The sequence below is a fragment of the Methanofollis sp. UBA420 genome (assembly GCF_002498315.1).
In the GTDB taxonomy this organism is placed as follows: Archaea; Halobacteriota; Methanomicrobia; order Methanomicrobiales; family Methanofollaceae; genus Methanofollis.
The window spans coordinates 420,042-477,712 of record NZ_DAGX01000005.1 but is presented as its reverse complement, the minus strand read 5'-3'; the positions used below and the strand labels follow the sequence as shown (position 1 = coordinate 477,712).

At 63.1% G+C, this 57,671-nt stretch carries 48 protein-coding genes and 1 pseudogene (1 of these 49 only partly in view); 27 read left to right on the top strand and 22 right to left on the bottom strand.

Annotation, left to right across the window (positions count from 1 at the left end; translation table 11 throughout):
- Both BP869_RS08535 and BP869_RS08530 read left to right on the top strand, forming a co-directional pair.
- Positions 1-248, top strand: the 3' portion of a protein-coding gene (locus BP869_RS08535; RefSeq protein ID WP_342678705.1) for a CBS domain-containing protein. It extends 175 nt beyond the left edge of the window; 248 of the gene's 423 nt are visible here — the last part of the coding sequence; its start codon lies beyond the left edge, outside the window; its stop codon occupies positions 246-248.
- Positions 249-725: 477 nt separating this feature from the next.
- Positions 726-1,172, top strand: a complete 447-nt coding sequence (locus tag BP869_RS08530) for a DUF2721 domain-containing protein (RefSeq protein WP_342678703.1) — start codon at positions 726-728, stop codon at positions 1,170-1,172.
- A gap of 6 nt (positions 1,173-1,178) precedes the next feature.
- On the opposite strand, the gene BP869_RS08525 is transcribed toward BP869_RS08530, so the two are convergent.
- A complete protein-coding gene (locus BP869_RS08525) occupies positions 1,179-1,667 on the bottom strand; it encodes a YbhB/YbcL family Raf kinase inhibitor-like protein (RefSeq protein WP_342678701.1) in 489 nt (162 codons plus the stop codon).
- A gap of 105 nt (positions 1,668-1,772) precedes the next feature.
- Here BP869_RS08525 and BP869_RS08520 point away from each other — a divergent pair, with 105 nt between their 5' ends.
- Genes BP869_RS08520 through BP869_RS08500 form a run of 5 tightly spaced genes read left to right on the top strand, consistent with a single transcriptional unit; the run spans position 1,773 to position 4,574 of the window.
- Positions 1,773-2,192, top strand: coding sequence for a ribonuclease HI family protein (locus tag BP869_RS08520; protein ID WP_342678699.1), 420 nt, complete (start codon positions 1,773-1,775; stop codon positions 2,190-2,192).
- Between the two features lie 23 nt (positions 2,193-2,215).
- Positions 2,216-2,452, top strand: coding sequence for a hypothetical protein (locus BP869_RS08515; RefSeq protein WP_342678697.1), 237 nt, complete (start codon positions 2,216-2,218; stop codon positions 2,450-2,452).
- Positions 2,449-3,000 (top strand): CRISPR-associated protein Cas4, encoded by a 552-nt coding sequence (gene cas4 / locus BP869_RS08510; protein WP_342678695.1) that lies wholly within the window; start codon positions 2,449-2,451, stop codon positions 2,998-3,000. Before BP869_RS08515 ends, cas4 begins: the two co-directional genes overlap by 4 nt.
- Positions 2,997-3,410 carry a tRNA (N6-threonylcarbamoyladenosine(37)-N6)-methyltransferase TrmO gene (gene tsaA / locus BP869_RS08505; RefSeq protein WP_342678693.1) on the top strand — a complete coding sequence of 138 codons (414 nt, stop codon included), beginning with the start codon at positions 2,997-2,999 and terminating at the stop codon, positions 3,408-3,410. The genes cas4 and tsaA overlap by 4 nt, the downstream gene beginning before the upstream one ends.
- A gap of 18 nt (positions 3,411-3,428) precedes the next feature.
- Positions 3,429-4,574, top strand: a complete 1,146-nt coding sequence (locus BP869_RS08500) for an MFS transporter (protein ID WP_342678691.1) — start codon at positions 3,429-3,431, stop codon at positions 4,572-4,574.
- On the opposite strand, the gene BP869_RS08495 is transcribed toward BP869_RS08500, so the two are convergent.
- On the bottom strand, positions 4,510-6,345 hold the full coding sequence (locus BP869_RS08495) for an aldehyde ferredoxin oxidoreductase family protein (RefSeq protein WP_342678690.1): 1,836 nt from the start codon (positions 6,343-6,345) through the stop codon (positions 4,510-4,512). The genes BP869_RS08500 and BP869_RS08495 overlap by 65 nt on opposite strands.
- A gap of 189 nt (positions 6,346-6,534) precedes the next feature.
- Here BP869_RS08495 and BP869_RS08490 point away from each other — a divergent pair, with 189 nt between their 5' ends.
- From BP869_RS08490 to BP869_RS08475, 4 genes are all read left to right on the top strand, one after another.
- Entirely contained in the window at positions 6,535-7,413 is an 879-nt protein-coding gene (locus BP869_RS08490) for an Mrp/NBP35 family ATP-binding protein (RefSeq protein ID WP_342678688.1), read from the top strand.
- Entirely contained in the window at positions 7,414-7,722 is a 309-nt protein-coding gene (locus BP869_RS08485) for a hypothetical protein (protein WP_342678686.1), read from the top strand.
- Between the two features lie 256 nt (positions 7,723-7,978).
- Positions 7,979-9,223, top strand: a complete 1,245-nt coding sequence (locus tag BP869_RS08480; protein WP_342678684.1) for a Glu/Leu/Phe/Val dehydrogenase — start codon at positions 7,979-7,981, stop codon at positions 9,221-9,223.
- A gap of 99 nt (positions 9,224-9,322) precedes the next feature.
- A complete protein-coding gene (locus tag BP869_RS08475) occupies positions 9,323-10,066 on the top strand; it encodes a hypothetical protein (RefSeq protein WP_342678682.1) in 744 nt (247 codons plus the stop codon).
- Positions 10,067-10,290: 224 nt separating this feature from the next.
- Here the strand turns inward: BP869_RS08475 and BP869_RS08470 are convergent, their stop codons facing one another.
- From BP869_RS08470 to BP869_RS08460, 3 genes are all read right to left on the bottom strand, one after another.
- On the bottom strand, positions 10,291-13,521 hold the full coding sequence (locus tag BP869_RS08470) for a lectin like domain-containing protein (RefSeq protein ID WP_342678680.1): 3,231 nt from the start codon (positions 13,519-13,521) through the stop codon (positions 10,291-10,293).
- Between the two features lie 17 nt (positions 13,522-13,538).
- On the bottom strand, positions 13,539-18,632 hold the full coding sequence (locus BP869_RS08465) for a PKD domain-containing protein (protein ID WP_342678678.1): 5,094 nt from the start codon (positions 18,630-18,632) through the stop codon (positions 13,539-13,541).
- A gap of 428 nt (positions 18,633-19,060) precedes the next feature.
- Complete coding sequence (locus BP869_RS08460) at positions 19,061-20,389, bottom strand: glutamine synthetase family protein (protein WP_342678676.1); 1,329 nt, start codon at positions 20,387-20,389, stop codon at positions 19,061-19,063.
- A gap of 99 nt (positions 20,390-20,488) precedes the next feature.
- On the opposite strand from BP869_RS08460, the gene BP869_RS08455 reads away from it, so the two are divergent.
- The 9 genes from BP869_RS08455 to BP869_RS08415 all read left to right on the top strand — a co-directional run bounded on the left by BP869_RS08455 (position 20,489) and on the right by BP869_RS08415 (position 30,142).
- A complete protein-coding gene (locus tag BP869_RS08455) occupies positions 20,489-21,538 on the top strand; it encodes a glutamine amidotransferase family protein (RefSeq protein WP_342678674.1) in 1,050 nt (349 codons plus the stop codon).
- Entirely contained in the window at positions 21,538-23,049 is a 1,512-nt protein-coding gene (locus BP869_RS08450; protein WP_342678672.1) for a glutamate synthase-related protein, read from the top strand. Before BP869_RS08455 ends, BP869_RS08450 begins: the two co-directional genes overlap by 1 nt.
- A gap of 2 nt (positions 23,050-23,051) precedes the next feature.
- Positions 23,052-23,789 (top strand): hypothetical protein, encoded by a 738-nt coding sequence (locus tag BP869_RS08445; protein ID WP_342678670.1) that lies wholly within the window; start codon positions 23,052-23,054, stop codon positions 23,787-23,789.
- A 5-nt stretch (positions 23,790-23,794) separates the two neighbouring features.
- Positions 23,795-24,820, top strand: a complete 1,026-nt coding sequence (locus tag BP869_RS08440) for a Coenzyme F420 hydrogenase/dehydrogenase, beta subunit C-terminal domain (protein WP_342678668.1) — start codon at positions 23,795-23,797, stop codon at positions 24,818-24,820.
- A gap of 575 nt (positions 24,821-25,395) precedes the next feature.
- Positions 25,396-25,662, top strand: a complete 267-nt coding sequence (locus BP869_RS08435; RefSeq protein ID WP_342678666.1) for a hypothetical protein — start codon at positions 25,396-25,398, stop codon at positions 25,660-25,662.
- Between the two features lie 351 nt (positions 25,663-26,013).
- Positions 26,014-27,375, top strand: a complete 1,362-nt coding sequence (locus tag BP869_RS08430) for an ammonium transporter (RefSeq protein ID WP_342678664.1) — start codon at positions 26,014-26,016, stop codon at positions 27,373-27,375.
- Positions 27,372-27,713: a P-II family nitrogen regulator gene (locus BP869_RS08425; protein ID WP_342678661.1), complete on the top strand. Its 342-nt coding sequence runs from the start codon at positions 27,372-27,374 to the stop codon at positions 27,711-27,713. The genes BP869_RS08430 and BP869_RS08425 overlap by 4 nt, the downstream gene beginning before the upstream one ends.
- Before the next feature lie 86 nt (positions 27,714-27,799).
- Positions 27,800-28,498 carry a type 1 glutamine amidotransferase gene (locus tag BP869_RS08420; RefSeq protein ID WP_342678660.1) on the top strand — a complete coding sequence of 233 codons (699 nt, stop codon included), beginning with the start codon at positions 27,800-27,802 and terminating at the stop codon, positions 28,496-28,498.
- 228 nt (positions 28,499-28,726) lie between these two features.
- Positions 28,727-30,142 (top strand): MFS transporter, encoded by a 1,416-nt coding sequence (locus tag BP869_RS08415; RefSeq protein WP_342678659.1) that lies wholly within the window; start codon positions 28,727-28,729, stop codon positions 30,140-30,142.
- Between the two features lie 84 nt (positions 30,143-30,226).
- Here BP869_RS08415 and cca read toward each other — a convergent pair whose 3' ends face one another.
- Complete coding sequence (cca, locus tag BP869_RS08410) at positions 30,227-31,594, bottom strand: CCA tRNA nucleotidyltransferase (RefSeq protein WP_342678657.1); 1,368 nt, start codon at positions 31,592-31,594, stop codon at positions 30,227-30,229.
- The gene (thpR, locus tag BP869_RS08405; RefSeq protein WP_342678654.1) at positions 31,584-32,132 is read right to left on the bottom strand and encodes an RNA 2',3'-cyclic phosphodiesterase; all 549 of its coding nucleotides are present in this window, start codon (positions 32,130-32,132) and stop codon (positions 31,584-31,586) included. The genes cca and thpR overlap by 11 nt, the downstream gene beginning before the upstream one ends.
- Positions 32,133-32,305: 173 nt before the next feature.
- On the opposite strand from thpR, the gene BP869_RS08400 reads away from it, so the two are divergent.
- Genes BP869_RS08400 through BP869_RS08390 form a run of 3 tightly spaced genes read left to right on the top strand, consistent with a single transcriptional unit; the run spans position 32,306 to position 37,247 of the window.
- The gene (locus BP869_RS08400; protein WP_342678652.1) at positions 32,306-32,578 is read left to right on the top strand and encodes a glutaredoxin family protein; all 273 of its coding nucleotides are present in this window, start codon (positions 32,306-32,308) and stop codon (positions 32,576-32,578) included.
- Positions 32,579-32,610: 32 nt separating this feature from the next.
- The gene (nrdD, locus tag BP869_RS08395) at positions 32,611-36,216 is read left to right on the top strand and encodes an anaerobic ribonucleoside-triphosphate reductase (protein ID WP_342679132.1); all 3,606 of its coding nucleotides are present in this window, start codon (positions 32,611-32,613) and stop codon (positions 36,214-36,216) included.
- Positions 36,217-36,218: 2 nt separating this feature from the next.
- A complete protein-coding gene (locus tag BP869_RS08390) occupies positions 36,219-37,247 on the top strand; it encodes a DUF1786 domain-containing protein (protein ID WP_342678650.1) in 1,029 nt (342 codons plus the stop codon).
- Positions 37,248-37,254: 7 nt separating this feature from the next.
- On the opposite strand, the gene BP869_RS08385 is transcribed toward BP869_RS08390, so the two are convergent.
- The 5 genes from BP869_RS08385 to BP869_RS08365 all read right to left on the bottom strand — a co-directional run bounded on the left by BP869_RS08385 (position 37,255) and on the right by BP869_RS08365 (position 44,178).
- Positions 37,255-37,776 (bottom strand): hypothetical protein, encoded by a 522-nt coding sequence (locus BP869_RS08385; protein WP_342678648.1) that lies wholly within the window; start codon positions 37,774-37,776, stop codon positions 37,255-37,257.
- A gap of 7 nt (positions 37,777-37,783) precedes the next feature.
- A complete protein-coding gene (locus tag BP869_RS08380) occupies positions 37,784-39,172 on the bottom strand; it encodes a hypothetical protein (RefSeq protein WP_342678646.1) in 1,389 nt (462 codons plus the stop codon).
- Positions 39,169-42,342, bottom strand: coding sequence for a tubulin-like doman-containing protein (locus BP869_RS08375; protein ID WP_342678645.1), 3,174 nt, complete (start codon positions 42,340-42,342; stop codon positions 39,169-39,171). The genes BP869_RS08380 and BP869_RS08375 overlap by 4 nt, the downstream gene beginning before the upstream one ends.
- Positions 42,339-43,070 carry a hypothetical protein gene (locus BP869_RS08370; protein WP_342678644.1) on the bottom strand — a complete coding sequence of 244 codons (732 nt, stop codon included), beginning with the start codon at positions 43,068-43,070 and terminating at the stop codon, positions 42,339-42,341. The genes BP869_RS08375 and BP869_RS08370 overlap by 4 nt, the downstream gene beginning before the upstream one ends.
- A 160-nt stretch (positions 43,071-43,230) precedes the next feature.
- The gene (locus BP869_RS08365; RefSeq protein ID WP_342678642.1) at positions 43,231-44,178 is read right to left on the bottom strand and encodes a phosphatase PAP2 family protein; all 948 of its coding nucleotides are present in this window, start codon (positions 44,176-44,178) and stop codon (positions 43,231-43,233) included.
- Between the two features lie 117 nt (positions 44,179-44,295).
- Between BP869_RS08365 and BP869_RS08360 the strand changes: the two genes are divergently transcribed.
- From BP869_RS08360 to BP869_RS08350, 3 genes are read left to right on the top strand one after another with little or no spacing between them, the layout of a single operon-like run.
- A complete protein-coding gene (locus BP869_RS08360; protein ID WP_342678640.1) occupies positions 44,296-45,498 on the top strand; it encodes an S-layer protein in 1,203 nt (400 codons plus the stop codon).
- A 2-nt stretch (positions 45,499-45,500) separates the two neighbouring features.
- Entirely contained in the window at positions 45,501-46,700 is a 1,200-nt protein-coding gene (locus BP869_RS08355) for an ABC transporter permease (RefSeq protein WP_342678638.1), read from the top strand.
- A 2-nt stretch (positions 46,701-46,702) separates the two neighbouring features.
- Positions 46,703-47,467, top strand: a complete 765-nt coding sequence (locus BP869_RS08350) for an ABC transporter ATP-binding protein (protein WP_342678636.1) — start codon at positions 46,703-46,705, stop codon at positions 47,465-47,467.
- Here the strand turns inward: BP869_RS08350 and BP869_RS08345 are convergent.
- From BP869_RS08345 to BP869_RS08335, 3 genes are all read right to left on the bottom strand, one after another.
- Positions 47,402-48,187, bottom strand: coding sequence for a glucose 1-dehydrogenase (locus BP869_RS08345; RefSeq protein ID WP_342678634.1), 786 nt, complete (start codon positions 48,185-48,187; stop codon positions 47,402-47,404). The two genes, BP869_RS08350 and BP869_RS08345, sit on opposite strands and share 66 nt — an antisense overlap.
- A gap of 239 nt (positions 48,188-48,426) precedes the next feature.
- On the bottom strand, positions 48,427-49,362 hold the full coding sequence (locus BP869_RS08340; RefSeq protein WP_342678632.1) for a DUF475 domain-containing protein: 936 nt from the start codon (positions 49,360-49,362) through the stop codon (positions 48,427-48,429).
- 58 nt (positions 49,363-49,420) lie between these two features.
- Positions 49,421-50,599, bottom strand: coding sequence for a PLP-dependent aminotransferase family protein (locus tag BP869_RS08335; RefSeq protein WP_342679130.1), 1,179 nt, complete (start codon positions 50,597-50,599; stop codon positions 49,421-49,423).
- Between the two features lie 174 nt (positions 50,600-50,773).
- On the opposite strand from BP869_RS08335, the gene BP869_RS08330 reads away from it, so the two are divergent.
- Positions 50,774-51,130 carry a protease inhibitor I42 family protein gene (locus BP869_RS08330; protein WP_342678631.1) on the top strand — a complete coding sequence of 119 codons (357 nt, stop codon included), beginning with the start codon at positions 50,774-50,776 and terminating at the stop codon, positions 51,128-51,130.
- Between the two features lie 605 nt (positions 51,131-51,735).
- Here BP869_RS08330 and BP869_RS08325 read toward each other — a convergent pair.
- The 7 genes and pseudogenes from BP869_RS08325 to BP869_RS08295 form a co-directional block, all read right to left on the bottom strand.
- Entirely contained in the window at positions 51,736-52,248 is a 513-nt protein-coding gene (locus BP869_RS08325) for a DUF6141 family protein (protein ID WP_342678629.1), read from the bottom strand.
- Positions 52,241-52,729, bottom strand: a complete 489-nt coding sequence (locus BP869_RS08320; RefSeq protein WP_342678627.1) for a VOC family protein — start codon at positions 52,727-52,729, stop codon at positions 52,241-52,243. The genes BP869_RS08325 and BP869_RS08320 overlap by 8 nt, the downstream gene beginning before the upstream one ends.
- Positions 52,730-52,804: 75 nt before the next feature.
- Entirely contained in the window at positions 52,805-53,257 is a 453-nt protein-coding gene (locus BP869_RS08315) for a NusA-like transcription termination signal-binding factor (RefSeq protein WP_067049098.1), read from the bottom strand.
- Positions 53,258-53,548 carry a 50S ribosomal protein L30e gene (locus tag BP869_RS08310; RefSeq protein ID WP_067049101.1) on the bottom strand — a complete coding sequence of 97 codons (291 nt, stop codon included), beginning with the start codon at positions 53,546-53,548 and terminating at the stop codon, positions 53,258-53,260. It lies immediately after the preceding gene.
- A gap of 2 nt (positions 53,549-53,550) precedes the next feature.
- Positions 53,551-54,708: a DNA-directed RNA polymerase subunit A'' gene (gene rpoA2, locus BP869_RS08305; protein WP_394339039.1), complete on the bottom strand. Its 1,158-nt coding sequence runs from the start codon at positions 54,706-54,708 to the stop codon at positions 53,551-53,553.
- A gap of 11 nt (positions 54,709-54,719) precedes the next feature.
- Positions 54,720-57,374, bottom strand: coding sequence for a DNA-directed RNA polymerase subunit A' (locus BP869_RS08300; RefSeq protein ID WP_342678622.1), 2,655 nt, complete (start codon positions 57,372-57,374; stop codon positions 54,720-54,722).
- Positions 57,375-57,386: 12 nt separating this feature from the next.
- Positions 57,387-57,671 (bottom strand): annotated as a pseudogene (locus tag BP869_RS08295) (DNA-directed RNA polymerase subunit B); the annotation flags it as partial.

Sequence of the window (57,671 nt, the reverse complement as noted above, 5' to 3'; positions counted from 1 at the left end):
ACGGTCTGGACCCGAAAAAAATTCCGGCACGGACGGTGATGACCGCCGACCTTCTGGTGCTGGCCGGGACGACCGGCCTGTACGAGGCGCTCGAAGCGATCCGGAAGAAAGGGGTGAGGCGAGTCCCTGTCGTGGACGAGCACGGCGCCCTCACCGGCATCATCACGGTCGACGACATCATCCGCCTCCTTGCGGCCGAGATGGAGGGCATCGCCGCCGTCATCCGTGCGGGGACGCCGGTGATCTGACGATCGATCTTTTTTTTGGTGGGGGTATCTGCACGATCTTGTGAAGGGGAGCGCGGAGCCACCGCCTTCCCCACACTCTGGACTGGGGGACTGATGCCCCCAGACCCCCGATCTAAGATAGGGCCAGGGAAGACAGAGCAGAGATCCGAGACGGAGATTGCCATCCCCTGCCTATCCTAATGGCGGGGGACGGGGGGGCGGCAGCCCCCCGGCTCAAGCACGTCGATCCACTGCCTCCTGCACATTGCTCAAAGGGGATTCCAGTGAAAATCAAGGATTTTCTTGAACGTGCTATCGTTCGTCCCTCTCATGCGATTGGTCCGGGGATGACAGAGCAGAGATCCCGAGGAAGAGATTGCCATCCCCCGTCTATCCCGAGCGTGAAAATCCCTATCTTCCCCCCTCTTCCAGAGCCCTTTTTTCCCCGCACGAGAAACCCTGATCCGCACGCCACAACGACAACGTGCGGAGCATCACATGACAACAGCAGACATCATCCAGACGATGCTTGCGCCGGGGCTCATGATCTCGGCGTGCGGCCTCCTCATTCTCGGGATGAACAACAAGTACTCCCTTGTCTTCAACAGGATACGCCTCCTCGACGAGGAGAAAAGAAAGAGTTCCCGGTGCGGCGACGAGGATCCCGTTCACCGACAGAACGTCTGCGCACAACTCGCCGAACTGGGGGTGCGGGCGCGCCGTGAGAGGAATGCCATCATATGCTATTCCACCGCCGTGGCGGCCTTCGTCGTCACCTCGTTCATGATCGGCCTCTCCGACGTCCAGGGCCTGCCCGCCCTCTCCCTCCTCACCATCCTCTCCTTCCTCGTCGGGATGGTGCTCGTCCTCGCCGGCGTCCTCTTCGCGGCGCAGGAAGCCCTGATGGGCTACGAGATCATCTGCATCGACATGAAGGACGGATAAACCCCCTCAGGGCCGCCTGTACATCGCGAAGGTCTCGCCGTATTCGAGGGCGTGGCCCTGCATGGCGGCGACGAGGGCGTGCTGGTCCGAACCGGGCGCGAGGTCGAGGTGCGTGTCCAGGCCATAGACCCGGAAATAATACCTGTGCGCCTCGCCCCGCGGCGGGCACGGCCCCAGGTAGCCGATCCGCCCATAACTGTTCGTCCCCTGGACCATGCCGACCGGCGCCTCCACCACCTTCTCCGGCGGGACGCCCTCCGGGACCACCGCCCGCCCGTCGGAGTAGCGCAGGGGCTCGATGTTCCATGCGAGCCAGGGGGAGAAGGAACACCCCTGTTCATACGGGTTGTGCACGACCAGGGCGACCGACGGCGCCGACAAACCGGCGATCGTGAGCCGCGGCGAGATGCCCGCGCCGTCGCAGGTGTGTCTGACGGGAAACTCGACAAAGCCGAGGTCGACGCCGATCCTGTGCAGACTCCGCTCTCCTGTCATGACCTGACCTCTGTCCCGCCTCCTATATATCCCGCGGGGTGAGGTCGGACCTGTCCGCAACCATCAGCCATATTTAGCGTCCCTTCCAATTCTACTGGGAGAGCCATGTCTGACGAGGGTGGGCTTGATATCTATACGGATGGGGCGGCGCGGGGCAACCCCGGCCATGCAGCCTATGCCTACCTCCTCGTCGCGGACGGCGCCATTGTCCTCGAAGGCTCGGCCTATGCCGGTGTCACGACGAACAACACCGCCGAGTACCTCGCCATCATCCACGCCCTCGAAGCGGCGGCCGGGAGGACGGACGGCGACCTCTCCGTCTATTCTGACAGCGAACTCGTGGTCAGGCAGATGACCGGCGAATACCGGGTGAACAAGGAGCACCTCAGGGACCTGAAGGCCCGCGTCCTCGCCCTGGCCGGCAGATTCAGGTCGGTGCGTTTCGTCTCCGTCCGCCGGACCAACCCTTTTATCGGGCGGGCCGACCGCCTCTGCAACGACGAACTCGACCGGAGGGGTGCCTGACGGGCGACAGGGATGCCCCGCAGGTGATCTCCGCGGCCGAGATCGCCGAGTTCACCTACTGCGCTCTCTCCTGGCAGTTCGGCAGGAACGGCAGGAGCACGACCTCCGCGTCGAGCGAGCGGGGGATGCAGAAGCACGCCGAGGTCGGAAAAAAACTCTTTGCCGTTGAAAAAGCGCGGCGGGAGTTCTGGCTCCTGACCATCCTCGGGTACGCCCTGCTCGCCCTCGCCCTGATCATCCTCCTCAGGTGGTTGCAGTGAACATCTATCTGGGCGAGGTTTTGATCCTCCTCCTCCTTGGTGCGCTTGCTTTTTTCATCTTTGCGATCAGGAGGCACTACTCTGTTCAGCCTGTGCGGGAGGAGTTCGGGATCCCGGAGGGCGAACTCCTGTACACCGACCTCGACAAGGAGACCGGGACCTTCTTCTCCGAGACCTACCGGATCTCGGGGAGGCCGGACTACGTGCTGCGGGACGAGATGAGCGGGGCCTATATCCCGGTCGAGGTGAAGAGCGGGCGGGCGAGAAAGCCGTACTGGAACCATATTCTCCAGCTCGCCGCGTACTGCCTCCTCGTGGAGGAGCACTACGGCGTCCGCGTGCCGTACGGCATCCTGGTCTACGGCGAGGGAAAACAGCACCGGATCGAGTTCACCGACGACCTGAGAGAGCAGGTGCTCTCGACCGTGGCCGAGATGCGCCGGTGTCTGGACGGCGCCCAGGTCAGGCGGAACCACAATGCCCCGGCGCGGTGCCGGGGGTGCGGCCACCGGGAGGTCTGCCTCCTCGCGCTGGAGGAGGAGGAATGATGGATCTCGTGCCCATCGGGGTGATCCGTTCGCCGTATAAAGTGCCCGGCGACGCCCCGCGGCAGGGGCGTCTCTCCGATGTGGTGAGCGAGATCGAGGTCTTCCCTGCATATGCTCCGGCCCTTTCCGATATCGGGAAACACCGCCACCTGATCGTGCTGTACTGGCTCGACCGCGCCGACAGGTCGGCCCTGACGGCGACGCCGCCGGGGACAGAGCGGGAACTCGGCGTCTTCTCGACCCGGTCGCCGAACAGGCCAAACCCCATCGCCCTCTGTCTCGTCGACCTCGTCGCGGTCGAGGGCCTGACCCTCAGGGTCCGCGGCCTCGAAGCCCTCGACGGCAGTCCGCTCCTGGACATCAAACCCTATTCTCCCGCCATCGACGCCGTCTCCGGGGAGGCGGTCTGAACCACCGACTGTTCCCGGGTGCGGGGGATCGTCCTCGCCTCCCTTGCCGTCTTTGTAGCGATGGCCGGTCTCGGGGTGATCTCGCCCCTGATGCCCTACTATGCCGGCGCCCTCGGGGCGTCGGGCATCGTCCTCGGCCTCCTTTTTGCGGCCTTCCCTCTCGCCCGCGGCATCTTCTCCCCCTATGCCGGCGCCCTCTCCGACCGTGAGGGGCGGCGGTGGTTCGTGGTCGCGGGCCTCCTCGCCTTTGCCGCGATCTCGGCCCTGTACCCCTTCGCCGCGGGCGTCGTCCCCCTCTTCGTCGTCAGGTTCCTCCACGGCGCCGCGGCCGCGGTGGTGATCACTGTCGCCATGGCGAGCATCGCCGAGTCTGCCGACGACGATAAGGAAGGGGAGGCGATGGGCGTCTTCCACACCGCCATCTACCTGGGCATGGCGACAGGGCCGTTCATCGGCGGCGTCATCAGCGAGGCCGCCGGCATCCCCGAGGCCTTCTACACGATGGCGGCCCTCGCCGCCGTCGCCGGCATCGCCGCGGTCGCCCTCCCCGCCGGACGGCCGCGGCCGCCGGCGCCCGGCCTCACGCACCCCTTCCTGACGATCGCCGCGGACAGGCCGATGGCGGGCATCCTGGTCTTCAGAGCGGTCCACGCCCTCGGCCGCGGGAGCATCCTTGCCTTCGTCCCCCTCTTCGCCCATGCCCGCGGCATCGGCCCCGAGATGGTCGGCCTCCTCCTCTTCGTCCACATCCTGGTCATCGCCGTTCTCCAGATGCCAAGCGGACGCCTTGCCGACCGGGTGCCCCGGCCCCCCCTTGTCCTTGCCGGTTCCCTCGTCTCGTCGGTCGCCCTCCTTGCCGTCCCCTTCACCGACTCCTTCGTCCCCCTTCTCCTCGCCTGCTCGGCGACAAGCCTCGGCACCGCCCTCTCCATGCCCGCGGCCGCGGTCATGGCCGTGGATCAGGGGAAGAAGTGGGGCGTGGGGGCGTCCCTCGGCGTCTTCAACACCGCCTTCTCCGCCGGCATGATCGCAAGCCCCCTCATCTCCGGTCTCGCCCTCGACCTCTTCGGGACAGTCGGCGTCTTCTGGACGGCCGGCCTCATCGGGCTGGCAGGGAGTGCGGTGTTCTTTCTTTTTTCCTGGGGAGAGAGGGAGACACGCTGATCCCGAGCTCTTTCAGTTTTTCCGGCGTCGGGACACCTTCCTCGTCCCAGCCCCGCAGCCTGTAATACTCCGAGAGGAGTGGCTCCCTCTCCCAGACCCGCCCTGCCGGCGCCCCGTCCTTGAGGGGTTCGGTGAGGAGACGGGGAGGCAGGGTGTCGTCGGCCTTCGTGTACCCCGCCTCCAGGTTGAAGACCTGCTGGAGGTTCCAGATCCGTTCACCGATCCGCATCAGGTCCGCGGCTGTCACGGCCATGCCCGTCACCCCGCGGACCAGGGTGGCATAGTCGTCGGCCCCGAGGGCGAAGGAGGAGAAGAGGCACATCCCCGAGGAGTCGATCGCCGCGGTGAGGTCCTGGAAGGCCTTCGTCCACTCTGCCTTCCCCTCGTCCGCGAAGGGGTCGAGTTGCATGGGCAGGCCGAGCACCTCGGGCGAGATCAGGTAGGCATAGACATGGTCGCCGCCGCGGACAGAGGTGGCGTACGCAAGGCCGTGTCCCTGGAGGCCCCGCGGGTCGTACGCCGGGAGTTCCTGCTTCTTGACCGACATCGAGAGTTCGGGGTGGCCGTGGCGGGCGGCGAAGGCATAACTCCCATCGGCGAGGTCGGCCCCCACCCCCTGCCGATAGCCCATCGCCTCGATGAGGGGGACGACCTTCTCGCATTCTCCGAACCTGATGCCCGCGTCATAGTACCCCTTCTCCGTCATCTCCATCGCCGCGGCGATCGTGCCGCCGACAGAGATGGTGTCGAGGCCGAGGTCGTTGCAGAGGTTGTTCGCCCGGATTGTCATGGGGAGGTCGTGGCAGCCGATGTCCGGCCCGAAGGCCCAGACGGTCTCGTACTCCGGGCCGTCCCCTTCGACCCCGTCGATCTCGGTCCGCCTCCCGCAGCAGACGATGCAGGAGTGGCAGCACTTCTTCGTCTTCAGGTACCGGTCGGCGAGTTCCTCGCCCGAGACCGCGGAGGCCTCGGGGTCGTACCCGCTCTGGAAGTTCTTCGTCGGCAGGATATGGTGCTCGTTGATGATGTTGACGAGAATAGCGGTGCCGTAGGTGGGCAGGCCCTTCCCTGTCACCGGGTTCTCCCTGAGTTTCCTGCGGGCTTCGACCTTTGCCTCGTCGAGCGCCTGCGGGTCGGCGACCTCGATCTTTCCCTCGCCGCGGGCCGCGACCGCCTTGAGGTTCTTGCTCCCCATCACCGCCCCGACGCCGCCCCTTCCTGCCGAGCGGTAGGTCTCGTTCATGATCGAGGAGATCAGGCTCAACCTCTCCCCGGCAGGCCCGATGCAGAGCACTTCGGTCTTCGGGCCGTCTGTCTCGGCCTCGATCGCATGGACCGTCTCCCCGACCCGCAGGCCCCAGTGGTCCGAGGCGTCCCTGATCTCGGCCTCGCCGTCGTGGACCCAGAGATAGACGGGCTTTTCTGCCTTCCCCCTGACGACGACCGCGTCGAACCCGGCCCTCTTCAGTTCCTTCCCGAAGAACCCGCCCGAGTTCGCGCTCGTCAGCGTCCCGTTCAGGGGCGAGCGCGTCACCACGTCGAAGCGCGATCCCAGGGGTACGCCCGTACCCGTCAGGGGTCCGGTGGCGAAGACCAGGATGTTCTCCGGGCCCAGCGGGTCGGTGGAGGCGTCGATCCCGTCGGAGAGGATCCTGACCCCGAGGCCCCTGCAGCCGAGATAATCTCTCTTCAGGTCGTCGGGGTACGGCACCGGCGTACACGTCCCGGCCGAGAGGTCGACCTCCAGCAGTCTGTCGGCATATCCTTTCATGGTCTCACACCCCCTCAGGGGACACCGGGATCAGATAAATGTACCCTGTCGATCTTTCCGGCCGGCGACATCTCCTTTCTTCTCCGTTTCTCCCTGACGGCCTGTTGCCGGTATCTAAAGCCTTTAACGGGCCGGCACACAGATACTTATAGAAGTGTTAAGAGCACACCAATCTGGGAGATAATTATCATGGCAGATAACCAAGTTCAGCAGGAAGGATGCTCCGGCAACTGCTCCTCATGCCCGAGCGCCCAGCAGGAAGGGTGCGACTCGTCGAAGAAGGGCCTCCCCCCCAAGGCGAAGATCGACGTCAAGCACGTGATCCTGGTCCTCTCCGGCAAGGGCGGCGTCGGCAAGACGACCGTCTCCGTCAACCTTGCCTCCGCCCTCGCCAACCACGGAAAGACCGTCGGCCTCCTCGACCTCGACATCCACGGCCCGAACGTGCCGAAGATGGTCGGCGCCGAAGGACAGCACCTCGCCGTCATGGGCAACAAGATCGAGCCCATCCAGATCACCGGCAACCTCTCTGTCGTTTCGATGGAGTTCCTCCTCCCTGACGCCGAGACCCCGGTCATCTGGCGCGGGCCCATGAAGATGGCGGCGATCCAGCAGTTCCTGGAGGACGTGAACTGGGGCGCCCTCGACTACCTGGTCGTCGACCTCCCGCCCGGCACCGGCGACGAGGCCCTCTCCATCATCCAGCTCGCCCCCAATGTGGACGGCGCCGTCATCGTCACCACCCCGCAGGAGGTCTCGACGATGGACTCGAAGAAGGCCGCAAAGTTCGTCGAGAAACTCGAACTCCCGGTCCTCGGCATCATCGAGAACATGAGCGGGCTCATCTGTCCCGACTGCGGGAAGGAGATCGACATCTTCGGCAAGGGCGGCGGCAAGAAGGCTGCTGAAGAGCTCGGTGTCCCCTTCCTCGGCGCCATCCCCATCGACATCGAGATGCGGAAGGCTGGCGACGAGGGCAGGCCCTTCATCAACAGGCACGCCGACTCGCCTTCCTGGAAGGCGATCGACGCCGTGATGGAGAACCTGGTGAAGGTCGTCGAGGGGTAAATGGATCTTCTCCGGGTGCTTCAGGGGAATGGGGAGCCCCTCGGCATCTATACCCAGATCGCTGCGGCGGTCCAGGACATAACCTCTTTTCCCGACCTCCTTGAGCCGATCTATGCCGAGACCGCAGGTTTTTCCGATGTCGAGCTCGACAGCCTCCGCTTTGCCCTCCTCCGTCTCCAGGTCTATGCCGATGTCCACCGGTACGAGGACATGGAGGGGACGCAGCGGATGAAGTACGTGGCGCAGGTCCTGGAAAAGATTATATTCGGTTCGCTGATGCTCGGCGGAGAACCGCCGGCCGGTGAGTAGCCGGTATCCTTCTCTTTTTCCGGGACTCACTGTGCCCGTGCCCGGTATCGGGTGCACCGGGGTGACAGGACCGGGACGATGCGCAGGTAGGAAATTTCCTTCCCCCTTCGATCTTCGCCGGACGATACCTGCTAATTTCCACCAGATAGATATATTCGGGCCTATTTTTTTGTATTTTTAAAGAAATATTTTTTATGTGATTCGACACGTATAAAACAGATCGCATGCAATCTTATCAGGAATATTGGTGAACGCAATGACCAATGACAATCCGTTTGAGATGGTGAAGCAGCAGATCAGTGCCTGCTCAGAATACCTGAACCTCCCCCAGAATGTCGAGGAATACCTCATGACCCCGATGCGGGAGATCCACGTGGCATTCCCGGTCAGGATGGACGACGGCTCTTTCAAGGTCTTCCAGGGCTACCGTGTCCAGTACAACAACGCCCTCGGCCCCACGAAGGGCGGCATCAGGTTCCACCCCGGCGAGACGATCGACACGATCCGGTCCCTTGCGGCCCTCATGACCTGGAAGTGCTCCCTCCTTGACCTCCCCCTCGGCGGCGGCAAGGGCGGCGTCGTCTGCAACCCCAAGGAACTCTCTGCCGGCGAACTCGAGCGGCTCAGCCGCGCCTATATCCGCGCGATCTATAAGGTCATCGGTCCCGACTGCGACGTCCCGGCCCCTGACGTCTACACCACCCCCCAGATCATGGCCTGGATGATGGACGAGTACTGCACCCTTGTCGGCCACAATGCCTGCGGTGTCATCACCGGCAAGCCGGTCGTCCTCGGCGGCTCTGAGGGCCGTGGCGACGCCACCGCCCGCGGCGGCTGGTTCGTCATCAGGGAAGCGGCAAAGGACAACAATATCGATCTTGCGACGGCAAAGATCGCCATCCAGGGCTTTGGCAATGCCGGTTCCCACGCCGCGACCCTGGGCGACTCCTTCGGCTGCACCATCGTTGCAGTGAGCGACAGCCACGGCGGCGTCTACAACGAGAACGGTCTCGACATCCCGGCGCTCGTCGCCTACAAGCAGAAGACCGGCGCGGTCAGGGACTTCCCCGGTGCGAAGAACATCACCAACGAAGAACTCCTTGAGCTCAAGGTCGACGTCCTCGTCCCGGCCGCCCTGGAGAACGCGATCAACGCCTCCAACGCCGACAAGGTCGGGGCAAAGGTCGTCGCCGAACTCGCGAACGGCCCTGTCTCTCCGGAAGCGGACGCGATCCTCTTCGCGAAGAAGATCCCGGTCATCCCCGACTTCCTCTGCAACTCCGGCGGTGTGACGGTCTCGTACTTCGAGATGGTCCAGAACTTCTCTCTCGACCGCTGGGACGAGGAGAGTGTCCGCGCTCGCCTTGAGCGGAAGATGACGAAGGCCTACCACGAGGTCTACGCCGTTGCACAGGAGCACTCCATCTCCCTCCGTGAGGCTGCGTACACCCTCGCGATGAAGCGCGTCGTCGACGCGATGAAGCTCCGCGGCTGGGTCTGAACCGGTGTTTTCGCACCGGCCCAATACCTTTTTTCTCTTCTGTGCGTCTTCGCAGATTTTTTTGCTCCCGTGCGCCTGTAGTACACAGGTGAATATGCGATGGTACGCCTGAGCTGGGAGGCAAAACTCGGCCTCTTTCTGGTTGCCGTGAGCGTCGTCGTCTATGCGGCGAAGTTCTCTATCCTTGGCAATGTCGAGAATACCTACTATTATGTCTTCAACGCCCTCGGCTTCCTCCCCCTCAATGTCCTGCTCGTGACCCTCATCCTGAATCAACTCCTCACGATCCGGTCGAAAAGGGAGAAACTGGAGAAGATGAATATGGTCATCGGGACCTTCTTCTCCGAGGTCGGGACCGCCCTCCTGATCCGCCTCTCGGACCGCGACCCCCACCTGGACACGGTGCGGCAGGACCTGATCGTCGGGAACGACTGGTCAGACGAGGACTTTGCGCGGGTGCGGGCCCGCCTGGAGACGTGCGCCTGGTCGGCCGCGGCAGACCGGGACGAACTCGTCGCCCTCAGGTCGTTCCTGATGGCAAAGAGGAACTTCCTCCTGCGGCTCCTCGAAAACCCGGTGCTTCTTGAGCACGAAAAGTTCACCGGGGTGCTGAGGGCGGTCTTCCACCTCACCGACGAACTGGAGCGCCGCGAGGATCTCGCACACACGCCCGAGGCCGACCTGAGGCACCTCACCGGCGACGTCAACCGTGTCTACGGCCTCCTCGTCGCCCAGTGGCTCGACTACATGCAGTACCTGAAGACCAACTACCCGTACCTCTTCTCTCTCGCGATGCGGACGAACCCCTTCGACGAGACCGCGTCGCCGGTGGTGCGGGAATAATTTTCTTTTTTCGAGATCTGTCGGCTCACGCAGAGTGGGGTTGCTGTCTGCTCCTTGATCTCGGGACGTGCGTGGAGTCTTCCTGCCTTCCCCACAATCTGGACCGGGAAAGACAGAACAGGAAATCCTGAAGAAGGGATGTGCCGTCCCTCCCTATCCCATGTTTGGGGGACGTGCTCCTCAGCACAGGAATATTCCCGAGCCGAAAAAAAAGGAAATTGTGGTCAGCGTCTCCCTGCCCTGAGGAATGCGGCGCCGATTGCGAGGGCCGCGGTCCAGAGGGGCAGAGGCGACTGCTGTGTCGTCGGCGGGACCGTTTCCGTTCCGGTCTCCGTCGGTGTCGCAACGGCCGACCCGGCGCTGGCCGAGGTCACGACCGGTGTCGGGGTTGCGGGCGTGCCGCTCGCTGCCGCGATGGCGAAGAGGGAGAGACCATCGGTCTCGGCCTCGAAGTTGGCCATGCCGTCCTTCTCACCGGTGACCACGGTCGTGAGAGGTTTCCATGCGCCGTCGACGTACCTGAGAAGTCTGACGTCGCCGGCCGTGCAGGCGTGGGCCTCCAGCCATGCAGAAGGCACGGCGAAGGCGATGGTCTCGCCGGAGAGCAGGTCTTCGGTCGTGTGATAGAGAGTCGCCTCCACATAGGCATAGACCGCGCCGTCGGGAGCGTCTGCCGCCGACGGGCGTGTGGCCTTCTCCACCCCGACCATGAGTTTGTCGATCTCGCCCTTCGTCCTGAGGGTGACCGCCGTGATCGGGGTGTCACGCATCGTCAGGGTGACATTCTCCCCGGCATGCAGTCCGCCTGCCGCACCGACCGCCGCCTCGGAGTGGCCGCCGCCGCTGCCATGGGAGGGGGCATGGGCCGGTTCAGCGGTTGGTTCTGTCGTGGGTTCTACCGTAGGCTCTGTCGTGGGTTCGGGCAGCACCGAAACTGCCGCGAGGCCGAAGGTGCAGAAACCGTCGGGCGACGCGAATCTGAGGACCACCATCTCGCCCTCTCTCCGGACCTCTTCGGGCAGGAGGACGCTGGTGCTGCCGTCGTCGCCGATACGCACGACCCTGATGTTTGCGACGCCGCCGCAGGCATCCACCCATGCGGCCGGGACGCTCATCGTCACCGTGGCATTCCTGATCTCGCTCCCGTCCGTAAGGTTGGTCGTCCTGACTTCAAGGGACGCGGCAAGAGCGTCGATCTGCAATCTGTTCTCCGCGGCACCCTGCCGGAAGGCGCTCATGGTCTCTGCAGATGCATTGTTCCCGAGGACCGTGGAGATTGCCGCTCCTGCGGGCAGACCGGAAAGTTCCGCGCCGACGCCTGCCGAGACTTCACCGGCGCCCTCTGAGACGACCGAGACAGCCCGTGTCTCCAGGATGATCCCCTGGATGGTGCCGGTGATGGTGCCGTTTTCCTCGACGGCGTCGCCCGGCGTGACGAAGGTCAGGTTGAAGTTGTCTCCCGCGACCCGGATCCTCTTTCCGTCGTCGGAGACCGACGTCCGGCCGGACGCGTTCACCGAGACATTCTGCCCGGTGACGGTGCACCCGGGCACGTCCAGGGAGGCCTTTATTCCCTGTTTATCCGTGCCAGACGGGCTGACCGCGACGCTGCTCGTGTTTGCCCTGGTGGTGACCAGGCAACCGCCGTCGCCGTCGACCTGCCGCACGGCGATCCTGAGGTTCGAAGTTCCGCCCAGGAGGCCTTTCACCCTGACCGTGCCGAGCACGACGTTCGTGTCGCCTGCACGGACAGTGTCGTCGAGGTCGACGGCCCGCATCATGACGCCGCCGTCGGTCTCACGGGAAAGGTTGAGCCTCGCCCAGTCGGGGAAGGAGGCGCCGGTGACCGTGGCGACCTCCGGGTCGGCGACCGAGACGTTCATCTCGTACCCGGCAAGACCCCAGGGGGCGCGGTTCATGGTGATGGAAACCTCAGTCTCGTCACCCGCGTCCAGGGATGCCTGCCCCGTGCTGAACGAGAGTTTTGGTTCCTCGTAGACGGTATAAGCCTTCAGGCAGACATTTGTGTCCGGCATATGGGTGGTGAGGTCTTCCCACGCGACGCCGTCGGCACTGATATAACTCTCACCTGCCCCGGCCTGTGCGCCGGTGGAGAAACCATCGATCGGTTTCTCGACTGCCAGGGGCTGGTAGTAGTCGGGCGTCGTGAGTTTGACGACCACCGAGAATCTCTGGCCGGGCCTCAGGGGCACGGGCATCGCAAGGGGGAAGGTATGGTAACCGGGCAGGACCTGGGTGCCGGAGATTGTCGTCACCGGACCGTCGGCCGAGATGGGGCCGTCTGTCGGGTCGAGGTAGACCGAGACCTCGTAGGCGGCGTTCGGAGCCGTCGTGAAAAATCCGACCGCTCCCAGGCTGTTGCCCGAGGTGGCGGTGAAGACATTGGCGGCGTACGCCGTCTCGCTCCCGAGGCCGCCCGCAGCGGTCCAGCCCAGGGGGTCGTGGAGGTAGACGTCCCGGTAGTTGTCGGTATTTTCAGCGGTGAAGACCGCCTTGCAGCCGCGGTCGGCGTCATAGTACGACTGGTAGAAGTAGCCGTCGTCGCCCCAGTCGGCGTTCCAGGAGTTTCTGACGATGAAGGCACCGTCGCCCGGCGGTTCGAAGGTGAAGTTTTTCTTGCTGTAGGTGTCGTCCCACCCGACGATCAGGACGGCATGACCGTCGCCGACGAGCCAGGGGTCATAGTAACTGGCATAATCCTCGTTGTAGAAACCATTCGACCAGTACATCGAGGAATACACGCCGCCGTACTCTTTGACAGCCTGCTTGATCAGGGTGACATTGGAGCGATCTTTCCGTATCGGCAGGAAGTCGACGTCCTGGACGTGCTTCTGGACGGTGAGGCCCGTGGGGGAGACGCCCGAGACCTCGCTGTACGGGTCGTCGGCCTCGTTCACCGGGCCAGACCATCTGGAGAGGTAGGCGGTGGCCATGTAGGCGTTCCCGCCTTTGTCGTGGGCATAGTCCAGGCCATGGGTGTTTTTCAGGTTGTTCTCGGAGAAGTCCCGGACCTCCTCGGGGAGGAGGGTGGACTCCAGGGAACCGAGGGCCGCAAATGCCCAGCAACTCCCGCACTCTCCCTGGTCCTTCACCGACCCGACTCGCCCTTCGTCGCGGAGGTCGAAACGGCTCTCCGAGGGTGCGGGCCTGAAGGCCGAGGTGGTCTGCATCTCGCTGCCCTCGGGCCAGGCGACCGTCACCGGCGAAGGTATCTCGCCGCAGATATCGTCTGTGCTCTCGCCTTCTTCGATGGAGGCGGCGGCCATCATCATCCTGTCGGCCGGTGCCTCTTTTTCCTCAAGATATTTGACATACTCCGGGTTGAGCGGCGCCTCGGTCATCTCCAGTGCGGAGGCTGCAGGGGCCGCGGCCCCGAGAAGCAGGAAGGCGCAGAGGAATGCGCCTGCCAGACCTTTCAGTATTCTGTTATCCATATCTCCAGCCACCTGTCTCATGTTCTGTCGGTCTCCATGTACCGGTGAACGGTCACGACGTCGTCGAAGTCGATCCTGCCGTTCCCGTTGTAATCGAAGACCCGGGAGTTCTTCTGCGAGGTGATGCTCTCGAAGTGTTCGAAGTAGGCGCTGATATCGCCGAAGTCCAGTGTACCGTCGCCGTTCACGTCCTCGAAGAGGCCGTCGCCGTCACCGTCGCCGGGGATGCTGACGTACCCGGGGAGGGGCGAGAGGCCGACGACGTCGATTGTGCCCGGTCTGCAGACCACGGGGGTCTCTTCGCCGTTGTCCGCGTAGACCTCAGGGTCGCTGGCCGTGATCCCGACCATGCCGTCGGTGAGGCCCCTGATCTTCAGGGTGGCGAGGACGACGTTCTCCGCTCCGGCCTCGACGGTGGTGCCGTCGTCGGTCGCGGAGATGGTGACGGTGGTGCCGGGCAGGACACCCTCACGTGACTGTGCGCCTCCCATCGTGGCGAAGCAGACGTCGGTGATCCGGGCGTTGTCGTTATCGAGAGAGACAGTGAAGGTATAGTTCTTCAGGCCGTCGGGGAAGTGGTCGACGACGATGGCGACGTTGCGCTCTGTCCCGGCGGCAACGGTTGTGTTGAGCGGGGCGAACGAGATCACCGGGGCGATCTCGGTGAGGGTGATGTTGTCGAGCCATCCGCAGTCTTCGCCATAGGAGTTGTACGCACGCTTCTCGTACGTCCACCGCAGGGTGTGCTCGCCCTTCTCCAGGGTGTAGTGCATATCCTGCCAGCCGTCGCCCTTGCCCGCAATCTCCTTCTGCATCTCGCCGTCGATGGAGAAGGCGAGGACGTCGGAGTACTTCATCGAGTAACTGTCATAGGAGGAGACCTGCCAGTCGAAGGTGAGGTTCTTCGGGCCTGTGACCGTGGTCTCGATCCATGACTGCTGGCTGCGTTTGATAGCACCGGTGTGGCCGCAGCTGCCGTGGATGTAGGTCTCGTTTACGTCGACGAACCAGGGGACGTCGCCGCCTGTCGTCCAGGCGAGGCCTTCTGCGTCGAGGGCATCCTCGAAGGTCGGGGTGACCATGATGTAGCCCTTCTTGACTTCCATCTGCCCTTCAGGGGCGGTGTCCTTCTGCACGATGAGAGTGACATTGTAGAGGCCGGGCTCGGTGTAGGTGTGCGTCTGGTTCCTGCCGACCGCCGATTCCTTGTCGCCGAAGTCCCAGGCCCAGTGGGTCGCGGTGCCGGTCGTGTACCCGGTGAAGTCTACGGTGAGCGGGACCTCGCCCCGCGTCACGTTGCCGACAAAGTCGGTGTCGTCGACGGGCGTGAAGGTGACGTTGTCGAGCCAGCCGCAGTCCTCCAGTATGGCGGAGGTGGAGTCCTTCTCGTACACCCACCTGACGGCATGCGTGCCGAACCCGAGCCTGTACTCCTCTTCAGTCCAGTCTTCAGGGTAACCGAAGATGTTCTTTTCCTCCTCGCCATCGATGAAGAGCCTCAGGTAGTCGTGCCTGGGCTCTGAGGAGACATTCCAGGCAAAGGCGAGGATGCCGGGGCCGGTGATGTTCGCCTGGAGCCATGACTCCTGGTTGTCGCCGATGGCGCCGCTCCGTGCCGAGGTGGTGCCGGTGTGGACACAGTCGACGTCGACGAACCAGGGGGCGTTGCCGCCGGTGGACCACTCGAAGTCGGGGGCCTCGACGGCCTCAGGAAGGGTGGCGAAGGGGACGAGCGTGATGGTCTGCGTCGTGGTGCTGGTGCCGGCGTCGTTGGTAACCGTCAGGGTGACGGTGTACTCCCTGACCTCCTCGAAGGTGTGGACAGGGTTCTGCTTGTCTGATGTTGCGCCGTCGCCGAAGTCCCAGGACCAGGCGGTCGGGCACCCTGCCGAGGTGTCGTTGAACTGCACCGTCGCCGGGGCCATCGCCCGCGTCACATTGGCCTTGAAGGCGGCCGTCGGCTGGATGGCACCGTAGGTGTAGGTGACGTTGTCGAGGTGGCCGCAGTGTTGTGACGAGTGGTAATACGCGTTGGTGTAGGTCCACCTGAGGGCGTGCTCTCCGGGCGGAACTTCATAGTACACGCCGGGCCAGTATTTGCCCTGCTGCGTCCCCTTGATCTGCGAGACACTGGTCCCGTCGGCCGAGAATACCAGCAGTCCGCAGTAGGTGGAGGAACTGGTGTTGATATTCCAGTTGAAGGTGAGCACGCCGGGGCCGGTGACCGTCGTCTCGATCCAGGTGGCGTTGCTCTTGGATGAGATGACGCCGCTCCTCGCGGAACTCCCGCCTGTCAGGGCGCAGTAGAGGTCGGTGAACCAGTCGACGTCGCCGCCGGTTGTCCAGGTAAGTTCTGGGGCCTCAACGGCCTCACCGAGCGAGATGAGTTTGATGACCTTCACCGTCTTTGTCACGGTGTCGGTGCCGAGGACGGCCGTACCGTCGGAGTTCCTCCCGACGATGTTGGTGACCGTCAGGGTGACGGTGTAGTCGCCCGTGTTCTCGTAGACATGGGTCGGGTTCTGTTCAACGGAGGTTTTGCCGTCGCCGAAGTCCCAGGACCATGTGGTCGGGAAGCCGGTGGAGGTGTCGGTAAACTGCACGGTCAGGGGTGCCATGCCGCGGTTCTCGGTCACGTTGGTGACGAAGTCCGCGATAGGTTCGCCGCCGCCGTAGGTGTAGGTGACGTTGTCGAGCCACCCACCGTTCTCCGCGGCGTCGGTCATCAACGTGGAGTAGGTCCAGGTGACGGTGTGGGCGCCGTGGCCGATGGGGTAGGTCTCATGGCGCCACTGGCTGAACTGGATCTTCTTGTACAGGTCGTCGTACTGGTCGGCGTCGTCGACCGCGAACTCCATCTTGCCCAGCGGCATTCCGGAAACCTTGCCGGGGTTCACATTCCAGTCAAAGGTGAGTGTGCAGGGGCCTTCGACAGTGGTCTGGACCCAGGATTTCTGGCCCGAGGTCAGCGCACCGGCGCTCTTGCCGGCACTGTAGTCGACATACTCCGGCCCCTTCACCGGGGACCAGGTGGCGTTGCCGCCGGTGGTCCATGCGAGATCAGGAGCGTCGAGGGCCTCCGCGAGGGTGACCTCGCCGATGGACCTGATGTATCCGGTTTTTGTTACGGTGTCTTCTACCCCGTCTCTGGTGACGGTGAGGGAGACGTCGTAGGTGCCGACATCAAAGATGTGGACCGGGTGCTGCTCCTCAGAGGTGGTGCCGTCGCCGAAGTCCCAGTGCCGGGCGGTGATCGCACCGGTGCTCTGGTCGGTGAACTGCACGGTGAGGGGTGCGTCTCCGGCGGTAGTGTTGGCGGTGAAGGCGGTGGCGATATGCTGGGTGTAGGAGACGTTGTCGAGCCAGCCGCAGCTTTTGCCGTCAGATTCGTCGCCATTCCAGTTGTTTTTCCAGTAAGACCATTTGAGGATGTGTTCCCCGGGTCCGACTTCGAATGTCGCGTCTTTCCACGTCTCGTCCAGTCCATCGATCTGCATCTGGTCCTTGCCGTCGAGGGCAAAATAGAGGGCTTCGTAGTATTCATCGCACGAGACCTTCCAGGAGAAGGTCAGGGTGCCGGGACCGGTGACTCCTGTCTGCAGGTCCGAGAAGCCGACTTCCCATTCATCGGCGGAAAATGTGCCGCTCCGGGCGCAACCACCGCCGATGCCGTCACCGACCTCGACTGTCCAGTCCTTGTCGCCGGTGTTCACCCATGCGAGGTCCGGGGCGTCGAGGGCCTCCTTCAGGGTGGTGGGGACGGGAACCGGCTTCGGGGTGAAGGCGACGTTGTCGAGCCAGCCGCAGTCCTTGCCGGCGGAATCACCGCTGCCGTCGAGGTAGGTCCACCTGAGGGTGTGAGCGCCTTCACCGATTTCGAAGGTCTCACCGGTCCAGGTGAAGTCCTCCCCGGCGATGTTCTTCTGCGTCGCACCGTCGATGGAGAAACGGAGGAGGTCCGAGTACGTGGGATCATTGAGGTCGTCGCTCTCGTCGTAGCCAGACGAGACATTCCAGGCAAAGGTGAGGGTGCCGGGACCGGTGACGGTGGTCTCGATCCAGGAACCGTCACAGCAATAGAGGGCCTGACCGCTCATGGCGCAGCTGCCGCCGACGCCGTTGCCGTCCTCGACGGTCCAGTCGTCGTCGCCGCCTGTGGTCCAGGTGAGGGAGGGAGCGTCCACGGCCTCGCCCAGGGTGGACTTCGGGGGCTCAGGAGGTTTTGCAGAGGTGAAGGTGACGTTGTCGAGCCATCCGCCGTTCTCGGGCATGTCGCTCATCTTGGCTGCATAGGTCCACTGCAGGGTGTGCTCGCCCTCATCGAGGTCGAAGGACTCGTGCGTCCAGTCTATTGTCGCCGTGGTATTCCTGTAGTTCCCGCCAGAAGAGGTCGCGCCGTCGATGGAGAACTCCAGAATGCCCTGTGATGTGGTGAAGTTCTGGATGTTCGCCTTCCAGTCGAAGGAGAGGGTTCCGGCGCCGGTGACTGTGGTCTTGATCCAGGTGGACTCAGAACTGGAGAGTGCATCACTCCTGGCGCTGTTCCCGTCGGTCACCCCGTCCTGGATATTGACGCTCCAGTTGGCGTCGCCGCCTGTGGTCCATGCGAGGTCTTCAGCGTCGAGAGCCTGACCGAGCGTGTACTCGGGGAGTGCGCCGGGTGTGAAGGTGACTGCATCAAGCCATCCGCAGTCATCGCCTGCTGAACCCATTTTGTGGAAGTGCCACGTGAGGTTATGCTCGCCATCGGAAACAGGAACTGATTCCTTTTTCCAGGTGTTTTCCGTCCCCTTGATCTCCTTTAACTTTGCTCCGTCAAGGGCAAAGCTCAATGAACTGCTATCAGAGCACGAAGTATTCCAGGAGAAGGAAAGGGTGCCAGGTCCGGTAATTGTGGTCTTGATCTCGGAGTCTCCGACGAATCCTGAGACTGTGCCACTCCGGGCCGAGCTCCCGCCTGTCACGGCGTGTTCGGTATCGACCGTCCAATCGACATTGTTGCCGGTCGTCCATACGAGGTCGGGGGCGTCGACCGCGGCCCCGAGGCCTGTGTCTTCCGCGGCCGCGGGCATCGCCATCAGGCAGAGAAGGCCGATGGCAACGACCATCATGGTCGCATCCTTTTTCAAACGTGTTTTACTTCTCGACATGGTTCAATCAGTTCTTTAAAGTGTATGGTGGTGAGGTACGCCTTTAACCCTGAAAAAAGATACTGGGGAACTCAGATTTCAAATTTGATCTCAAAATGGGGTCTGATATATGATCGTTGCGTTTGTTAAATCTCTTTAACTTATTGAACTTCTGGACGCGCCTTGATAAATCTTATCTCCCGGAAGAGAGTTTTGCGCCGTCATAATCTCTCCCCTGTGACGCGAGATAGTGCCGGGGAGATGATCTGTCGGTTGTGAAAGGCTCTTTAAGAAAAATGGTGCCTGAAATGGCGTAATAATGTGTCGGGCCCGGAGCAGGGAGCGCGGGGCCTATCGCTCCCGCCCTCTCTGGACACATGCCGGAAAAAAACAGTGGTGGTCCCGACCCTTCACTGCTTGTAGAAGTACTGGTCGATCTCCCAGGGGTGAACCGTCGTCCTGAAGGAGTCCCACTCCATCTTCGTGATCCGGTCGAGGTTCTCGACCACATGGTGGCCGAGGACATTGCAGAGGAGTTCGTCCTCCTGGAGGTACTGGTTCGCTTCGAGGAGGGTGCCCGGCAGGGTGTGGATGCCCGCCTCCTCCCTTTCTACCTCGGTGAGTTCGAAGATGTTCAACTTCGTGCTCGCGGGCGGTTCGATCTTGTTCCTCACGCCGTCCATGCCCGCGGCCAGGATGCAGGCGAAGGTGAGATAGGGATTGCAGGTCGGGTCCGGGCTGCGGAGTTCCATCCTGGTGGACTTGCCGCGGGGCGCCGGGACGCGGCAGAGGGCCGTCCTGTTCGAGGCGCTCCAGGAGATGTAGACCGGTGCCTCGTAGCCTGGCACCAGGCGCTTGTACGAGTTGATCGTCGGGTTCGCAAGCCTGGTGATGCCGCGGACGTGCTTCAGGACGCCGCCGATGAAGTGCAGGGCCGTCTCCGAGAGTTCGAGGGGTGCATAGGGATCGTAGAAGGCGTTCTGCCCGTCCTTGAAGAGGGAACAGTTGGTGTGCATGCCGCTCCCGTTGATCCCGTAGATGGGCTTTGCCATGAAGGTGGCGTGGAGGCCGCGCTGGAGGGCGATCGTCTTCGTGGCGAACTTGAAGGTGACGACATTGTCGGCAGTCTGGAGGGCCGGGCCGTACTTGAAGTCGATCTCGTGCTGGCTCTCGGCTACCTCGTGGTGGGAGGCCTCGATGGTGAAGCCCATCTCGGTCAGGGCCAGGACGATGTCCCGGCGCACGTCCTCGGCAAGGTCGGTGGGGGCGAGGTCGAAGTAACCGCCGCGGTCCTGGAACTCCAGGGACGGCCTGCCGTTGACCATCTTGAAGAGGAAGAACTCGAGTTCAGGGCCGGTGTTGAACTCGAACCCGTCCTTTGCGGCGTCGGCGACGACCTGCTTGAGGATATACCGCGGGTCGCCCTCGAAAGGTTTCTTGTTCGGCATGTAGACGTCGCAGATGAAACGGGCCGCCCGCCCCTCGTCCTTCCGCCAGGGTAGAAGGGTGTAGGTCGCCGGGTCGGGCTTCAGCACCATGTCGGACTCCTCGATCCGGGCGAAGCCTTCGATCGACGACCCGTCGAATGAGATCCCATCGGTCAGGGCCTTCTCAGCCTGGACGGGCGGGATGGCCACGTTCTTCGGCTGGCCCTGAAGGTCGGAAAATTGCAGGCGGATGAATTTGACGTTGTCCCTTTCGATTCTCTCCAGAAGTGCTGATACCTCGTCGGCTGGCATAATGGAAACATGGTTCCACCCAATAGTATATATGGCTACTGGGTACACCTTTTTGCGACAGCCGCCGCCAGAGGACACCTGGCAGTGGTGGAGTAGACCATGTGTGGAATCATCAGCGTCGTCGACCGCTCGGGAGCGGTGATGGACGGCGCACGGATCAGGGACGCGCTTTCGATGATGGACGAGCGCGGCAGCGGGGAAGGTGCGGGGTATGCAGCCTACGGCGTCTACCCCGAGTTCGCCGACTGCTATGCAATCCATGTCTTCTTCGACAACATCGTGGAGACAAAGGCCCCGGTGGACGCCCTCCTCGAGACCTGGGGGACCATCGTCCACGACGAGGAGATCCCGACCTATGAGCAGCCGCACCTGAGGAAGATCCATACCCCCTGGCGCTACTTCTTCAGGCCAGACCCCACCCTCATGACAGGGACGCCGTCGCCTGAGGACGACATCGTCACCTACCTGGTGATGAAGGTGAACACGACGATGCGGGGGGCGCTGATCTACTCGTCGGGGAAGAACATCGGGGTCTTCAAGGCCGCGGGGTGGCCGGAGGACGTCGCCGACTTCTACCGCATCCAGGACTACAAGGGCTACATCTGGCTCGCCCACAACAGGTACCCGACCAACACCCGCGGCTGGTGGGGCGGCGCCCACCCCTTCAACCTCCTGGACTGGAGCGTCGTCCACAACGGCGAGATCACAAGTTACGGCACGAACCGGCGGTACATCGAGAGCTATGGCTACAAGTGCACGATGTTCACCGACACCGAGGTTGTCGCCTATCTCGTCGACCTCCTTGCCCGGAAGCACGGCCTCGACGAGGAACTCGCGGTGCGTGCCCTGGCCCCGCCCTTCTGGGACGAGATCGACCGCATGCCCGAAAAGGAGCGGGAGCTCAACCGCGCCATCCGCCTCACCTACGGCTCGGCGATGATGAACGGGCCCTTTGCGATCGTCGTCGCAAACCGCGACGGCATCGCCGGCTTCACCGACCGGATCAAGCTGCGGCCTCTCGTCGCCGCGGAGGAGGGGGACAGGATGTACATCTCCTCCGAAGAGGCGGCGATACGGCGGATCGCCCCGGAACTGGATCGGGTGTGGATGCCGCGGGCCGGGGAACCTGTCATCGGGAGGGTCCGCTGATGGCGATCGGGAGCGTGCCCCTGCGATACAAGATCACGATCGACCACGACAGGTGCATGGAGTGCGGGCGGTGCATCGAGAACTGTCCATACGGGACGTTCCGGAAGGAGGGCGACCGTATCGTCGCCGTCTCCCGGAACTGCACCGCCTGTCACCGGTGCATCGCCATGTGCCCGCGGGACGCGATCTCGCTCGTGGAGCACCCGGTGGACTACAGGTCTCACCCTCTCTGGACGCCCGAGGCCAGGGAGGCGATCTACAACCAGGCGCGGACAGGGAAGATCATCCTTGCCGGGATGGGCAATGCCCTGCCCCTCCCCTCGATCTTCGACCGTCTCCTCCTCGACGCCTGCCAGGTGACGAACCCCTCCATCGACCCCCTCAGGGAGCCGATGGAGCTGCGGACCTACCTGGGGAAAAAGCCCTCGAAGCTCGCGTTCAGGAGGACGGAGGCTGGCGAGGTCGAACTGGAGACAAAACTCGCCCCGAACCTGATGATCGAGACGCCGATCATGATCGGGCACATGAGTTACGGGGCGATCTCTCTCAACGCGCAACTCGCCCTGGCGCGGGCCGCGCACGCGGCCGGGACCTTCATGGGGACGGGCGAGGGCGGGATGCACCCGGCACTCTACCCGTACCAGAAACGGTTGATCGTGCAGGTGGCCTCCGGCCGTTTCGGCGTGGACATCGACTACCTCAACAGGGGTGCGGCCATTGAGATCAAGATCGGCCAGGGTGCGAAGCCCGGCATCGGCGGCCACCTCCCCGGCGAGAAGGTCGGCCCGGACGTCTCCCGGACACGGATGATCCCGGAGGGGAGCGACGCGATCAGTCCGGCGCCTCACCACGACATCTACTCGATCGAGGACCTCGCGCAACTCGTCCGCTCCCTGAAGGAGGCGACAGAGTGGCAGAAACCGGTCTTCGTGAAGATCGCCGCGGTCCACAACGCCGCCGCGATCGCGGCCGGCATCGCGCGGTCGGGCGCCGACGCCGTCGTCGTGGACGGTTTCCGCGGCGGGACGGGCGCGGCCCCGAAGGTCTTCCGCGACCACGTGGGCATCCCGATCGAGGCGGCGATCTCGGCCGTCGACCAGAAACTCCGGTCCCAGGGGATCAGGAACGAGGTCTCGGTCATCGCGAGCGGCGGCCTCAGGAATGCCGCCGACGTGACGAAGGCGATCGCCCTCGGCGCCGATGCTGTCTATATCGGCACCTCGGCCCTGGTGGCGATGGGCTGCCGGGTCTGCGGCAACTGCTACCGCGGCCTCTGCCCCTGGGGGATCGCCACCCAGCGTCCTGACCTGATCGCCCGCCTCGACCCGGTGCGGGAAGGGGAGCATGTGGCCAACCTCATCCATGCCTGGACGATGGAGATCTCCGAACTGATGGGGGCGGCCGGGATCAATGCGATCGAGAGTCTGCGGGGCAACCGCGACCGTTTGCGGGGCTACATGCTCGACGAGGGGCTGTTGCAGGTGCTGGACGTCAAGACGGTGGGGGCGTGAGAATGGCGACCCATATCGATGCGGCAGGGGTGCACTACACGCCCCTGAACAAAGAGGTGAGATCGGTGGTGGCCGCAGGCGAGACCGAGATCGTCCTCGACAATGTCCTGGGCCAGCGTTTCATAGCGGACGGTCTCGTGGGTGAGGTGACGATCACCGTCAACGGGGTGCCGGGTGGCGACCTCGGCATGTTCATGCGGGGGCCGACTGTCGTCGTCCACGGCAATGCCGACCATGCGCCCGGAAATACGATGGAGGCGGGGACGATCGTCATCCACGGGAGCGCCGGGGACGCCGTCGCCCACTCGATGCGTGGCGGGAAGGTCTTTGTCAGGGACGACATCGGCTACCGCGGCGGGATCCACATGAAGGCCTATCATGAGAAGAGGCCGTACCTGGTCGTCGGCGGCGATGCCAGGCCGTTCCTGGGCGAGCACATGGCCGGGGGGGCGATCCTCCTTCTCCGCCTGAACGCTGTCGGCCCCTTTGCCGAGCGCGGGCTTGCGAGCGGGATCCACGGCGGCGAGGTCTTCATCAGGGGTGAGGTGGAGGACCGCTGCCTGGCGGTCGGGGCGGTCAGGATGCCCTTCGGGGAGGAGGACCGCGCCCGGATCAGGCCCCTTGTCGAGGAGTACTGCCGATACTTCGGGGCCGACGCCGAGGCCATCCTTGCCGGCGACTATACCCGGATCGGCCCTGCGAGTACCAGGCCCTTTGCCGGGAAATACACGTGGGAGTGAGAGAGATGGCGGAAAAGAGTTACAAGGACCTGGAAGCCGAGGTCTGGGAGACCGGCCGCTGTGCACGCTGCGGTGCCTGCATCGCGGTCTGCCCGGCCGATGCACTCTCATTCCCGGAGAATGCGCATGGCCACCCTGTGTCGTCGAGTTACTGCAAGATGGAGTGCGACGATGTGCCGTGCGGTGCCTGCTACCTGGCGTGTCCCCGCGTCGGCGACGGCGCCGACCCGGCAAAACCCCTGGGCGACTATATCTCGGCGGTCTCGGCGCGGGCGACCTTCCCGGTGCCGGGCAAGCAGAGCGGCGGTGCGGTGACGGCGATCCTGGTCCATGCCCTGGAGGCCGGCCTCGTCGACGCGGTGGTCACGGTCTCGGAGGACCGCTGGACAAGAAAGCCGCAGTCGGTGGTGATCACCGACCGCGAGGCGCTCGTCGCCCAGGCAGGGAGCAGGTACAACTGGTGGGTGCCTCTCCTCGCCGCCCTGAAGGAGGCGGTGGTTGTGCGGAAGTACCGCCGGGTGGCGGTGGTGGCGGTGCCCTGTGCGGCCGAGGCCGTCGCACTGATCCGGACGAGCGGTTTCGACCTCCACGGGCCGTACGCCCGGGCGATCCGCCTGCTTGTCGGCCTCTTCTGCACGGAGAGTTTCGACTACGCAGCACTGATGGAGGGGAAGATCCGGGGCGACCTCGGGATCGAGCCCTGGGAGGTCGGTCGCCTGGACGTGAAAGGGCACCTGGAGGTCACCCGTCTCGGCGGCGGCACGGAGACGATCCCCCTCGCCGACCTGGAGGGCTGCATCCCCGAGGGGTGCCGGCACTGCACCGACTTTGCCGCGGTCCACGCCGACATCTCGGCCGGGGCTGTCGGGAGCCCGAAGGGCTACTCGACCCTGCTCGTCAGGACCGATGCCGGCCGGGGCTTTGTCGCCGGTGCGGTCGCTTCGGGACTTCTCGTGGTGGACGGCGAGGCAGACCTTGCAAAGGTCGAGGCCCTGGCAAAGAGGAAGTTGGCGCGGGGCCGGCAGGAGTAGGGCGGGGTCGCACTTTTTTTGCTGCACAGTCCCGGACATTTTTTCCCCGGGGGATCTGCGGCGTCCTCCCGGAGAACGATCACGTAATGGAGAATTTCGTTCTGGCGTGCCTGTGCCGGGGGGTTTCACCCCCCGGTCTCGAAAACCTACGGTCAACGGCAAATCAAAGATTTGCCAGAACAGGAAAATCTTCGATTTTCCCGTATTTCTCATGCTCGCTGACGCTCGCACCCCCCACATTGGGATAGAGGGGGGATGGCAATCCCCTCTTCTGGATCCCTTCTTTGCTCTTCCCTGACTCAATCCTGAGCGGGGAACGAGCGTGAGAAAGCCGAAGGCTTTCGAGGTACGATCGAAGGGAGCATGATAAGGCGAAGTCTTCGAGTGGCCCCCGGCAGACAGTATGGGGAAGGCGGTGGGTTCGCACTATCGCTCCATGAGATCAGGGAGGAGAGATCACTCCGGTCATGGGGGATTCTCCATCCCTCCACGAAACGATTATGATGTGCCCGTCCCCATTCAGGTGAGAGAGCCTCTGTGAATGCACCCCGGTCCCGGAGGCATCAGGTGAGTCCATGGAATATCGTCAGGTTGCAACACTGGTCGTCGGGACGGCGATGCTCTTCTGCGGGGCGTACTTTATGGCCCTGCTCGTCGGCGGCCTTCTCTCTATCAATATCTGGTCAGTCCCCTTGTTGTTCCACTATCTTGCGGCACTGGTGGTGATGCTGGTCGTCCTCGGGTGGTTGAAAAAGTACCTCGAACGCATCGCAAAGGCGCTGGAGGAGACCGAACAGAGGGTCGAGAGGATCGAGAGCGCCCTGGAGAAAATCGCCCGGTAGGTCTTCAGGCCCTCCACCGCGTGAGGGTGATGATCGCGGGTTCGCCCATGGAGAACCGGCATGGGCGAGGCGGCCCCATCGCATCGAACCCCTCCTATCGGGCGCATCGCGATTATATCCGATTAGGGTGGTCCGATGTCAAAAATTATCTCCTATGTCGGCCTTCTGCGAGAATAAATCCCTTATAGGCGCTACATTCTCCTGCATCTCTTTTCTTTTCGTGATTTTCCCTCCTGTCATGCCCTTCGGTCGCGGTTCCGGGGCGCTGTCCCTCGCGCCCTTGGGTTAAGTTTATAATTGTGTGGTGGAAACATTGTTCCATCTCCTCGAGTATGGGAGCAGTGAAAAACCATGTATGTGGGAAAAAACATTCTGGCGCTTCTGGTCGTCGCCTGTCTGGGACTCTGTGCGGTCCCTGCCCTGGCAGCAGACCCCGACGGGACGGCGACTCTTGAGGAGGATCCGGGAACGGCCCTCGACTTCATCTGGGTCCTCGTCTGCGGGTTCATGGTCATGTTCATGCAGGCAGGGTTCTCCATGGTCGAGACCGGGTTTACCAGGGCGAAGAACGCGGCGAACATCATGATGAAGAACCTGATGGACTTCTCCGTCGGCGCCCTCGCCTACTGGGCTGTCGGTTTTGCCGTCATGTACGGCACGATGGAGGGCATGAACTGGCTCTTCGGCTGGTCGGGATTCTTCCTGCTCGGCGACGCCTATGATGTCACCACCATCGAGTCCTGGTTCTTCCAGATGGTCTTTGCGGCGACCGCCGCCACGATCGTCTCGGGTTCCGTCTCAGAAAGGTGCAAGTTCTCGACCTACGTCATCGCCAGCGCCGTGATCACGGCCGTGATCTACCCGGTCTACGGTCACTGGATCTGGGGTGGCGGCTGGCTTGCGGGGCTTGGCGCCCTCGACTTCGCGGGTTCGGGCGTGGTCCACGCCCTCGGCGGCTGGCTCGCCCTGGCCGGTGCACTCCTGCTCGGCCCCCGCATCGGGAAGTATGCAAAGGACGGCACGCCCCGTGCGATCCCCGGCCACTCGGTGACCCTGGGCATCCTGGGTGTATTCGTGCTCTGGTTCGGGTGGTACGGCTTCAACTGCGGTTCGACACTCGCTGCGGACAGCCTCAGGATCTCGGTCATTGCGGCAAACACCACACTGGCTGCGGCAGCGTCTCTCGTCACCGCCATGCTTGCCACCTGGGCCTGGCACGGCAAACCCGATGTCTCGATGTCGGGCAACGCGGCGATCGGCGGCCTTGTCGCCATCACCGCCGGGTGTGCCTGGGTGAGCCCGCAGCTCTCGGTGCTGATCGGCATCGTCGCCGGTCTCCTGGTGGTTGCCGGCGTCTGGTTCCTGGACTGGGTTCTCCATGTCGACGACCCGGTCGGTGCGATCGCGGTCCACGGCTTCAACGGCGCCTGGGGCCTCCTGGCCCTCGGCCTCTTCGCCGACGGCACCTATGGCGGCGTGACCGGCCTCCTGTACGGCAATGTGGGGTTCTTTGCCGTGCAGGCGCTCTCGGTTGCAGTCAGCTTCGTCTGGGCCTTCGGCACAGGTCTTATCCTCTTCGGCCTCCTGAAGGCGACCGTGGGCATACGGGTCTCGGCAGCCGAGGAACTCCAGGGTCTTGACATCGGTGAGCACGGGATGTCGGCGTACCCGAACTTCGTGGCCACAGAGCCTGCGACAGAGGTGGAGCGATGAAAAAGATCGAAGCGGTCATCAGGCCGACAAAGTTCGAGGACGTCAAGTCCGCCCTCGAAGCCATCGGGATGGTATCCATGACCGTCTCCGAGGTGAAGGGGCGGGGCGAACAGAAGGGCGTCAGGCAGCAGTGGCGCGGCGCCGAGTATGTCGTCGACTTCTTCCCGAAGACCAGGATCGAGATGGTCGTCCCTGACGAGAAGGTGGACGAGGTCGTCGCCGTGATCGTGGGGGCCGCAAAGACTGGCCAGATCGGCGACGGCAAGATCTTCGTCATACCGGTCGAACGCGTGATCAGGGTTCGGACCGGAGAGGAGGGCGAAGCAGCCCTCCGATAACCTCTTTTAACGCCGGGGGGTATGGAGGTAGGGCGGATCGTGCCGCCTCCCCTTTCCGGGGTCGTGCGATTATCGAGGTTTTCCACGTGACAGACGCAGTTATTATCCAGCACATCGGCGGCGAGGGCCCGGGCCCTCTCCTCCTTTCCCTCCTCGAAGAGTACGGTCTTGACGGAGCCATCGTCCGGATGGACGAAGGCGCCGCCGTCCCCCGCCGTGCAGATATCATGATCGTCCTCGGCGGGCCGATGAACGTCTACGAGGAGGAGACCCACCCCTATCTGGCCGACCTCGACCGTGCGGTCAGGGAGCACGTCCGTGCGGGCGGTCAGTATCTCGGTTTCTGTCTCGGCGGTCAGATCCTTGCCAAGGCTCTCGGCGCCCCGGTGACCCGTGCACCTCTCCCCGAGTTTGGGGTGCACACCCTCTCCCTCACGCGGGAGGGCCGGCAGGACTCTCTCTTTGCAGGCGTGCCGCGGTCCTTCCCCACCCTCGAGTGGCACCGCGACACCTTCGCTGTTCCCCGCGGCGGGACCCTCCTCGCCACTTCGGCGTCCTGCAGGAATCAGGCCTTCAGGTTCAGGAACGCCTACGGCCTCCAGTTCCACCCGGAGATGACTGTCGGAACCTTCGAAAAGATGGCCGACGAGTACGGCGCCGACCTCCAGAGGGCGGGTTTTTCTGCCGGTGCCGTCGTCGCCTATGCACGAGGATGGGAGGAGGAGATGGACCATCTCTCCCGAGAGATCCTCGGCAACTTCCTCGACGGCGTGGTATCGAGATAGGGGAAGGCACCTGACCTGTGCTCTTTCCCCTGAAGACATGTCATGGGTCTGCTTGAGGTGTTGACAGACTGCACGGAGTCCTCCCCGGGGCCTCGTCTCAGGCACCTGGCCGACCCCGCGCTCCCCGGCGCGGCAGAGTGTACGCGGGGAGATAAATCCTGTTCTGTGTGGGTAAATGTCGATTTTATCCAAGTATATATGAAATTCTCCACGTCACGCTATACTGTAATGACATCTGTAATCACCGTTCCCCTCCACCAGAAACTCCTCCTCGGGGCGGTCGCTCTCGGCACAATTATGGACGGACTCGACGGCTCGATCGTGAACGTCGCTCTCCCGACAATTGCTGCAGACTTCGACACAGACATCGGGACAATTGCCTGGGTTATCATCACCTATCTGCTCATGATGGCAGGTTTCCTCCTCGTCTTCGGGAAGATCGCAGACCGCGGCCTCATGAAAATGATCTTCATCAGCGGGTTCATCATATTCACCCTCGCATCGGCCGCCTGCGGTCTCTCCCCCGCCCTCCCCATCCTCCTTGCCTCACGGATCGTCCAGGGGATCGGTGCCGCCATGATCGCCGCCGTTGCGCCGCTCCTCTGTGTCAGATATCTTCCGCCGCGGATGCTTGGCATCGCTCTTGGCGTCCTCACTGCCGCGAATTCGATCGGTTTTGCCGCAGGCCCTGCCATCGGAGGAATTCTCACCCACTATCTCTCCTGGCACTGGATCTTCCTGATCAACATCCCGATAGGGATCATCGGCATCCTCTTCGCCTCCAGGGTCATCCCCACAGATCACCCGATAGAGGATAAAACGCCGTTCGACTTTGCCGGAGTTGCCACGCTCTTTGGCGCAGTGGTCTCCGGCATCTTCGTGCTTGAGGAAGTCGCGGCCCTCGGCATAACCGACCCGCTGATCCTCGTCTGCGCAACACTCTGCGTCCTGTTTGCATCGCTCTTCATTATCAGGGAACTGAAGACACCAACGCCCCTCATCAACATCCGCGTCTTCGGCACATGGCAGTTCACTTCCGTCCTGACCGCATTTCTGCTCATCAACGTCGTATATATGGGAGTGCTGTACCTCCTGCCCTTCTACCTCACCGCGGAAATGGAGTTTTCCATGGCAACGAGCGGCATGTACCTCTTAATTCCCCCGGCGATCACAGCCCTCCTCGGCATCACGTTCGGCAGATTGTCTGACAGGTACGGCCGCAGGGGTTTTGTTGTCGCCGCGTGCCTGGTGATCATCGTTTTCAACTGCATCTTCGCCACATATGTCCCTGAAGCAGGAGTTGTCCCTCTGCTTTTCGCCCTTGTACTGATGGGCGCAGCCTTCGGGATTGCCGGCGGGCCTGCATCGAGCAAGATTATTGAATGCGCCCCTGAAGGCGAGGAGGGGACCGGATCCTCGCTCATGATCACCACCGTCTACCTCGGCGGTGTACTCGGAACAGCCCTGTATGCAACGATCTTCACCTTCATAACGGCCTCCGACGGTCTGGTGTCATTCACCGACCTTGACTCCGCAACCTTCCTTGCCGGGTTCCACGTCACGATTTCTATCGGGCTTATCCTCTCGGTACTCTCGCTGGTACTCTCTGCGATCGTCAGAGATGATGACAGGCATGCCCTGTGAGCTCTGTCAGGGGGGACATTGTCCCGCCCCTTTCACCGGAAAAAAAGAGAAATTTTCACCTGAGAACCATCGCCCGGACCCTTCTCAGGAGATCTCCCTGAGGACCCCGGTCAGGGCCGTCTCCTTCCGGAGGAACGCGGTGAGGAAGGCGGCGAACTCCTCGTCCCAGCACGCCGTCCCTTCGAGCACCTGCCACTCGTTGTCCATCGCCTTCTTGACGTGCTTGCCCAGGCCGACGCCGAGCACCTCTGGCGACCGGAGGAGGTCGGCGGCCCGCGTGTACTTCCGGGCGATCTCGACGACATAGCGTCCGTCCTCGATGTACGGCCCGGCGAACCGCTCCTCTTCACGCCACTTCGCGGCGAACTTCGCCGCATTCTCCCGGCTCCAGACAGGCGGGCCGAAGTGCCGCACGATCCCCGGCATATCGTCGCAGAAAAGTTCGAAGACGAGGATACATCTCTCCTCCCCCATCGCCTCCTCGGCCCGGTTCACCACAAAGCCCGAGCGTTCGAGGAGGGCGCGGATGCCGTCCAGACTCCGGCGGAGTTGCGGGACGACGACGTCCGGGATGAAGGGCGGCGTCGCGAACGAGACCGCGTACAGTTTCGTCCCCCGCCGTGCACGCTCTGCGTCAAAACCTTCCCTGTCGAGCGCCTCGCGGCGGGGCGGGAAGAAGAAAGTCTCCGACGGCATCTCCAGGTACCCCCGGCAGAGCTCCACAAAGGAGAACATCTGGGTGATCGAGACGGAAGCCGCCACATTCCTCTTCGGGTCCACCGGGTCGACGACGATCATCGGCTCGGAGAACTCGCGCACCGCGTGGTGCTCGATATCGATGGACAGGCCCGGCTTCCACCGCGCCGCCGCCGTCACGAGAGGCGTGAAGCCGCCATAGTGCAGGACCAGGAGTTCGCAGAGATAGCCCGCGAAACCCTCCGTCATCTGGTCGGAGCCATAGACCCCGCCGGCCTTCGCGAACTGTTTCAGCAGGAGGACATCGTCGGCAAACGGCCTGATCCTCTCCCTGATATACCGGGTGTGGAAGGGTGTCCTGTCCACCGCGCTCCTGATCTCGGCCCCGCTCGCCACCTTGTAGCAGGGAACCAGATCGACGTCGAGACCCCGGATCGTGGCGTTGATGTACGGGTGCTCGGCATATTTCTCCCGCCAGCTCTCCCCGAACTTTTTTGCGACGTCCCGTGCAAGGGTGAGCCCCTCCTTCTCCAGGTACTCGCGGGGCAGTGCCGGGTCATGGAGCATGAAGATGTCGAGGTCGCGATCGCCCCGCACCCAGGTGCCCCGCGCCACCGAACCGACGAGCATCGCCTCGGCCCTTCCCGACCTGTTGATCGCATCGATGATCTCCTCAGCGACGCCGAGGATCTCATCTTCCTCTCCCGGCATCGGCCTGATCCGGGCGAGCACACTCTCCTCGACCTTATTCCTCACCGAGAGGCACCTCCAGCAGAGTCTCGTAGACCGGGCCTTTCGGCGTCAGGGTCGATTTTTTCAGGACGATACGGTTGATCGTGCAGGTGCCCATCCCGGTCGCGGCAAGGTCCTGAATTGCCTCGATCAGGGACGGATCGAACTCCTTCACCCGCGCCAGGGTGACATGGGGCGTGAAGGCCCGCTTCTCCCGTGGGAAACCGAGAGGACCGAGGGCCTTTTCGACCATGTCGGCCAGACGTGCGGTCTCTCCGCCGTCATCCGCCGCGCACCAGACGACCCGCGGCCGCCTGGGGTTGTTCCCGCCGACGCCGCCGACCGTCAGGGCGTACGGCCTCCCCCGCACGCCGCGCAGGGCGTCCTCCACGGCCCCGACCTTCTCCTGTTCCACCTCGCCGAGGAACTTGAGCGTGATGTGCGCCAGCGCCGGGTCCACCAGGCTCAGCCTGGCCGTGCTCATGCGGAGCCGGTCCTGCGCCGCGCGCAGGCTCTCCCTGACCTCGTCAGAGAGTTCGATCGCGACAAAAGCCCGCACCATAGTATCTCCACTATATCGCAACCATGCTACAAAGCACCATCGGACGAAATCATAAACTTGATTCTCTCTGACAGTGAAGGTCTTCCATTCCTATGGGATCAATCCATATGGGATCATCCCGATACTATACGGGCTAAACCGATCGCCTGAACCAGGATCGTGGGAGTGTTTTCATGGCTGATTATCCGCAATTCATCGTATATACTCTCGAATGCTGTCCGCACTGCGAACTCCTGAAGGACTATCTCACGGCACGGGGCCACCCCTTCGTCGAGGAGGACATGTCCTCAGCCGAATCCCTCACCGAACTCCGGGTGAACGGCGTCTTCGTGAACGAGGCGCCTGTCCTGCGGCGCGGTGAAGACGATTTTTACACCTCTTCCGACCTCTTCGAGAAGGGCCTTCTGCGGGAAGACGTCGTCGACCGGATTGCCGCGGGTGAGTGACGGTGGAGACGCAGAAGAGGCAGGGCTCGGGCATGCCCGGAAAGAACAGTCCCGGGTCCTCCCCGTCACGGCAGGCGACCCTTGACGGTGTCTTCCTCCCCCCTCTCCCGAAGGTCAGGTCATCTGAGGGCCATATCTTCGAGTGGGACAGGTCGAAGATCATCGCCCAGATCGAGAAGGAGACAAAACTGGTCGAGGACTTCTACGGCTACGGCGGGGCGACGTCCGAGCAGGCCGGGGAGATCGCAAAGGAGGTCGAGGAGAGGATCAGGAAACTGGGCCTCCGTTCCCTCTCCGGCCCCCTGATCCGCGAGATCGTGAATATGACATTCCTGGAGAAGGGGATGGTCCAGTACAGGAACGTCTGCACACGCGTCGGCACCCCGGTCTTCGACGCCCATCTCATTGACGTCGGCCGCGGTTTCGAGGCCCACGACAATGCCAACCTCCAGGAGAATGCCGAGACCTCGCACAAGAAGAAGGCCGACAAGATCTCCAAGGAGCAGTATCTCCTCCAGCTCCCGCCCGAACTCGCCGACCGCCACCTCGCGGGCGACCTCCATATCCATGACCTGGAATACTTTGGTACGCGCCCTTTCTGCCTCGACGGGAGCACGGTCGTTCCTTTCCGCGTCTCCGGCCGGCACCTGACGATGCGGCTGGACGAACTGCCTCTTGACGGCGACGCATATCTCCCGGCCGACCTCGCCGCCCTCACCCCGCAGGGCTACAGGTCGGTGCAGAAGGTCACCAGGCGCCTGGTCGGGGAGGGCGAGATGCTCCGCATCCGCACGGCCACCGGTAAGACCCTCCGCGTCACGCGGGAGCACAGGATCCCTGTTCTGGCAGACGGGACGATGCAGATCACAAAGGCCGGCGAGGTGCAGGAGGGCGACCTGCTCTATGGCCCTGACGAGACATTGTCACTCCGCGGCGAGTCCGTCGATACGGTCGACCTGATCAGGGAACTCTCCGCATCCGTACCCCCCGAATACCTGAAGACGGTCTCGGTGCGGGGTGCACGCCCTATCTTCGACCGCCTCTCAGAGGCCGAGGGGAGTTATACCGGGATATCCCGCGCCCTCGGCATCGAGCACCATAAGGAGTGGTTCACCCGCGGCACCATGCCCCTCACGGTCTTCAGGAAACTCTGCGACCACTACGGCGTCGTCGACTACAGCGACCTGCGGGTCGGCGTCGCCGGCAGCGAGCACGACCTCCCGGCCGTCCTGCCTGTCACCCCGGCCCTCTGCCGTCTCCTCGGTTTCTTTGTCTCCGAGGGGAACTACGACGTCGTGCCGGGCAGCACCTACAACCTTGCCATCACCGAGAACCATCAGTCTGAGGCGGTCTTCGCCGATGTCAGGGCGGTGCTCGGGGGCTATGCGACCCTTTCAGGCGGCACGCCCGACGTGACCGAAATCTATGGTGTCAGGGTCGAGCATGACCGGGCGATGCAGGTCTACTTCGGTGGGAAACTCGGATGGCTCCTCTTCAGGTACGTCTTTGCCATTCCTGAGGGTTCGGCGAAGAAGCGCCTGCCCTGGCTTGTCTGGCACCTGGACGACGCCCTTCTTACGGAGTTCCTCTCGGCACTCTTCACCGGCGACGGGTCCGCGTATTACAGGCCTGAGAAGTCGGACTGCATCGTCAATTACACCACAGTCTCGGCCTCCCTGCGGCAGGAACTCTCTCTTCTCCTCTCCTCCCTCGGGATGCACCCGCAGGTCGTCGAACTCTACGCCGAGGAGGACCGCACGACCCTCTACCGCCTCCAGCTCAACGGATCGGCAAATATCAGGACCTTCGCGAAGTGGGCCAGGTTCCTCGACGACAGGCAGGAGCACGTCGACCGCTTCTGTGCCGCAGTGAACCCGATCGCCCGCACGCCCCGCAACGAGGAGGTCGTTGCCATAGGTGAGGTCGCGCCCTCGGGCGAGTATGTCTATGACCTCTTCCTGGACGGCGACGGTTCGGAGGAGAGCCACACCTTCTATGCCTCTGACGGCCTGCTCGTGCACAACTGCCAGGACTGGGACCTCCGTTACTTCTTCTATTACGGCCTGATGCCTGACGGCAACGGCACGAAGGCTTCGGTCGCCGGCCCGGCAAAGCGTGCCGAAGTCGCCGTCCTTCACGCGGTCAAGGCACTCGGGAGCGCGCAGACGAACTTTGCGGGTGGCCAGGGCTACTACAACTTCCTCACCTTCCTCTCCCCGTATCTCGAGGGGATGGAGTACGGCGAGATGAAACAGTTGATGCAGATGTTCGTCTACGAGATGACCCAGATGATGGTCGCCCGCGGCGGACAGCTCGTCTTCTCCTCGGTGCAGCTCTCGCCGGGCGTCCCGACCCTCTGGCGGGACAAGCCCTGCGTGTACAAGGGCAAGGTCTGGGACGGCACCCAGGCGCCCCTCCGGACCTACGGCGAGTTCGAGCGCGAGGTCCGCCTCCTCTTCAAGGCTCTCATCGAGGTGATGCTGGAGGGCGACTACTGGGGCAAACCCTTCTCCTTCCCCAAGCCCGAGATCTCCATCGAGCCCGACTTCATGGAGGAGGACGAGGAGTTCAACAGGCAGCACCCCGACCTTCCCACGTACCGCGACCTCTACCTGCTCACCTTCGAACTCGCCTCCAAGTTCGGCACGCCCTACTATGACAACCAGCTCCCCCCATACAGGGGTGCCGGGAAGGGGATCTCGTGCTACCAGTGCTGCGCCTACCAGTTCTCCTCCACCATCGAGAAAGACGATTCTTTCGAGGACAAACTCTATTTCAGGGACGCAAAACATTTCTCGATGGGTTCCTGGCAGGTAGTCTCGGTCAACTGCCCGCGGGCGGCGTACCGTGCCGAAGGTGACGATGAGCGCCTCTTTGCCGAACTGAAGGCCCTCATGGACGTCGCCGCGGAGGTCTTCCAGATCAAGAGACGGTGGATGGAGACGATCCGGACGAACGGCCGGATGCCCTTTGCGATGCAGCGGCCGAAAGACCCGAACACCGGCGAGAGGGGTGCGGTGGCCGTCGACCTCGACAGTCTGGTCTACACGATCGGCGTCGTCGGCGTGAACGAGATGGTCCAGCACCACACAGGCCAGCAGATCCACGAGAGCAAGAAGGCATTCAAACTCGCCGTGCGTGCGATGACCGAGATGGAACTCCATGCCCGCGAGATCTCGGAGAAGACCGGGATGACCCTCGCCCTGGCGCGGACGCCCGCGGAGACGACGGGCCAGCGCTTCGCGGTCGCCGACATGCTCGACGACCACTTCCGCGAGGCGGCCCTTGCGGTGATGCAGGGCGACGTCGAGACCGCCGTCGCTGACTGCGGGAACACCCGCGATCTTCCTGTCTACTACACGAACGGCACCCATGTCGCGCCGGGTGCAGACGTCCCTCTCACGAAGAGGATGGAGATCGAGCACGTCTTCTTCCCGATCGTGGACGGCGGCAACATCTTCCACATCTGGCTCGGCGAGGCGCGGCCCGACCCCCGCGGCCTCTATGACATGGCGATGAACCTCTGCCGGAAGACCCAGATCGGCTACTTCGCCTTCACCCGCGACCTGACCGTTTCCCTGAAGCGCTTCAGGGAGTACAACGGCGAACCGCTGACAAAGGGGAAACTGGGGGTGTAAGGGTGAGCGACCGCCGCATTCTTGCGATCGACGTGGGCCGGGGGACACAGGACGTCCTCCTGTATGACCCCGGTCAACCGGTCGAGAATTCGGTGAAACTCGTCCTCCCCTCCCCGACGGTCGTCGTCGGCACCGCCATCCGCGAGGCCGCACGCTCGGATCGTGCCGTCCACCTGGAAGGCAGGTGCATGGGCGGCGGCGGGACTGTCATGGCCGTGCAGAAGGCCCTTGCCGCCGGGGTCCCTGTCAGTGCCACCCCTGCGGCGGCGCTCACCATCCACGACGATCCCGACCGCGTGCGGGCGCTCGGCGTCGTCATCACCGAGACGGCGCCGGCGGGTGCGGTGACGGTGCGGACGGCCGACTACATGGAAGCCGAACTGCGGTCGGCCCTCTCCCTCTTTGGCGTGCCCTATCCGGAAAGGATCGCGATCGCGGTGCAGGACCATGGCTTCGCGCCGAAGACCTCCAATCGCATCCACCGCTTTGCGGTCTTCCTGGATCTGCTGGAGAAAGGGGACTGGGACCTCTTCGCCCTTGCCCCCGACCCGCCGCACCCCTCGATGTCCCGGATGCGGGCGGTCCTCGAAGGCGCCCCCGGCGCCCTCATCACCGACACGGGCCCAGTGGCGGCGATCGGGACTCTCCTCGACCCCCGGGTGGCCGAAATGGCCGAAAAAGGTGTGACTCTTGTGAACGCCGGCAACGGCCACACCCTCGCCTTCACCCTGAAGGGCGGCCGCGTCTGCGGTATCTTCGAGCACCACACCTCCTCTCTCGACCCGGAAAAACTGAAACTGTACCTCAGGAAACTCCAGGAGGGTACCCTCACGAACGAAGAGATCTTCGAGGACGGCGGGCACGGCGCCGCGGTCAGGGAGGCGACGGGCGCGACCCCGGTCGCCGTCACCGGCCCGAACAGGATGCGTCTCCTGCCCGACGCGTGCCAGGCGTCGCCCTTCGGAGACATGATGCTCACCGGGTGTTTCGGTCTCCTCGAAGTCTGGAAGAGGAGGCGGGGCGGGATCTGATCCCGTCTCATCTCCCCAACGTGGCGACGACATCCACGATCATCTCGTTGAACCTGATCACGACGGTATACTGCCCTGCCGCATAGACCTTCATGCCCCCCTTCTCGTTCTGGGCGAAAGACCCCTTCTCTCCTGCCGGCAGGCCGTACCCGTTCTCTGCGACGAGGTCGCCCTCGCCGTCGAAGACCCTGACGACGAACCAGGAGTCTGGTGAAGGGGAGAGGCGGGAGGGATCCCCTGTCCGGGCGACCAGCCGCGGCTGCACGGTGTACTCGATCTCCATCGGCGGCGTCGTCAGGTCCACCGGGACGGTGAAGGTCCGGTTCTCGAAATCTTCCGAGGTGTACCTGAAGATCTCGCCGGCCGCCAGCGTTGTCGGCGAGGGGAGCGTCGTCTGTGCCGGTGTTGGCGTCGTCGGCACCGGTGTATCTACGGTGCCTTCCCCGCCGGGCGGGGCGGTGGCCAGGACCGCGGCGAGGAGGAACGCCCCGAAGAGGAGGGCGATGATAGTCTCTGTTCTCCTGTTCATGCCCCCCTCAGAACCCGAACCTCACGACCTCGCCCACCCTCCAGGGATAGATCTGGCGGAGTGCGTCCCTCCCCTCTCCGGGTTCCAGCATTGCGTCGACGCTCACCGCAAAGAAGGAGACCGGGACCGAGAGGGCGCGGTTGTGGATCTCGTGGAAGGTGCTGACCCTGAGGAGGGACTCGTAGATCTCCCTTTCGATCCGCGCCGCCTCCTCCGAGGTGTCTTCGATGTCCTTGATGTTTGTGATCCTGTCGGTTTTTGTCACGACAAATCCGTAGACCCGGTCGCCCCCGAAAAGGTCCATCAGTCGCGAGTAATACCCAAAAAGGTGCGTCAACTCCTCCCTCCCCCGTGCATGGAAGTTGACGATCTGGTCGCCGTCGATGAGAAAGAGGATCTTCCCGGCCGTCTCCATGCGGCGGTACAGGCAGGCAGCGACGACGGCGTCCATGACACCACTGATGGCGCCGCTATGGTTCTCATTCAACCGTTTCAGGTACCCGAAACTGCCGATATGTACCCTGACGCTCTCTTCGTCGACCCCGATCGCGGCGGCGATCCTGGCGGCGGCCGCGGCATGGTGCGCCGGGTCGAGTGCGGCCGTGTACCGCCCGGCATAGTCGACGATGCCCGTCTCGATGGGAACGAACCCGTATTTTTTTCCTGACAGGAGGTAGAAGGCCAGGTCGTCCTCCCCTGTGGGGTTCGGGAGGCGCCCGCCCTCCAGGCCTGACAGGAGGTCTTCGACCCGCATCGCCTCTTCGTCGGGGCCCAGGATCACCTCCTGCCGCCTGCCCGCGAACTCTCTGACAAAGAGGCTATACAGGGCGAGGAAGAGGAGGGTCTTCCCCGACCTGGCAGGGCCGAGTATGACGATCTCCGGGGCCCCCGCACCCCTGACCGACCACCCGGCGAGGAGGCCGAGGGCGATGAGGATGGCGATCCCCCCGGCCGTCAGGAGGGCCCGGTCCCAGGAGGCGAGGAGGAGGATGGAAACTCCGAGGGTGACGAGGAAGAGTTTTGTGGCGAGACGGACGGCGTCGGCGAGCGTGTCGAAGCGGTTCTGGAAAAAAGAGAGGGCCGTTGCCGTCGCTCCTGCAAGCAGTCCCGCGGCGACGGCCGCGACCGCGGGCGACCCGGCGAGATATGCGGCGGCGAGGGGTGCGAGGAGTGCAAGGACGATCTCTCCCCCTTTCCTGGACCTCTCCTCGATCAGGAGGCCGCACGATGCCGGGATAAGAAGGCCGATGAAGAAACCGAGGAAGTACGAAAGGAGGGGCGGCAGCGGTCCGGCCAGGGCCGGGGGCGCGACCAGGAACAGCGCCACAGAGAGGGCGAGGCCGACCGCGGCGATCGCCCCCTCCCGGACCAGCCTGTCCCTGTACCGCACCCTCATCTGGGGAGCGCCTCCCTGATCCCCCGGATCGTGTACAGCCCCAGGACCGTGCCCGAGACGTTATCCCCTTTCTTCTCCTGGTTCGACATTTTGCCCGCGTCTTTCAGGTCCAGAAGCGCCTTTCTGGTGATATATTCACCTTCGTGCATCCTGAGGACATGATGGAGGATGTTGTCCCTGTTCTTCTCGTAGATCTCCCAGTACCCGCCGCCTGCGATGAGGGGCGAGATGTTGTCCAGGAACCCGGCGGCGACGACGAAGGTGAGGGCGATCTCCCAGGGGCGTGCATGGCCGTGCGTGACCAGCCGCGAGTCGTTGATGTTTCGCAGGGCGAGAGTCTCGTTGATCTCGCGGGTCATCTGGTCGCCGACCCGTGCGCTGGTGATGGTCCGTGCGATATAGTCCGACGGCGTGGCGACCACCAGGCCCGCTTTCCCGAAGTTCCATCTCTCGGTGGCGCTGATCGGGATCATCAGGTTGTGGATGCCAAGTTTGTAGTTGTCGATGAGGTGCTTGTAGGTCGCCGTGATCTCGGCGATGAGTTTGTCCAGTTCCCGCCGGCCGTTGTCGTCCCAGTCCAGGTCGCGTAAGGAAGAGTCCTCGCGGATCAGGGAGAGGATCCGCGGGTTGATCTCCCCGAACCTCGTCATGTACATCCCTTTTTTTGTCATGGTGTCGTGGCTTTTCTGCTCGTTGACACGCACGACCGTCGAAAAGAAGACCTTGTAGTGTTTGTTGATGTCCCGGCGGTGCGGGAAGGTCCCGTCGGCCACCTCCTCGGTGCGTATCAGGGCGGTCTGGAACGCCTTCTTCGCGTCGAGGTGCCTTTTGATCTCCAGCACCTCGCCCTCCTGCCCCGAGTATTTCTCCGAAAACTGCTCCTGCACGAGGAGACCTGAGACCAGGCGTTCCCTGAGGGCCGAGCGGATCGTGCCGCGGTCGCCTGCCTCGAAGATCGCCGCAACGCCGGCGGGGTCGTCGACAGGAACATGCGCGAAGACCGCGTCGGTGATCTTTTTCCTGAACTCGTCGGCCCGCTTCCCGAGACTCGAACTGATGAAGTCGCCGGGGAGGTACAGGTCGAAGGGGGCGTCGATCCTGAGGTTCCAGTAGCGTGCGTTCGCCTTGATGAACTCCTCGTTCTCCCTCCGGAGAGCGTCGTACTTCTTCCTTTCCCGCGCCGGTTTTTTGTTGATGAACCCGATGATCTTCGACCCGATGCCGCCTGCGTCGATCCTCCTGACCCGCATGTCGTGGTAATAATAGAGGGCGATCGTCTCGACAAGCTCGGCGAGGCCGGAGAGGTTTTCGTCGATGTCGTGGGCGACGGCGGCGATGTCGCGCTGGACCTCGGGGACCTCCGCGGCCCGCAGCCACGTATCCCTGTCCGCGGCCTTCACTTCCCCTTTCCTGAGGGCCGTGATGCCCCTGTTGATCGCCTCTTGCAACCCTTTCTCCGGCCCTTCGACCGCCTGGACCTTTTCCTTCAGGGTGACGTACTGGTCGAGGAGGATGTCGGTGCCCGAGAGTGTCTGGTCTGCCGACTTCTCCATGCTCTCCCGGCGGGCGTTCATCCGATCAAGGTCGCCCTGTTTCTCCTGCATCCCGGCATCAAGGAGGTGGATCTCCTCCTGCACCTCTTTCCGGCGGGCGGCGAGGTCGCGGATATAGGGTGCGACCTCCTCTCTCCCTTTCAGTGTCTCCATCAGGGCGGCGTGCATCGCCTCGTCCTCGACAGCCGCGATCCTCTTGAAGATCCGCGCCGTCGTCTCCAGGGCCTGGAAGGCCTCGGGCAGGATCCTGAAGAGTTTCCTGTCGATGTCGTCCTTCAGTTCCTCCTCCTTTACCGCCTGGGCGAAGTTCTTGACCCGCGAGATAAACCCGACGAGGTCGTCGAATGTCCTGACCATGTCCAGGCGGAGTTCCGCGGGGATGTTGTTCTCGATGAAGAACTCGACGGCGATGTTGGTCTGGTAGTCGAGCAGTCTGCCGATCTCGTTCCGCCAGACCTTCTCGATGGTGCCGAACTCCTTTTTGATGTAGTCGAAGTCGCTCCGCGTCGGCGGGGCCTCCTTCGTCCGCCCGATCTCGTCGAGGAGGTCGCCGACCGCGAGGTTCAGTCTCTTCCTGCTCGCGGTGATCTCCTCCATCTCGCCGATGATCACCTCGTACTGGTCCTTGAAGGTCCTCAGTTCCTCGACCGGGTAGGTGATGATATGTGCATCGGCGAGGATGAACGAGGAATATGGTTTTTTGGCGTCCCCGATGTTGATGTCCCCCTTTTCGAGGTGGAGGAAGTTCGTGAAGATGTACGGGAAGACGGCGTCGAACTCGTGCACCTCCTCGCGAGCCTCCTCTCCCTTCTTGTACCCGGTCGGGCCGAGGGAGGTGAGCACGATGTAGTTGAAGAGGCGCTCTGTCTGGTTGAGGTATTCAAGTTCTGTCAGGGCGACAGCGGCGTTCAACTGCTCCTTCTCCCCCTCGACGGTGGTCGGGAGGACGACGAAGAGCCAGATCTGCGCGGTCTCGCCGCGCTGCCCCCTGATATACCGGGCGAGGTCGATGAACATCCCCGAACCCGTCCCGCCGCCGAGGCCGACGACGATGGCGGTCGTCCCCATCGTGGAGAACATCGGGAAACCGCCGGCCTGGCCCTCGTTGATCACCTTGTAGAAGATCGCCTTGGAGATCGCCCGGCGCCTGTGCACTCCGCCGCCGAAGTCGTCGGTGACGAAGGGGTCGATCGTCCTGAGTTCGTCGAAGTGCAGGCCCTTCTCGGCCGGGTCGTTCAGCCACCAGACCCTCGTGCCGGGTTCAGACTTGGTGGCCTTGATCTTCTCGGCGATGTCCAGGCCGGCAAGGTCGGAGACCTGGCTGATGTTTGCCAGGTTCGGGAGGTACAGGGTGTCGTATTCGACGTTGCCCCGCCCGCCGAAGGACTCCACCGTGCCGAGCACCTCGTCGCGCTGCCTTTCGTCCTGGTACCTCTCGTTGGCGTCGGTGTCCATCGTGTAGACGGAGAGGTGCCGGCCGCCCAGGGAATAGTGCTGCAGGAACCATTCCTGCCTGCAGATCTCCCCGACCAGTTTCTTTCCGCACCCTCCGAGCCCGCAGATCGTCAGGTCTGTCGGCAACTGGAGGGGCGGCCCTGAAGGTTGTGCCCCGTTCATTCTTCATTCCCCCCTGATTCCCGTCCGCCTATCCATATCCCGGCGATCAGTGCCAGGACAGCGGTGAGGACGATCCCGCCGACCGTCCAGATGAGCGGCACCCCCGCGCCGCGTGACATTTCGTAGTCGGCAAGGGCGTTCGCTTCATTGACAAGGCCCTTCTCGAAGAGGTCCTGGAGGTACGTCCTCATGAAGGGATCCGATATCTGGTTCAGTTTGGCCCTGAACTCGTCCACGGCATCGACCGCGATGGAAAAGAGTCTGGTGTCGCTCTCCGCGAGGGGCCGCCCCTTCTCGTCGGTGAACCGCACCCGGTAATAGGCGTACCCGCTTCTCTTCGGGTCGTAGGTGGTGAGGGTCACGGCGCCGCACTGGGTGACCTTCGTGACTGCCGGGGCCTGGCCGTGGATGCGGATGGAGAGGCCGCTTCCCCCTGCCGGCACAGGGAGGGAGGCGGGCGTGGTGTTGGTGGCATTCCCTCCCCCTCCCGACGGCGAGAGGAGGGGCGTGTCTCCCTGCTGCACGAGGTCGGTGTCGACGATGACAGTGTCGGCCGCGGGCGGGATCCCCGAGAGCGTGATCGTGAAGTCGACGACCTCTCCCTCCGCGACCGTGTCGGGCGGCGCTTCCTCAACGCCGACCTGCAGGCCCGCCACCCCTGCCGGCATGCAGAGCAGCGCCAGGAGAAGAAGAAGGTGCGATACTGCGGCGGCCGCCTGTGCCGTCATGGAACATACCCCCCCATCCGGAACATACCCGTGAAAGGAGCACCATGGATTAAATCATTTCTCTCCGCGGCGCGATATTTTCTCGCATCTCCGTGGACATTCCTTCACTTTTCGGGAGATCTGACCGGGCCCGGCTGTTGAAAGTCTCCTGCACCCTGCCCTACTCCGCAATGCCGAGGCGGGCGAAGAGCCCGGGGGCGGCGCCCGAGATCCAGAGGCCGAGGGCTGCGGCCCGGAGGTAGGTGGCTGCCGAAACTGCCGGTCCCGGTTCTGCCGCGATGAGAGGGATCGTTACGGCCCAGATGAGGGCCGCCCCCGCGATCCCGATGATCAGTCGTGCGGCCCGCGTCCGGAGACCGCCTCCGGCCGAGAACCTCCCTCCTTCCCATGCCGCCCCGGCGCCGATGCCGAAGACGGCGCCGGCCGCGTACAGGGCATTCGAGAGGTCCCAGGGATCGACGGGTGCGGCGGCCGTCAGGACCCAGGCCTCGGGGATCGGCGCCCTGAAGAGGAGAGAGGGGATTGCTGAGAGAGCCAGAAGGAGGAGAGACCCTGAGAATGCAAGCCCTGCCTGCTTTGCAGGGGAATATTTTCCGATCCAGGCTGCGGCGGGACCCTCCAGAACGATAAAGACGAGGAGTATCGCGGCCCCGAGAACCCACCCGACAAGGACGTCGCCCGGGAAGTGGACCCCGAGGACGACGCGGGAGATGCCGGTGAGGGCGATGATGCCGACGGCGACAGCGGAAAACCACCTCTCCCGCACGAGGAAGGCCGCATATCCCCAGAAACAGACCGCATTCTGGGCATGTCCCGAGGGCATGGAGAAGGTGGGTTCGACGGCATGGGCCTGCACCCCCGCGCTCAGCCAGTATGGCCGCGGCGTATGGAAAAAGAGTTTTGCGGCGGCATTGATCCCGCCGGAGACCGCGAGGAGAAGGCCGAGCCTCAGGCCTGCCCGCGGGCTTGCACACCACCAGACCGCCGCAGTCACAAAGAAGAAAAAGGGGATCCCGAGCGCCGAAGCGGCATGCATCAGGGGTTCGAGGCCGCCGAGATATGCCTGTGCCAGGACGACCCATCCTATCTCTGCCGTTGTCGGGTCCATGGTCTCTCCCCTCTTGGAGGGGATCGGGTATAGTGCTTCCTCCGGGCGGCGCAACTCCTATATGTCCGACCTGTCCATGCGGGTGCGGGGGAGATTTTGAGAACATGCGCCGTCATCGTGTCAGTCCTGGTCCTGTTGCTGGTAGGCCATGCCGCCGCCGGGGAACCGACCGTGGTCGTCACCGGCTACACCGTCACCCCGGAGGTGCTCATGCCCGGGGGGCAGGGCACGATCACGGTGAACCTTACGAACACCGCCGGGCAGGCGACAATGACGGAGACCGACACCTATGCCGGCAGCGCGAGCGGGACCAGGACAGAGACGAGGAGCACCGCCATCAATGCCTTTATCGAGAGCGTCTACCTCAAGGGTGAAGGCCTGAAGGTGATCTCCGGGGACTACGGGGACGTCGGCGAGGTCGGGCCGGGCCAGTCCGTCACCCTCACCTTCCTCGTCCAGGCGCCCGAGGAGGAGGGCCTCTACTTCCCCGAGGTCTGGGTCCGGGTACAGGGGGCGAGGAGCGTCAAATATCCCGTCCCGGTGAACGTGAACTCCCGGTACGCCCTCATTGCACAACCTGCCGTCTCTGTCGCGCGGACCGCACCCGACCGGGTGGTGCCCGGCGAGACCTTCTCCCTCTCCCTCCTCCTGGAAAACACCGGGCTCTCCCGGGCAAACGACCTCTCCGTGCAGGTCTCGCCCTCCAACGCCACATCCATCGTCTCCCTCTCCCCCGAACACTACTATGTCGAGCACCTCGAACCCGGGGACGCCGCGCGGTTCAACCTCTCCTTTGCGACCGACCGGCGGACGCCGACAGGCCTGCAGGTGATCCCGGTCTCCCTCACCTACGTCACGCCCGACGCCGCGAAGGTCGCCAGGACCGAGTCTGTCGGGGTGCAGGTGACAGGGCAGGCCGAGATGGGGATCGCTTCCCTCTCCACCGACCCGGTGCGGCCCTCTGCCGGCAGTCCCCTCACCCTGATCATCAGGATCGAGAACACCGGCACCGACGACGCCACCTCGGTGCGGGCGACGGTCGACCTCCCCTTCGAGGGGACGAAAGAGGCCTTTGTCGGGACGATCGAACCTGACAACGACGCCCCGGCCGTCTTCAACCTCCGGGCAGGCGATGCCGGGGACAGGCCGTACACTCTCACCGTCGACTGGCGCGACGACCGGGGGGCGCACACCATGATCGAGGACCTCAGCATCTCCGTCGAGGCGCCCGACCGAACACCCATCGTCGTCGGGGTGGTTGTCCTGGTTATTGCCGCCGTTGCGATCGTCTGGTGGCTGCGGAGGAGGAAGGAGGGATAAGAGTGTCCGACATCGGTGTCTCCCTCTTCCTTGCGTCCCGTTCGATCAGGCGCGGGAACAGGGGGACCTTCGTCCTCACCGTCATGATCATCGCCCTGGTCTTCGTGAACCTCGTCTTTCTCCCCTCCATCATCTCCGGGGTCGTCGAGATCTTCAACAGGCAGTCGATCGACTACACTTACGGCAACCTGGTCGTCGAACCGAAGGAGAACGATCTCTATATCGACGACGTCGCCGCCCTGAAGAGGAAGATCGACCGCGTCCCCGGCGTCGCAGGGTCGTCCCCTCATATCCAGGTCGGCGCCACCTTCACCTACAAGGGGAAGGCGATCCCCGGCACAGTCGTCGCCTTCACGCCGCAGTACGAGAAGGAGGTGACCACCCTCCATACCGCCGTCACGTCGGGCGACTTCCTCTCCGACGGGGACAGGGACAGGATCGTCCTCGGCGTTCTCCTTGCCGGCGAGGAGGACGAGTCGAAGGACAGGATAGAGTCTCTCGGCGGGGTGAAGGTCGGCGACTCCGTGCTCGTCACCTTTGTGAACGGGGAGACGCGGGAGATGCGGGTGAAGGGGATCATCGAGACGATGGCGGTCCAGGCAGACCGGCAGGCCTATGTCACCACTGCTGAGATGGAGGACGTCCTCGGCATCTCCGACCAGGCCAACCAGGTCCTGGTCCGCACCGCGGAGGAGGGGAACGAGGAGGAGATGAAGGTCGCCCTCCTGAGTTTCGGCGTCCAGGAGACGATCAAGACCTATCAGGAGAAGGCGCAGGGCTTCGTGACCGACGCCATCCAGAGCTTCGACATCATCAACGCCATCTCGACCCTGGTCTCTCTCGTCATCGCCGTCGTCGTTGTCTTCATCGTCATATTCATCAGCACGGTGGGCAAGCGCAAGCAGATCGGGATCCTCAAGGCGATCGGGATAGACGAGCGGATCATCATCAACTCCTATGTGATCCAGGTTGCGGTCATCGCCTCTCTCGGGACGGTCGTCGGCCTCGCCTTTACCGCTCTCCTCACCCTGTACCTCACCGCGAACCCCCTCATCTTTCCCGGCGGTGCCGTCAGGCCGGTGCTCGAAGCCGGGCAGATCCTCAGGAGCATCGCGGGCCTCTTTGCCGTCTCGCTCGTCTCCGGCTATATCCCGGCGTGGAAGACGGCGCAGGAACCAATCCTGGACGCCGTGAGGGGGTAGGCATGATCGTCGTCCACGACCTTGCCAGGACGTACATGCTCGGTGCGGTACCGGTCCGCGCCCTGCGGGGCGTCTCCTTCACCATCGAGAAGGGCGAGTTTGTAGGGATCATGGGGGCGAGCGGGTCGGGGAAGTCCACCCTCCTTCACGCGATGGGCCTCCTCGACGTCCCGACCGCGGGCGCGATTGCGATCGACGGCACCGACGTCCTCGCCCTCTCCGGCCGGGAGAAGACGCGTTTTCGGCTGAACAGGCTGGGCTATGTCTTCCAGGACTATGCCCTCATCCCCGAACTGACGGTGGAGGAGAACGTGGTCCTCCCCTGCCTGGTGCGGGGCGTGCCCCGCGAGGAGTGCCTCGGCCTGAGCAGGGAGATCCTCCGGGATGTCGGACTGGAGGGGCGGATGGACCATCGCCCGGCCGAACTCTCCGGCGGCGAGCAGCAGAGGGTGGCGATCGCGCGGGCGCTGGTGAACAGGCCGTCCATCCTCTTTGCCGACGAACCCTGCGCGAACCTCGACTCGGCGACCTCGACGACGATCCTGGACCTCTTCGCCCGCCTGAACGAGGAGTTCGGGCAGACGATCGTGATGGTGACCCACGAGGACTGGCATATCAGGTACTTCTGCCGGGTGATCTACCTCCGCGACGGCCTGATCGAGAGGGAGGAGCCGTGCAGGACGAAAAAAGTGCGGAGAGCGTCACCGGATCGAGAGACCGCCGTCGACGACGATCGCCTGCCCGGTGACATAGGAGGCGGCGTCTGAGCAGAGCCAGAGGACGGCGGCGGCCACTTCGCCGGGACGTCCCAGGCGACCGGCCGGGATCTCCTGCATGGCCTGCTTCTTCACACCCTCGATGGAGACACCCGGTATCGTCTGCCATGTCCGGTCCAGCCCCTCTGTCTGGATGACGCCCGGACAGACGGCATTGACCCGTATCCCGGACCCCGCAAATTCGAGTGCGGCCGCACGCGTGAGCGCGAGGTTTGCGCTCTTCGTCGCCGCATAGATCGAGGCCCCGGGCGACCCGAGAATGCCGGAGACGGCCGATATGTTCACGATCGCCCCGCCGCCGTGCTGGACCATCGCCGGGATCTCGTACTTCAGGGAGAGGAAGACCCCTTTCAGATTTGTCCCGACAGTGTGGTCGAAGTCGCCGCCGCTCTGCATGGGGATGAACCGTATGGCGCCGGAAACCCCGGCGGCATTGAAGGCGTAGTCGATCCTGCCGAACGTGTCCGTCACTGCGGCGACGAGACTCTCGACGTCCTCTTCTCTGGATACGTCGGCCCTGATCCAGAGCGCCTCACCGCCGGCGTCCCGGATCATCGCCGCCGCCTGCTCCCCCGTCTCCTGGTGGCGGCTCCCGATCACGACCCTGGCCCCCTCCGCAGCGAAGGCAGCCGCTGTGGCTCTCCCGATCCCCGAACTCCCCCCGGTGACCAGGGCGACCCGGTTCCTGAACTCTTCGTATGTTGCGCCCATGCCTGTCCCTCCTCCTGATCTTCCTCCTTCATGTGCTTTGTGGAGAGTGGGGATCTTCGCGGTATGGGTCTCCCGCTCCTTTTTTCCGGGGCCAACCGAGTTGGGAAAGAGCGATAGCGACCTTGAGAAAACCGTAGGTTTTCGAGCGGCAGCCCCCAGGCACAGACACGTCAGAAGAGGCACTCTCCAGAGACGAAAATGAGAGGAGTACGGGGACCGGCCCCCTCCCCGCATCACCCTTAATTCCCGTGCCGCAGGTCCATGTACCGGGCGAACTTGACCGACTTGTAGAGGAAGTAGCCGACGACGCCGAAGGTGATCACCGGCGAGACAAAGGACGGGACGGGGACACCGAAGGCGTGCAGGACCATGACCGCACCCAGACAGAGGATGGAGTACATCGCGCCGTTCTTGAGGAAGACATAGCGCTTGATCTGGTCGATGTTCCTGATGGTGAGTTCCCGCACCACAAAGGCGCCGAGGCCGTTCCCGATGATGATGAGAGGGACAGAGAGAGTGAACGCGAAGGCGCCGAGGACGCCGTCGATGGAGAAGGTGGCGTCGATCACTTCGAGGTAGCAGATCTTGCTGAAGTCGGAGATATGCTGCTCCTTGAGCTGCTTCTCCTTCATGTCGGCGTTCATCCTGAAGCCCTGAACGATGAAGAAGGCCGTCGAGCCCATGACGGCGCCGAAGGCCATGAGGGGCCGTGTTTCGAGGGCGAACCAGACGATGGCGGCGAGGGTCACCGAGACGGTCGCGTAGAACCAGACCCCTTTCTCCGCGAAGTAGCGTTCGCCCCTGATGCCGAACTCCTTGGGCTCCAGAAAGAGCCAGTGGAGGAAGAGAAAGAGGAGGAAGGTGCCGCCTCCTATGAGAAGGACGGGCGCCGACTCCTCGATCGCGGCGATGACCGCCGGATCATTGGAGAAGGTGGCGGTCAGAGCGCCGATGGGGCCGAGGGACGGTGTCGTCGCCCAGACGATGAGCCAGGGCAGGACGCCACGCACGACGAAGACCGCAAAGAGGAGGCCCCAGACGAGGAACCACCGCCGCGCCCTCTCCCCCATCGTGCCGAGCACCTCGGCGTTGATGATGGCATTGTCGATCGACGAAATCGTCTCGAAGAGACAGAGACCGGCGATCGTGAGGAGAATGGCGAAGAGGTCGAGCATTGCCTCATACCATTGACGCCTTAGGATATAGGCTTTGAGGGGAGGGGTCGGCCCTCACTCACACACAGGAGGCGATGACGCCCTTCAGCCGCGCCATACCCTCGGTAATGCTCTCCTCGTCGGCGCAGGAGAAGTTCAGGCGGATGGTGTGCTCCCCGCCGCCGTTTGCGTAGAAGGGGACGCCCGGCAGGACGGCGACGCCTTTCTTCACTCCTTCATGGAAGACATCCATCGCGGAGACGCCGTCAGGGAGGGAAACGAGCAGGAACATCCCGCCCTGCGGCATGGTGTGGGTGACCCCGGCCGGGAACCCGTCGTCGAGGAGGTCGCACATGAGACGGCAGCGCCTGCCGTACACCGCGGAGATCCGACCAACATGGGCGTCGAGGTCGGTCTCTGTCAGGTACCGGTGGAGGATCATCTGGCAGAGGACGTTGGAGTGAAGGTCGGCTGCCTGCTTCGCCACATTGAACTGTTTCAGGACAGGTGCCGGGGCGAGGATCCACCCTATCCGCATGCCCGGCGAGACGGTCTTCGAGAACGAACCGGAGAGCACCGCACCGTCAGGGAGGTACCTCTTTACCGGGAGGCGCGGGTGTTTGTCGAAGAAGAGTTCGCCGAAGGCGTCGTCCTCGTAGAAGACCGTGCCCGTCCCTTCGAGGATATCGGCGATCGCCTTCCTCTTCTCCTGCGAGTAGGTAAGGCCGGACGGGTTCTGGGAGTTCGGGATGCCGTAGAAGTACTTGGGGGCGTGTTCCCTGACGAGCGCCTCGAAGGCGTCGAGGTCAGGGCCGTCCTCTTCGAGGGGGACGGCATGGATCGCGGGTTCGTAGAGGGAGAAGGCTTCGATGGCGCCGAGGTACCCCGGCCCCTCCACGCCGACGGCGTCGCCCGGGTTGAGGAAGATCTTCGCCATCAGGTCGAGGCACTGCTGCGAACCGTTCACGATCTGGATCTCCGACGCCTCTGCCGGGATGCCGAGGCGCTTTCTGTACCTCGCGGCGATGAACTCGCGCAGCGGGAGGTAGCCGTCTGTCGTCGAGTACTGGAGGGCGCACGCTCCCTCCTCCTCCATCACCGCGGAAGCGGCTTTTCCGATCCCCTCCACGTCGATGAGAGAGGGGTCGGGCAACCCGCCGGCAAAGGAGATGACGCCGGGAACGCCCGAGACCCGGAAGAGTTCTTCGATAAACGATTCCGGTTCATGATACATCCGGTCTGCAAAACGGTATTCCATCACGATTCCGACCTTTTGTCTGTGTCTCCGGCGCACCGAAAGAGGAGGGGCCGGAGCTTTCCGCAGCCACCCTATTCGGACGGCGCGGCACATACAGGTCTGGTTTGTGTACAGGGGGCAAAAACCTATCCCGGCGCCGGAAGGCTTATGTCCCGGGCAGGCAGATGCCGCCCGATGAAGATCTGGATCGCCATCGGTCTCCTTGTCCTTGCCGTCTGCATAGCGGGCTGCACCGGCGCCCCGGACACGGTCCGGGTCGGGGAGGAGGAGAATGGGACGACGGTCAGTGTCAACCAGGGGGGCCGTGTGATCGTCACCCTTCCGTACGACACACTTGACAGGTACGAATGGAGGACAGACCTCAGCACCGGTCTTGTCGTCACCGACGAGCAGACGGCGCCGGGGACACAGGAATGGACTGTGGAACCGCTCGGGCCGGGGACGTACACCTTCAGAGCCCTGTGGGTGAGGACAGGGGCGCCCGACGCCGCGGCAGAAAAGACCTTCACCGTGACGATACGGACGGTCTGAGACGCGAGTTCAATGTATGCCGGCCCCCTTCGGTCGTCACTCAAAATCAGGATAAGAAGAGGGAAGAGCGAACAAGATATCCTGAGAAGAGAGATTGCCGTCTCACCTCTATCCCAATGGCGGGGTGCGAGCGATAGCGAGCTTGAGAAGATTGAAGATCTTCGAGAGATGAGGGGGCTTTGCCCGCCGGAGGAATCCGCAGATTCGCTGCCTTCCCCAAACAGTCCACCGGGGACTGACGCCGAAAATCAGAGATTTTCTTGTGCTCACTCCGTTCGCAGCCCCTGGACCCCCAAACTCAGGATAGGCCCCGGGAAGATAGGACCGGAGATCCGAGGAAAGGAGCTTGCCATCCCACTCCTATCCTGAGGGGACGACCGAAGGGAGTCGAGAAAGCCGCAGGCTTTCGCTGTCCGGGGGGTTGCCCCGGTGGAGTCCATCGATTCACCGCCTTCCCTAAACTATCTGCCGGGGGCTTTCGAGGCAGTCCCCGGCAAAGGCACACCAGAAAAGGAATTTTCCAGAGCCGATTTTCATGCTCTGGCAAACTTCAGCCGTGCATGGCAGATCGAAGATCCGCCAGAAAAGGTCGGGATCCCTTCCCGTTATGTCCGTCTCCCCTGCACCGCCCGCACCGCCGCGACAAACCCCTCGGGGTCGCGGCTGCCGAAGAGAATCTTCCTCCCATCCTGCAGGTACACCCGCACCCCGCGATCGCCCCCGGTCGTATAGGCCCGCCAGCCACCGGCGCCCCACCTGATACCCCATCCGCCGAACTCTTTCAGGGGACTGTACGTGCAGGCCTCCAGGCGCACGATCTCCTCCGCCGGGATCACCCTGAAACCGAGATGGAAGGGGAAGTACCGGTAGGCGATCCCACCTGCCCGCACCTCGACGGTGAGATGGAGGACGACGAAGAAGAATGGGAAGAGCGTTCCGAAGAGGAGGGCGATGCCGGCCATCCCCCAGTCTGGCGCCGGCCTGTTCCCGAAGGGGACGCCGAAATACACCTGCTGCACCGCTCCCCACCAGGCGACCCCTGCAATGAGGAGCAGGACTGCCCAGAGCCAGGGCTGGGTGAAGTGCTGCCTCTCCCTGAAGAGGGGCACCTCAGTCACAGCACTCGCTCCCCAGCATCGCCGCCACGACCTCTGGCGGAAGAGTCGTCCGCTCGCTGATCGCGGCATCGGACAACCCCTCCGCCGCGAGGCGTGCGACCACCGCCGGCATTGGCTCTGCCACCTCGACCAGGTGTCTGTCAGGGTCGAAGAACCGGATCGCACGCTGAGCCCATGGCTGCTCTTTCAGGGGGTGGAGGAGACGGACACCTGCCTCTGCGACCCGTCCGGCCAGCGCCTCGATCTCCGCCGTCTCGAAATAGACCTCCATCGGCGGGGCCGGCGCCTCGCCCGGCGGCATCTTCCCGACGTACAGCAGGTCGTTCACGTAGGTGCGGTCCCAGAGGGCAAGCCCCCCAACGAACCCGACATTCACGCCGAGGTCAAGTTCCACTTTCTGCCCGAGGACGTCGGTGTAGAAGGCCTTCGACTGTTCCATATCCCTGACAAAGAGAACCGTGCTTCTGAAGGTGATATTCATCAGGATGACCTCTGCACCGTGGGATAAAATATATCCGGTCTATCCTGGACCGATGACCAAGAAAAAGAGAAAGGTTTAGAATCCCTCGTCGTCCTGGACGAGCTGGACATCAGCGATGTCGTGCTGCCGGCCGGCGAGCTTCTTTGCCTTGAAGATGTTCTTTCCTTCCTTGCCGATCGCAAGGCCACGGTCATCGGGCTTCACGTCGATGAGGGCGACCTTCTCTCCGTCTTCGTTCGTGGCGAAGGTGATCGAAGTGACCTGCGCCGGGAGGAAACAGTTCTTCAGGAACTGCTCGGGGTCGGCCGAATACTCGACGACCTCGATCCTCTTGCCGAAGGCGTCGGAGGCCTTCTTGATCGTCGTCCCCTTCTTCCCGATCGCGAGCCCCATGTCGCCAGGATTGATGACGAAGATGATGCGGTCATTCCTCTCGTCGATGATGCAGTCCCGGCTTCCCGCGCCGGTCATGTTCTCGAACTTGGAGATCAACTGCATGCAGTCTTCAGTGAGTTTTATTTCCGCCATCTAGGCCCTCTTGATGCTGAGGATGTCTGAGTCGCCCGGTTCGACAACCGCAAGCGCACTGACAACGAACGGCTTGCCGCAGGCCTTTCCGAGTTCGACACCAGAATCATTGTACACGTAACTTACAACACTCTCTCTGGCCAGCATGGCCTCTTTGAATGCTGCAGGGCAGTTTTTGGCGATGACGACAAGTTGGGCCTTACCAGCCTTGACACATTCTTCAGTTGCGTTCTGTCCAAGGAAGACCTTGCCGGTTTTGATGGCTCTTCTCAAAGACTCGTTAAAGTCCATAATTAATTCTCCTGGTTTAAGGGTTTTGCAATTAATCTGATATCCCCGGTTCCGAGCTGGATCGGCTGACCGACGATGACGTTCTCGGTCACACCGTTGAGAATATCAGATTCTCTTGCGACCGCGGCGTCGAGGAGGTGGTTGACCGTCACTTCGAAGGCTGCACGGGAGAGAACACTCTCCTTCTCGCCTGCGATACCGTGACGGCCGATCTGCTTGACCTCTCCGTCCATGCACATCATGTCAGCGATGAGCATGATGTGCCGCACGTCCACCGAGATACCCTGTTCCCCGAGCGTGTTCTTCATTTCGTCGATGATCGCATTTCTTGCGGCCTCGATCCCGAGGATCTGGGAAATCTCGTTGATATTGTTTGTGCGGGTACGGGAGGTGTCAACGCCCTCGACCTCGAACACATCCTTTAGGTTGGAGCCTTCAGTATAAAGTATATACTCTCCTCCTTCCTTCCGGACAACCACCCGCTCGATATCATCGATCCCCTGCACGATCACGTTCCTGACATGGTCGGCAAGCTGGAAGAGGTTCTGGTAACTCTCGTTCTTCGGGGTGAAGGTGATCACTCCGTCTGCGGCGTTCCCTTCGGACTCGAAGTCACGGTAATGGCGGCGCTCCCGGATCTTCTGCGGCGCCCTCTCCATGATCTCGGCCATCGCGATCTTCCTCTTGTCGCAGACCTCCTTTTTGACGTGCATCTCCACCCTCATGTTCGCCATGTCGGTGACGATGTCGCCGAACTCGTGGAGAGGTGCCGCTTCGATCTGCCAGGAGACTTCACGGGCCTTGTCACGGTCGGCCAGGTAATCGGGCTCCAGGTGGATCGTCATCGTCGGGGTCGAAGGCTCCTTCCTGGCATCCATGATCTCGATAAGACGGGGCAGACCGAGGGTAACGTTAATCTCGGCCACACCGGCGTAGTGGAAGGTACGCATCGTCATCTGGGTGCCGGGCTCGCCCAGGGACTGGGCGGCGATGACCCCGCAGGCCTCGCAGGGCTCGATCCTGGTCCGCCTGAACTCGCGCTCCACACTCTCCATGATCGCCGTAAACTGTTCGGCGGTGATCTCCTTCCCTTCAAGGTCCTTGATCAGTTCTTCCTTTGTCCTTTCCGGGAGATCGGCCGCGTGGATCGTGGCCAGCATCGACTCGTCCATCAGATCTCCTCCTTGAGCACGTTCTCGATCGCGCCTTTCACGTCCACAGGTTCGCCATAACTGCTCTTTGTCGGATCGGTGCCGTCCTCGCCGTACTGGAACTGGAGGATCCGCCCGCCGGTCGTCCTGACAGACCGGTCGTATTCGACCTTCAGGTCCTGCAGGGCGTTGATCATCCGCCTCTGCAGGTACCCGCTCTGCGACGTTCTGACTGCGGTATCGACGAGACCTTCACGGCCACCGATGGCGTGGAAGAAGAACTCGGTCGGGTTGAGACCCTTCTTGTACGACGACCGGACAAAACCGTGGGCCGGTGCGCCGCGGTCGTCCCGCTTGAAGTGCGGGAGAGTACGCCTGTCGTACCCACGGACGATACGCTCACCACGGACAGACTGCTGTCCGACACACCCTGCCATCTGGGTCAGGTTCAGGATCGAACCACGAGCACCCGAGACGGCCATCACCACTGCCGAGTTCGAGAGGCCGAGGTGACGGGATGCGATCTCACCGGTGCTGTCACGGGCCTTGCCGAGCACCTGCATGATCTGCATTTCCAGGGTCTCTTCCTCGGTACGGCCTGGCATCGGTTCGAGCTGGCCTTCCTCATAGATCTGGATCCGGCGACGGACGTCGCGCTCGGCGTTGTCGAGCACTTCTTCGATCTGGCCGTAATCTGTCTTGGACAGGTCTTCGTCGTCGATGGCGAAGGAGAAGCCGTCGAACATGATGGCCCGGATTGAAAGGCGAGTCACGTCGTTGATGAACTGCGCCGCCCTCTTCTGCGAGTACTGGCGGATGATCCTGTTCACGATCTCGCCGTCGAATGCGCCGATCGCTTTTTTGTCGATGGTGCCGGTGACGAGTTCGCCGTCTTTGATCTTCACGTAGGTATCGCGGTCGCAGAGTTCCTTCTTACAGGTATCGCAGTGCTGGCAGGACGACGCCTTGAAGATCATGTTGATGTCGTCAGGGATGATCACGGAGAAGACCTGCTTGTTGCTCCAGTAGGGCACGCCGTTCTCGACCTTCCCGGGTTCGGGCAGGTGCTCGACGCCCGTGTGTTTGAGGAGGTAGAGGGCCTCGGACTTGGTGAACCAGCGCACTTCGTGGGTCAGCAGGAAGATCCCTGAGATGTGGTCGTGGATGCCGCCGATGATCGGGCCGCCGAAACGGGGCGAGAGAATGTTTTCCTGCACATTGACCAGGATCTCGACCTCGGCCATTGCCTCCTCGGTCTGCGGCACGTGCAGGTTCATTTCGTCGCCGTCGAAGTCGGCGTTGTATGGCGGGCAGACGGCCGGGTTCAGCCTGAAGGTCTTCCCGTCCATGATCTTGACATGGTGGCCCATGATCGACATCCGGTGCAGGGACGGCTGTCTGTTGAAGAGCACGATATCCCCGTCCCGCATCTGCCTTTCCACCGTCCAGCCCAGTTCGAGCTGGTCTGCGACGTCGTCCTTGTTCTCGTCGGAGATACGGATGCGCCGTTCGTCAGACCGGATCACGTAGTTCGCGCCGGGCGGGTCGGTGAGGGCCTTCCGGCCTGTTCCGTTCCGCACGTACACACGGGCGACGTCGATGTTCTGCGAGGTCACGCGCACCGGGATGGTCATCTCGTTGGCGATCGCCATGGGGATCCCGACCTCGTTCACGCTGAGGAAGGGGCTCGGCGAGATGACGGTACGGGCCGAGAAGTTCACGCGCTTGCCGGAGAGAGAGCCACGGAACCGGCCGTCCTTACCCTTCAGGCGCTGCGAGAGGGTCTTTAACGGGCGGCCTGAGCGGTGGCGCGCCGGCGGGCAGCCTGCCACCTCATTGTCCATGTAGGTGGTGACATGGTACTGGAGAAGTTCCCAGAGATCCTCGATGATCAGTTGCGGTGCGCCGGCGTCCTGGTTCTCCTTGAAACGCTGGTTGATCCTGATGATGTCCACGAGCTTGTGGGTCAGGTCGTCCTCGGAACGCTGGCCGTTTTCCAGAATGATCGACGGGCGCATCGTCACCGGGGGCACAGGGAGCACGGTGAGGATCGTCCACTCCGGCCTTGCGACCTCGGGGTCGATGCCGAGGAGTTTGAGGTCGTCGTTCGGGATACGCTCAAGACGGGCGCGGATGTCGGCCGGCGTCAGCTTGTGCTCTTCCTTCTTCTCTTTTCCCTGGTCGTCGGGGGTGACGACGACCTCGGAGAAGGTCGTCGGTTTCTCGAAGTTGATCTTCAACTGCTGCTCGCCGCAGTACGGGCAAACCCGTTCCTTCTTGATATCTTTCTCGGTGACCAGGTCGCCGCTCTCCTCTTCCTCGGTCCCGACGATCTTCGTGATCTCGTCAGGGGAGAGGAGGAGCCTGCCGCAACTCCGGCAGGTCACACGGAGAAGTTTCCGGATCAACCGGGTGTAGCCGACATGGATCACCGGCTTTGCGAGTTCGATGTGGCCGAAGTGACCCGGACAGTCGCTCGCCTTCTGTGTACAGGTCTTGCACCGCATCCCCGGATCGATGACGCCGAGGTGGAGGTCCATTAACCCCTGCGAGTACGGGTAGCCGTCGTCGTCGTAGGTGTCGGCCCAGATGATCTTCCGCACACTCATCTGGCGGATCTCCTTGGGCGAGAGGATACCGAACTCGATCTTTCCAATTCTCTTCGGGCTTGTCATATCTGTCCCCCCTTATACCATATCCTCAAGCCGCAGGCGCGGCGCGATGCCCATGCTCTTCATCTCGTCGAGGAGGAGTTTGAACGCGTAACTCATCTCGACCGAGTAGATGTCGGTCTCGCTGCCGCAGTTCAGGCATCTGGTGACATTCCGCTTCTTGTCGAGCATCGCCACCATGCCGCAGTGGGCGCAGACGTACTGGTTTACCTTGTCGGACTCTTCGAGCAGACGTTCCTTGAGGGCCATCGCAGCGCCGTGGCCGATCATCACATCACGCTCCATCTCACCGAACCGGAG

What these genes read in the sequence shown, in the direction of transcription:
- BP869_RS08450 (WP_342678672.1), top strand. Translation starts at nt 21,538, where the DNA reads ATGGCGATCGGGAGCGTGCCCCTGCGATACAAGATCACGATCGACCAC.
- BP869_RS08525 (WP_342678701.1), bottom strand. Translation starts at nt 1,667, where the DNA reads ATGACAGGAGAGCGGAGTCTGCACAGGATCGGCGTCGACCTCGGCTTT.
- BP869_RS08370 (WP_342678644.1), bottom strand. Translation starts at nt 43,070, where the DNA reads ATGACGGCACAGGCGGCCGCCGCAGTATCGCACCTTCTTCTTCTCCTG.
- BP869_RS08475 (WP_342678682.1), top strand. Translation starts at nt 9,323, where the DNA reads ATGGTACGCCTGAGCTGGGAGGCAAAACTCGGCCTCTTTCTGGTTGCC.
- BP869_RS08465 (WP_342678678.1), bottom strand. Translation starts at nt 18,632, where the DNA reads ATGATGGTCGTTGCCATCGGCCTTCTCTGCCTGATGGCGATGCCCGCG.
- BP869_RS08345 (WP_342678634.1), bottom strand. Translation starts at nt 48,187, where the DNA reads ATGGGCGCAACATACGAAGAGTTCAGGAACCGGGTCGCCCTGGTCACC.
- BP869_RS08440 (WP_342678668.1), top strand. Translation starts at nt 23,795, where the DNA reads ATGGCGGAAAAGAGTTACAAGGACCTGGAAGCCGAGGTCTGGGAGACC.
- thpR (WP_342678654.1), bottom strand. Translation starts at nt 32,132, where the DNA reads ATGGTGCGGGCTTTTGTCGCGATCGAACTCTCTGACGAGGTCAGGGAG.
- BP869_RS08385 (WP_342678648.1), bottom strand. Translation starts at nt 37,776, where the DNA reads ATGAACAGGAGAACAGAGACTATCATCGCCCTCCTCTTCGGGGCGTTC.
- BP869_RS08330 (WP_342678631.1), top strand. Translation starts at nt 50,774, where the DNA reads ATGAAGATCTGGATCGCCATCGGTCTCCTTGTCCTTGCCGTCTGCATA.
- BP869_RS08520 (WP_342678699.1), top strand. Translation starts at nt 1,773, where the DNA reads ATGTCTGACGAGGGTGGGCTTGATATCTATACGGATGGGGCGGCGCGG.
- BP869_RS08430 (WP_342678664.1), top strand. Translation starts at nt 26,014, where the DNA reads ATGTATGTGGGAAAAAACATTCTGGCGCTTCTGGTCGTCGCCTGTCTG.
- BP869_RS08425 (WP_342678661.1), top strand. Translation starts at nt 27,372, where the DNA reads ATGAAAAAGATCGAAGCGGTCATCAGGCCGACAAAGTTCGAGGACGTC.
- BP869_RS08310 (WP_067049101.1), bottom strand. Translation starts at nt 53,548, where the DNA reads ATGGACTTTAACGAGTCTTTGAGAAGAGCCATCAAAACCGGCAAGGTC.
- BP869_RS08365 (WP_342678642.1), bottom strand. Translation starts at nt 44,178, where the DNA reads ATGGACCCGACAACGGCAGAGATAGGATGGGTCGTCCTGGCACAGGCA.
- BP869_RS08400 (WP_342678652.1), top strand. Translation starts at nt 32,306, where the DNA reads ATGGCTGATTATCCGCAATTCATCGTATATACTCTCGAATGCTGTCCG.
- BP869_RS08375 (WP_342678645.1), bottom strand. Translation starts at nt 42,342, where the DNA reads ATGAACGGGGCACAACCTTCAGGGCCGCCCCTCCAGTTGCCGACAGAC.
- BP869_RS08340 (WP_342678632.1), bottom strand. Translation starts at nt 49,362, where the DNA reads ATGCTCGACCTCTTCGCCATTCTCCTCACGATCGCCGGTCTCTGTCTC.
- BP869_RS08445 (WP_342678670.1), top strand. Translation starts at nt 23,052, where the DNA reads ATGGCGACCCATATCGATGCGGCAGGGGTGCACTACACGCCCCTGAAC.
- BP869_RS08485 (WP_342678686.1), top strand. Translation starts at nt 7,414, where the DNA reads ATGGATCTTCTCCGGGTGCTTCAGGGGAATGGGGAGCCCCTCGGCATC.
- BP869_RS08350 (WP_342678636.1), top strand. Translation starts at nt 46,703, where the DNA reads ATGATCGTCGTCCACGACCTTGCCAGGACGTACATGCTCGGTGCGGTA.
- BP869_RS08480 (WP_342678684.1), top strand. Translation starts at nt 7,979, where the DNA reads ATGACCAATGACAATCCGTTTGAGATGGTGAAGCAGCAGATCAGTGCC.
- BP869_RS08460 (WP_342678676.1), bottom strand. Translation starts at nt 20,389, where the DNA reads ATGCCAGCCGACGAGGTATCAGCACTTCTGGAGAGAATCGAAAGGGAC.
- BP869_RS08300 (WP_342678622.1), bottom strand. Translation starts at nt 57,374, where the DNA reads ATGACAAGCCCGAAGAGAATTGGAAAGATCGAGTTCGGTATCCTCTCG.
- BP869_RS08335 (WP_342679130.1), bottom strand. Translation starts at nt 50,599, where the DNA reads ATGGAATACCGTTTTGCAGACCGGATGTATCATGAACCGGAATCGTTT.
- BP869_RS08455 (WP_342678674.1), top strand. Translation starts at nt 20,489, where the DNA reads ATGTGTGGAATCATCAGCGTCGTCGACCGCTCGGGAGCGGTGATGGAC.
- rpoA2 (WP_394339039.1), bottom strand. Translation starts at nt 54,708, where the DNA reads ATGCTGGCCACGATCCACGCGGCCGATCTCCCGGAAAGGACAAAGGAA.
- BP869_RS08490 (WP_342678688.1), top strand. Translation starts at nt 6,535, where the DNA reads ATGGCAGATAACCAAGTTCAGCAGGAAGGATGCTCCGGCAACTGCTCC.
- BP869_RS08380 (WP_342678646.1), bottom strand. Translation starts at nt 39,172, where the DNA reads ATGAGGGTGCGGTACAGGGACAGGCTGGTCCGGGAGGGGGCGATCGCC.
- BP869_RS08470 (WP_342678680.1), bottom strand. Translation starts at nt 13,521, where the DNA reads ATGGATAACAGAATACTGAAAGGTCTGGCAGGCGCATTCCTCTGCGCC.
- tsaA (WP_342678693.1), top strand. Translation starts at nt 2,997, where the DNA reads ATGATGGATCTCGTGCCCATCGGGGTGATCCGTTCGCCGTATAAAGTG.
- BP869_RS08530 (WP_342678703.1), top strand. Translation starts at nt 726, where the DNA reads ATGACAACAGCAGACATCATCCAGACGATGCTTGCGCCGGGGCTCATG.
- BP869_RS08320 (WP_342678627.1), bottom strand. Translation starts at nt 52,729, where the DNA reads ATGAATATCACCTTCAGAAGCACGGTTCTCTTTGTCAGGGATATGGAA.
- nrdD (WP_342679132.1), top strand. Translation starts at nt 32,611, where the DNA reads ATGCCCGGAAAGAACAGTCCCGGGTCCTCCCCGTCACGGCAGGCGACC.
- BP869_RS08495 (WP_342678690.1), bottom strand. Translation starts at nt 6,345, where the DNA reads ATGAAAGGATATGCCGACAGACTGCTGGAGGTCGACCTCTCGGCCGGG.
- BP869_RS08415 (WP_342678659.1), top strand. Translation starts at nt 28,727, where the DNA reads ATGACATCTGTAATCACCGTTCCCCTCCACCAGAAACTCCTCCTCGGG.
- BP869_RS08435 (WP_342678666.1), top strand. Translation starts at nt 25,396, where the DNA reads ATGGAATATCGTCAGGTTGCAACACTGGTCGTCGGGACGGCGATGCTC.
- BP869_RS08315 (WP_067049098.1), bottom strand. Translation starts at nt 53,257, where the DNA reads ATGGCGGAAATAAAACTCACTGAAGACTGCATGCAGTTGATCTCCAAG.